Genomic DNA, 52063 nt, shown 5'->3' with positions numbered 1-52063 from the left:
ATCATGTTCGGAAAGGCAGCTTTGCCTATCAGCGAGGACCAGGTGAATACGCTGGCTGATGCTTTGTATTTGGCCGGATCCACGGCGTTTACAATCATCACATCTGTGATCGCCTGGTATAAAAACAACTATGTCACTGACAAAGGAAAGCAGCAAAAAGAAGTTCTGAAACAAAAGGGATTAACAAAATGAGGGTGCCGGCTGGCAGCCTTTTTTATTTAAAACAAAAGAGGAGGAGTTCACATGGTTAAAGTCGTGAAAAACTTTGTGAAAGTCAATCAATATACTCGGCCAGGGTTGAAGTTGGCAGGAGTGAAAGGGATTGTCATGCACTATACGGCCACGCCTGGCGCGTCCGCACTGAATGAGCGGAATTATTTCAATGGCACATGTATCGCTGATAAACGTTACGCGTCAGCCCATTATTTTGTGGACCGTAAAGAAGCCCAACACATCATCCCTGAAAATGAAGTTGCGTACCATGCACATGATAAAAACCGCTGTTATGTGAGTTTCCTTAAACCGAACGCAAATACAACAGCGATTGGCGTTGAAATGTGTGTCGAAAAAGACGGCAAGATTCACAGTGATACAGTTCGGAATGCTGCTGAATTGGTTGCCGATCTGTGCAAGCGTTACGGCCTTTCTACAAACAAAATTGTCCGCCATTACGATGTGACAAACAAAAACTGTCCGGCGCCGTGGGTGAGCGATTCAAGCCAGCTTACAGCTTTCCGGAAAAAAGTCGATAGCTTGCTTGGAAAGAAGACGGTTTCCAAAACAACACCAGATAAAAAGTCATCATCCTCAAGCAAAAAGCAAACGAGCAAAAAATACACGCTGCCGTCCGGCATCTATAAAGTGAAAAGCCCGCTGATGAAAGGAACGGCTGTCCGTCAGATTCAAGAGGCTTTAGCGGCTGTATATTATTATCCAGACAAAGGTGCCAAAAATAACGGCATAGATGGCTATTACGGGCCGAAAACGGCAAACGCGGTCAAACGGTTCCAACTGATGTACGGGCTGTCTGCCGACGGTATTTACGGACCGAAGACAAAGGCGAAACTTGAATCTCTGTTAAAGTAAAGAAAATTTTTTGGCGATATTCAAAATTCTTTTATGCACAATAAAAACCCCCAAATGGGGGTTTTTTTAAATGAAACTGAATATGACGTATATCGCAACTTCAGCTACAAGTAAATAAATCATATACCTTGCATATCTATACACATCATCGTCATCAGCACTTTTTTTACTTTTAAATGTCCATGCAAATAAACCTAAAACGGTTAACGCTAAGATGACTTCAACTATTGTTAATGGAGACATTTTTACCACTTCCCTCGACATTTCCATCCATAGTATCCCAACTCTATTGCAAGAGACGCTGCATTAACTTTCATCCCAGATTTAATCAAAGTTTTGAACATTAATCTTGCGGCTAAATCATACTGCTTAGTTTTGATATATGTAAAGATAGCACCATTTAAAAATTGACGCGCTATATTTCCATAACTACCAATCATTTTGTTTACAACACATTTACCAAAAGCAGTTGCACTAGCAACCTGAAAACTAGACTTCTGAAAAGAAGAGTCTGACGCCATTAACTCTTTTAGTTTCAAGGCAGCGGGATCACCCTCCAACACTTTTTGATCAAACAATTCCTTGTTTTTAATAACATAACCATCATTAGTTAGTTCCCCAACTTCTTCGAAGTAAAACTTTAATATTTCCTCTAATTCCTTTTCTGAATAATCACCAGAATCGGAATAGATTTTAACCTGGGAATTCGGCAATTCGCTTGCCTGTGAAATTTGAGGTACAGCAAAGGTTACTAATAAGAAAGCTGTTAGCAATAGGATAAATGGTTTACAGACTCTTTTAGCTATCGTCTCCACTTTTCTCTCTCCCTTATAATGTATTTGGTATTGTATAGATTACCATAAAATGAGTGGTGATGCCTCTGAATATTGAAAAATAGTAAAAAAGATACATTTCAAAAGCGGGAACTTGAATCTGGTCAATAATGATTTTAATACGAAAATACGTTCCCTTTCTATAGAAAAAGAAACACATGTTTGGTATAATTATCATAGGTAAAACAAACCAATGAAGGGGGATACTATGAAAAGAACCGAACAAATATTAGAAGCTATAGACGAATTAACTAAAGAAAAAGGTTTTCCGCCCTCTGTTAGGGAAATAGGCGAAAGGGTTGGTTTAAAATCTTCAAGCACAACAAAAGGTCACCTTGACCGATTGCGTAAAAAGGGGCTTGTTGATTGGGAAGAAGGTAAGCCAAGAACGTTACATCTATTATATAAAGAAAAAGCCACCATCTAACGATTGGTGGCATTGTTATTTTTGATACCTTAAATAGACAATTGTATAGACTACTTAAACAAATTTCTAAATAATTTGCCAGTTGCTTTACCGGAAGCGCGGCGAGCTATACGCTTTCCGATAGTTCCGTTTTTCACTGCGTTGACATCCCCCAAAATCTTGGCCGACTTGTATAAAAATGATCTGATTTTGTTGATACTCATTTTTCCTCGTCCCTTTTGTGTTGGTGATTTTATTATAACAAAATTCGATATACGTCTGTCTGTAATACAGAAAAATTTCTCGGAATTTTTTTGCACAAATTTTGCACAAGAATTATTAAAAACCTTGGTATAATAGTGTTTATAGAGGATTGTTATACGTCCTCCGAGCGCGTTTTCAAGACAAGGGTTTGGCATTAGCCGCCCTTGTTTTTTTGTGAACACTTTAGTCGTATTTGACTCACCGGAAGCATATATCAATTGGAGTTACTCGTGATAACTAGACGAAGGGGCGGGGTTAAATGGACAAAAAACATAATTATTTTATACCATCAGGGCTGTTGATTGGGTTAGGCATTGGGATATTATTCGACCATCCGGCGCCGGGGCTTTTGATCGGCCTCGGGGCGGGGATCTTGTTGTCTGCTGTTATGCCGAAACGAAACGGAGAGTGAGCTTGTAATGGCTCGCTTTTTTTGCGCTTTCAGAAAAAAGGCGGCTGTTTGGCCGCCCGTTGTTGTTTAATGTTTAATCGTGGATTGAACGCATATGTTTGATCTTTAGATTTTCAAAGACGGCCGTTCCATTTTCGGTAAAGAGCGTGATACCTGTATCATTCAGGTCGGGAAATGCAAGGTTTGAGTGCGTCGTTTCGCCGTCATCAATAAACGCTTCGACAGTGTTTTGATCTACGATGATTGTGAAATGCACCCGCTTTTTTTCCGGATCAAACGGTGCTTTGCTTTCCAAATAGGTACGGGTGCTGTCAGGCTGTCCCGTAAATCCTCTGTTCACAAAAGAATATCCGCCTTCTGCGGAAATTCCTACATCGATATGGCGTTTTCGATCAGCGGATTCTCTAAGCCTGAATCCCGCGTTTTTAAGATCGGCCCACGAGATATCCGCCTCAAGCTGATAGGTATTTGCCTTAATCTGAAGCGTTTTTGATCCGTTAACTTCGATGCGCTCAAACTCATCTGTCGATTCGGTTAATTTATCCAATTGATCGATTGGATGAGAGGCAAGGCTGTATTGATTTCCGCCTTTTTGTTTAAGCTGAATTTGCCGGACGATCGAATCGGTTCCATTAAAGCCGTCTTTCCATGTCGGCGTCCGGTTTGCATAATCCCAGTTATTCATCCACGCCAAAGCATAGCGTTTCCCGTACGGATCGTTTGTTTCGCCGTCCTCAAATGTCACGCCCGCATACCAGTCAAAGCCGTAATCAAGCCACTGGGGTTCCGCTTCGTCCGCCGTAAATTCGTTGCCGTTGAAGCTACCTGTCCAGTATGCATAAGTATTCGGCTTGCCGGCACCTTTCCCGTTTGCGCTTGCTCCGAGAACCCATTTATATGTTCCGTCATCCGCCCGCATCTTGAATAGATCCGGACATTCGATGATGCCGATATTTTCTGTTTGGAAACTACTTGTATAACGCCATTCCTTCAAATTTTGTGATTCGTAAAAGCCGATTTTCGTTCCTTCAGCCAGCGCCATCACCCATTTATCATCCTCTTCATCCCAGATCACTTTCGGATCTCTGAAATCGACGGTGTCCGGATTAGGCAAGACCGGCTCTTCACCGTAAGGCTTAAATGTTTTTCCGCCATTTTGGCTGTACCATAAAAATTGTTCTTCCTTCCCGTCATTGGCCGAAGGCTGCGTCATAATCGCCACGATCGCCCCTTTGCCGAAGCCGGCTGTGTTTTGTGAGTCGACAACGACAGAACCGGACCAAGGATCGCCGTTTTTATTCGTATATTTCGGAATGGCAACTCCTTGATCCTGCCAGTGGACGAGATCGTCTGACACCGCGTGGCGCCACTCTGTCCCATTGCCGTCCGGATAGTCCCGGTTATAGAGGTAGTAGTAATGATATTCTCCATTGAAATAGACGGGCTTTTGAGGGTCGTTTTTCCATTTGTCAGGGGTTGTCAAATGGAAAGCCGCGCGATATTCCGGTGTTTCCGGGGATTCTCCCTTTTTTTCTGTTTCCCGGTCTGAAGCCAATATCATGATGAAGATTCCAAGACAAACAGTTAAAATGCTAACCCGCTTATATACTGTCTTCTTCAAGAAAATTCCCCGCTTTATTCTAAGATGACACACGAAAGAAAATGCCGATGTTCACCGGCATTTTCTTTCGTTCGTTTTATTAGTTTACCGTTAATTGTCCCTGTTCAAGAATGCTGTTTTTGACAACGGATGTTTTTGATCCTTTGACTTTCAGCAAAAAGCTTGGTGCAAATGTGGCGTGATGCTCGTTTGAAATTCCTCTGTTTGTGATGTAGCTCGTGATGACGACTTTGTCGCCTTTTTTCTGCGGTACGGCAAAGTGTGAATAAGTAAATGTGATGTCATTGTAATCAAGGTCCATGTGCAAAACAAGTCCGGATTTGTTTAAAGGCTTGAATGGCCCGGTTAGTGAATCTGATACATAGCCGAGCATATAAATGTCTTTTGCACCAATGCCGTCAATTGTCATTTTTGATCCTCTTGAATCTGTGAACAGATACCATTTTCCGTTCATTTTGAAGAGGTTGGCCCGTTCGATTTCATCAGTCACCGTATTGGAGGCGATCAAAGGCTTCATGACTTTTTTCAGCGTATAATCGTTATTTAATTCGATGATGCCGAGTGCGCCGTTAGCCAATGAAGCGTTCTTTTTGTTCGCTCCTTGAAGCAGCTTGCTGCTTTCTTCTCTAAAGAATTTCTTGCTGCCTCCATAGTAAGTTCTGTTGAATAGAGAGTCTTCTCCTTGATAGCCGGTTTTTGTTCCCGTATTGGCTTCAAACACGAGATATTTGCGGCCGTGATCTTCCACATAATGCGGATCTCTCAGCGTATGGTTGTCGCCGGAGCTGTAGTTTCCTTCGTCAATGAATTGCTGAACGTTTTGGTACACTGAGCCGTCAGCGCCGTCAAAGACTGATTTATGATCTTCTACACCGTCAATTTTCAGTGTGTCCGAATCCGGCTGAGTGAAATTGACCTGCGCCGTTGTCAGCGTTTGTTTGCCGTATTGCGTGCCGGAGAAAGCTGTGTAGAACAGTCGGACTTTTCCGTCTTTTGTCAGCGTGGCGGACCCTGACCACTCTTGTGTTTGATACTTAATGTACGGATCGTCAGGAGTGAATTTGTCGCTGTCTTTAAACACTCTGCCGGCGTTTTTCCAGCTGTCGATGGAAGTTTCGCCTTTCTTTTGATAGAACAAGTAGATGGATGTGTCATCGACGTCTTTCGGGTCGCCCGCCAACGCGAAGACAAGATTGTAGCCGTGGTATGTAGCGACTGTTCCGTCGGCATTTTGCAGCGGCCAGCTGTCCCATACGTCTAAATCGATCAGTTCTCCATTTTTGTTATAACCTTTTGCTGAAGGGATGTTTTTGATGGTTTTCGGATCGAATTGAGGAACTTTAAATTGTTCACTCTTTTGCTGTTCGGGAATTTTCAGCATGTCATGTCTTGTAATATGAGAAAATCCGTAGCTCTTCTTGTAATCTTGCTTTTCTTTTGCAAAGGTTTGCGGCGCGCCTCCCGCAAGCAGAGCTGCTGCGACGGTTAAGGCTGACGCTTTTTTAACGATGTTTTTGATGTTCATCAATATTTCCTCCCTTTTTCAATATGTAACAGATTGTTCCTGACAACATGAACGTTTCCAATCATCCCTCCTAACTGCGGCATTGACCTGAAGAACAGAAAAAAGACCTAAAATGTGCAAGGTCATATAGGCAAAAGATAGACTTCGCCCTTCACACATTTTAGGTCTTGCCTGCTTAACAGTAACAATCCCGACAATATTGAATTACCATCATTCTAATATACTCATCTCTGGGACTCAACTGGTCTAAGTGCCTCTTTTCTCATACATTTTTTTGAAAATGACATCAATTTTAAGCGAAAAGACACCTTTTTTATATGAATCTATAGTCTGTATAAGCAGGAAATCGTCAATCGTTGAAATCAATATACAGCGGTATACTTTCCCAAAACGCATCCGGAATTCCAAGCTTCTGCTGATCATGTCTTGACAGGGTTGTTTGAATATCGTCCTCTTTTCCGGCTTGAACTTTTTGAAGCCATTCCGGATCCATCAGAAGTCCCCGACCGATTCCGACGAGATCGGCTCCTGTTTTTAGCGCTTGAACGGCATCTTCCGGTGTGCGTACTTTCCCGGCTCCGATCAGAGGGAGACGGTCCCCGACCGCTTCTTTGATCAGTTCCATCCGCGTGCGGGATTTGTCTGCACCACGGCGCGGCAAGGACCGGAAATCAATGAGAGAAACGTGCAGGTAGTCCAATGCTTGTTCCCGCAGTACATTGACGAAAGGCAACGTTTCAGCCATTGTGATTCCGGGCGTTTCCGGCTCTTCGGGCGAAAATTTGTAGCCGATGATAAAAGATGGTTTATGGCAGCTATCCGCTACGCGTCTGATTTCTTCTATAATCTGAAGCGGAAACCTCATCCGTTTCTCTAAAGTGCCGCCCCAGCTGTCATTGCGCCGGTTGTAATAAGGAGAGAAGAACTGATGGATGAGAAACCCGTTTGCGCCGTGAATTTCGACTCCGTCAAACCCGGCTTCTATCGCTCTTCGCGCCGCCTGGCCGAAAGAATGGATAAGGTCTTGAATTTCTTGCTCAGCCAGTGCCCTCGGCACCGGTGCATTCGGTTGATTCGGAGCGACGGCGCTGGCGCTTACTGTTCGTTCTTTACCTTTGGCTCCGGAATGGAAGAGCTGCAGGATTGCTTTTGCTCCGTGTTTCTTTAAAGTGGCTGCAAGCCGGGTTAGTCCCGGGATTTGATCATCGTTCTCAGCTCCGGGAATGCCGGGAAATCCGGTTCCGGGCTGTACGGTTGTCGCAGATGTGATGACCATCCCGACATCTGTCGCCCGCGCGGCATAATAGACGAGTTCGTCGTCAGAAATGAATCCTCCCGGCATAGAGGATGAATGCCCCATTGGCGGCATGATGATTCTATTTTTCAATTGGATGCCGTTTTTAAAAGTAAAGGGTGTGAATAAAGAATCGTATTGTTTTTTCATGTTTTTCCTCCTTTTGATATAACCATAGCAACCACCGTGAGGCTCCACAAGAACGCAATTTTTTTATATATGCTTTATAAAAATAAACCGTAAGATCATTCTCTTGAATGCTTTGGTGTCCATATGGTAGGATCAAGTCAAAATTGGCGAATGAGGCAATGGAGGAATTGCTATGAATTCAGCTGTCGATCATAAAGAATGCTCTTCTTTAATACAGGATGTATTGAAAATTTTCTCTGGTAAATGGTCATTTTTAGTTCTCGCCGAACTCATTCAGGGGAAGCGGCGATTCAACGAGCTCAGAAGGAACTTGGGAAACGTCAACACGAAAGGATTAACTGACACATTAAGACATCTTGAAGAAAGCGGTATGATTTCCCGGAAGGTGTTCCCGACGGTTCCTGTTACTGTTGAATATGAATTAACAGAAAAAGGTGAAGCGTTCCACAGCATTTTTAAAGAGATGGCCGCGTGGGGGGAAAAGTGGCTGGATGAACGTGCATGATAGCCGAACAAATAACGAAACCCGACTTTTCAGAGTCGGGTTTTTTTCGATTTAAAATGATTTCAAAACATGATTTCTATATGTTTTCGCGCTTTCGGCAAGCTCGTTTTCGCCGGTTGAACCCGCCCCGTAAAACACGTACGGAGGAAGGTATGTAGTACCGATGAAGTTGCTTGTCGCCTGAAAAGGGCGTAACAGTTCGCTGATCGTATAGTGATTTGACCCGCCTGCCTGATAGGCTTCTTCGGGAGCGCCCGCCGATACAGCGACCATGAATTCTTTGCCGTGAAGCGCTGTGCCGTTTGTTCCGTATGCCCAGCCGTAGAGAAAAACGTGGTCCAACCATTTTTTTAAGAGCGGCGGCGAGCTGTACCAATAAAGCGGAAACTGGAAGACGATCCGATCGTGTTCTTCACAAAGTTTTTGTTCTTTTTCCACATCAATGGCCTCGTCAGGATATTCCTGATAAAGGTCGCGGAATGTAATACCGGGTGCGACTTTCAATGTGTCTGCAAAGGCTCTGTTCACAACTGACTGCTCCATATTCGGATGAAATGCGAGCACCAATACTTTCATGATTCCATCTCCTTCTTCCATTTTATTCATCTTAACGAACAGCCGGCCTGGATTCAACAAAAACGCTTCGTCCCCATTCAAGGAAGAATCGGGCCGTGACAAAGGTCTTGATATAAGCCGCAAGACACAGAATTGCATGCCTTGGAGGAAGATGCGAAAGGTCAAAATCCGAGTTTCTTCATTTATATTTAAACATAAGCAAAAAGTCTCTTAAAGACTGCCATGAAAAAATAAGGCAAACAGGTGAAAACGGAGCTATAGACATGGATCATCATGAACGGGCAATATCTATTAATGCGATTATTCCGAATTTTCGGCAAGTTGAAATGGAAATGTGGATCTATATCCTGATGAATGGTTCAAGTCAAAAGCTCCCGTTATCTTCTAAAAATCAAATATGAATGCAGGATGAATTAATGGTTTTTTGTTCTCATCAAAAACGCTTCTACTTCTTTGACGGTTAATCCCATTTCTTTGGCCTCCAGCATAAGGGCTCTCCATTCTTCGATATTAGCTTGGGTCAGCTCCCTGTTTCGATAAAGCGTCCGTTCTTTCTTTTTCTGCTTGAGGCGGTGTGTGAATTGAAACAGTTCTTCCTGGTTCATCCCCGCCTGCACGGCCTGTACAAGGTGGGTTCTCCACTCGTCTTCATGCTCGGTCCGCCGATAAAGGATCACTTCGGTATCAAACAATTCCTTTAATTCCACTTTCAGCGCACGGGAGATTTTTTTCAGGAATTCGACTGACGGATTTCTGTGAACGCCGCGTTCAATTTTGCTTAAATATGATTTTGATACGCCTGCTACATCAGCAAGCTGGTTAATGGAGTAGCCTTTTCTTTTTCTGTACATTCGGATGACTCTTCCGATCATACTGATTCCTCCTCTTCCCCTTGCCATTCATATAAAAACGCTTTCCTGTTCATTATAAGAAATAATTTGTTCTTTATAAAATTCAAAAATTTAAGATATCGACAGAAAATAAAAGAAAACGAACGGAATTGTTCTCTAAAAAGAACTATATAGCTAAATTCAGCATTTTTCAATTCAAATTTTTTCTTTTATAATCCAATCATTAACAAACGGCATTCCTGAGGAGGCAGTCAAGCATGAAAGAAAATATTGATTTTAGAGAACTGATTGCAATCTTGCGAAAAAGAACGGTTCTTATTCTCGTTTTGACAATAGGTGTAACATTGACGACCGGAATCATTCAGTTCTATGTGCTGACACCTGTCTATCAGGCATCGACGCAGATTTTGGTGCATCAAGTAGGAGAGAAAAAAGGGAGTGCCACGTACAGCGATATTCAAATCAACCTGCAATACACGCGGACATTCCAAGCACTTCTAAAGAACCCGGTGATTTTGGAGCAAGTCAAGAGAGAGCTTGATTTACCTTACTCTGCCGGCCGGTTGGGTGAAAAAATCGCAACGAGCAGTGAAAGCGAATCAGAGATTATTAACATTTCAGTTCAAGATGAAAATCAGAAACGGGCAGCCGATATAGCGAACACGCTAACAGCGGTGCTCAAAAAAGAGATTAAGCAAATTATGAACACCGATCGGATAACCGTCCTTTCAAAAGCCGACATCGTCGATTCGCCGACTCCTGTCAGACCGAATTACAAAATGAATATTTTGCTGGCATTCGGCGCCGCATTAATGACCGGAATCGCTTTGGCGTTCTTTTTGGATTTTATCGATGATACGGTTGCAAGGCCGTCGCAAGTCGAAAAGGAAGCGGGATTTATTTATTTGGGAAGTATTGAGCAAATGAAGCATACAAAAAGTCTGTTCCGCGGAGACCCCGATATGAATATCCGTGTGAAAGCAGGAAGGAGTGAGCCGCTTGGCTATTAGAAAAAAACGCTCTCGCAAATATCAATCGGCGCTTGTCGCATTGCATCAGCCGAACGCGCCAATCGTCGAACAATATCGGACGATCAGGACGAACATTGAGTTCTCATCCTTTGAGAAGCCGTTTAAGTCATTGCTCATCACATCGGGTCTGCCGGGAGAGGGCAAATCATTCTCGGCTTCAAACTTGGCGGTCGTATTTTCGCAACAGGAAAAAAAGGTCCTTCTGATCGACGCGGATTTAAGAAAGCCGACGATTCACAAAATTTTTGAGCTCGATAACCATTCTGGCGTCACAAATGTATTGATGAAAAAAACGACGCTGGAAAATGTCGTGCAGCAAAGCCAGGCGGAAAATCTCCATGTGCTGACAAGCGGTCCGATACCTCCGAATCCGTCCGAGCTGTTGTCGTCGCAGGCGATGGAGGATCTGCTTGCAGAAGCGTACAACCAGTATGATTTAGTCATCTTTGATTCGCCGCCGCTTTTGCCGGTCGCAGACGCGCAAATATTGGCGAACCAAGTGGATGGAAGCATCCTTGTCATCCTCAGCGGAAAAACAAAGCTTGATAACGCGATCAAGTCGCGGGACGCGCTGAATTCTTCAAAAAGCGAACTGCTCGGCGCCGTGTTGAACGGGCGGAAAGTGAAGAAAGCGCGTCAGTATAATTACGCAACTATGTAATCTTATGAAGCGGCTGCAACCGCTTTAGGTGATGTCTCCTTGCCTTTACCGATGGAGGCACTCGGCTCTACCGTGGGCAGACTACCCGTCTGCCTTAGACGCAAGTCGTCGATGGCGGGGCGTGAGGACGGGTTAAATGCCCATTTTTATTTGATGTACGTGCTCGGTTTAAATTTGAAAATCGCCCGTATCTTTTTAGCTCATGGGATTTTGGCCTGAAAGATCCTATCAGCTAGAAAGATACATTAGGAGGTAGGAAATTGACATATCGGAGAAGGCTTTCCATTATTACCGCACTCGATTCGTACTTGGTTTTGCTGTCCATCTTTATCGGATATCAGCTGATTTCGCCATCATATGATTTATACCCTTCGGAAATGCTGCTGATGACTTCACTGATACTGCTTGGCGCTCAGCATTTATTCGCCCATTGTTTCCACCTTTACAAAAAAGTGTGGGAGTACGCAAGCATCGGTGAATTATATGTGCTGCTTAAATCGATTACCTTGTCCCATCTAGTGACGGCGGTCCTCGAACTGTTTTTCTTTCAAAACGTTCCGGTTCGCCTTTTATGTTTAAGCTGGCTGTTCCAGCTGATCTTGATCGGCGGGTCGCGGATGATGTGGCGCATCATCAGGGAACAGGTGAACAAAGAAAGCAAAGGATCTTTAAGAGCGCTTATTATCGGAGCGGGCTCTGCCGGCAGTTTGATCGCAAAACAGCTTGTGCAAAAGCCGGAATTGAACATTAAGCCCGTCGCATTTATCGATGATGACAAAACGAAATACCGGCTTGAAATCATGGGTTTGCCCGTTTTAGGCGGAAAAGAGCAGATCATGCAGGCGGTCCGGCAGTGGAATATCGACCGGATCATCATCGCCATTCCATCTTTAAGCGTCACTCAGATGCAGGACATGTACAAGGCGTGTGCGCAAACGGGGGTCAAAACGCAAATCATGCCGAAAATAGACGAAATTTTGCTCGGCAGACATCCTGTCGGCCAGCTTCGCGATGTCAAAGCGGAAGATTTGCTCGGAAGGGAGCCTGTCCAGCTTGATACAAGCGAAATCTCCAATACGGTCAAGGATCGCGTCGTTCTTGTGACGGGGGCCGGAGGTTCAATCGGCTCGGAAATCTGCCGGCAAATCAGCAAATTTAAACCGAAATCGATTGTTTTAGTCGGGCACGGAGAAAACAGCATTCATTCGATTCTGCTGGAACTGCAGGAGAAGTTCGGAAAGCATGTCGCCTATTATCCGGAAATCGCCGACATACAGGACAGAGAGAAAATGTTTTTGCTGATGGAACGCTACAAACCGAATGTCATTTATCATGCAGCTGCACACAAGCATGTGCCGCTCATGGAAAAATGCCCGAAAGAAGCTGTCAAAAACAATATCCTCGGTACGAAAAACGTCGCTGAAGCCGCCGACGAAACCGGAGTGGAAACTTTTGTCCTGATCTCGTCAGACAAAGCGGTCAACCCCGCCAATATCATGGGGGCCACGAAGCGGTTCGCGGAAATGCTGATCATGAATCTCGGCAAAACGAGCAAAACCAAATTTGTCGCTGTCCGCTTCGGAAATGTTCTCGGCAGCAGGGGAAGCGTCATTCCGATTTTCAAAAAACAAATCGCTAAAGGCGGTCCGGTCACTGTCACACACCAGGACATGACGAGGTACTTCATGACGATTCCGGAAGCTTCAAGGCTGGTTATTCAAGCGGGGGCGCTTGCCAAAGGAAGACAGATTTTCGTGCTCGATATGGGCGAACCGGTCAAAATCGTTGATCTCGCCAAAAATCTCATCCAGCTCTCAGGCTATACGACAGACCAGATCAAAATCGAATTTACAGGCATCCGCCCGGGAGAAAAAATGTACGAAGAGCTGCTGAATCAAAATGAAGTGCTGGCAGAGCAGGTTTTTCCGAAGATTCATATCGGCAAGGCGGTCGACGTCGAGTTGACGGTGCTGAAGACATTCATGGAGGAATTTATGTATTTGTCAGACCGCGAGCTGAGAGAACGCTTATTCCAAGCGATCGGCCAGCACGAGAAAAAGCTGGTGACAGCGCACTAGGGGGAAGAACATGACAAGAACGGTTTTGTTTTGCGCTACTGTGGATTACCATTTCAAGGCCTTCCACCTCCCATATTTAAAATGGTTTAAAGAGCAGGGATGGAACGTTCATATCGCCGCAAAAGGAGATATGACACTGCCTTATACAGACAAAAAATTTGATATCGACATCAGGCGTTCTCCTCTGAATGCGAGCAATATCGCTGCCTATCGGGAGCTGGCGCGCATCATTGACGAAAACCGGTACAACATCATTCATTGCCACACGCCGATGGGAGGCGTGCTGGCAAGGCTTGCGGCCTGGAAACAGAGAAAAGAGGGAACGAAAGTGATCTATACCGCTCACGGTTTTCACTTTTGCCAAGGTGCACCATTAAAGAATTGGCTGCTGTACTATCCGATTGAAAAAGGGCTGTCCGCTTTGACCGATTGCCTAATTACGATCAATGAAGAAGATTTCGTCCTTGCAAAAGGCTTGCACAAGGCGCTGCGAGCAGAAAAAATCCACGGCATCGGCGTCGATACGGAGCGCTTTCACCCTGTCAGCGAAACAGAGAAAATGCTGCTCAGGAAAACATACGGTTTCAAAGAAGACGACTTTATTCTCATATATCCCGCGGAACTGAACGCGAATAAAAACCAGGCGCTTCTCATCGAAACGGCGGCTGCTTTAAAAGACAGAGCCCCGAACTTAAAGCTCGTGTTTGCAGGAAAAGGGCAGATGGAAGAAAAATACCGAAGTCTCGCTGAACAAAAAGGCGTTTCTTCGACCGTCACATTTGCCGGTTTTCAAAAAAACATCCACGAATGGATTCAGCTTGCCGATGTGTCTGTCGCTTCAAGCATCAGGGAAGGGCTCGGCATGAACCTCCTGGAAGGAATGGCGGCAGGTAAACCCGCCGTTGCAGCGGACAACCGCGGACACCGGGAAGTCATTCAAGAGGGCGTGAACGGATTTTTGATTCCGCAGGGGGACGCCGGAACGTTCAGCGACCGGATTTTGCAGCTGTATCGCCTGCCTTCTTTGCGAAAAAAGATGGGGGACGCGGGGAGACGAACGGCCGCCGCTTTTTCCCAGCAGCGCACCGTCAAAGAAATGGCGGACATTTACTCTTCCTTTATGGATCATGAAACAGTTGAAAGGAGGCTGAAAGGATGACAGGGGGTCAAAAGCCGAAAGTTTCTGTCATTATGGGAGTCTACAATTGTGAAGACACGATCGCAGAGAGCATCGAGTCGATTTTAAATCAAACCTATAAAAATTGGGAACTGATTATATGCGACGATGCATCGACAGATGGGACATATGCTGTTGCCAGGCGGTATGCTGATCATTACGCAGATCGGATCAAGCTGATCAAAAACGAGAAGAATCAGCGGCTGGCAGCTTCGCTAAACCACTGTCTCCGGTACGCCGGCGGGAAATATATCGCGCGCCAGGACGGAGATGACATCTCTTTGCCAAGGCGTTTTGAAAAACAAGTCGCGTTTCTTGAATCACAATTTCATTATCATGTCGTCGGCAGCGGAATGATGGCCTTTGACGAAAACGGGATCAGAGGCGTCAGAATGCTTCCTCCCTCTCCCGGGCCGAGAATCATGGCGAAAGGAACGCCGTTTTGCCATGCGACGATCATGATGAGAGCGGAAGTGTACGAGGCGCTGGACGGCTATCGGGTCGGCCGGAGAACAAGAAGGATGGAAGACATCGATTTGTGGCTCCGTTTTTTTGAAGCGGGCTACACAGGCTATAACCTTCAGGAAGCTTTATACAAAGTAAGGGAAGACGAATCGGCGTTTAAAAGGAGAAAGTTCAGCTACTCGATTGACAATGCGTTTATCGTCTTTGCCGCCTGCAGACGGCTGAAGCTGCCGCTCTCAGACTACATTTATATGATGAAACCTATCATCAGGGGGCTCATGCCTCCTTTTATCATGAACAAATATCATAAAAGAAGATTGATGAATGAAGGCGGAGGGGTCGTAAAACATGAATGACGGAAGCGTGAGACCAGAACGGGTGCTTCACATCGTAAGCGGAATGAACCGCGGCGGAGCGGAGACGATGATTATGAATATATACCGCCATACAGACAGGCGGCATATTCAATTTGATTTTATTTCCCATCGGGAAGAAACGTGCGATTATGATCCGGAGATCATCACGCGCGGCGGCCGGGTGTTTTATGTACCGAGCATCGGTCGCTCGGGGCCTCTCGCCTACATCAAAAACATCAGAAGGATTTTGGTTGAGAAAGGGCCGTATGCCGCCGTACACGCCCATACGGATTTTCAGACGGGGTTTGCCGCATTGGCGGCCAGGCTCGCCGGCGTTCCGGTCAGGGTCTGTCATTCTCACAACACGGCCTGGAAGTCTAACCCCCGGTTTTGGGATACATGGCAGCTCCTTGCATTCCGCCGTTTGATTTTCTCCAGTGCTACGGCTCTGTGCGCTTGCGGCAAAGATGCCGGGCGTTTTTTATTCGGCGGAAAAAAGATGGGCAAAAACGCGGTCCATCTTTTGCAAAACGGGATTGAACTTGACAGGTTCAAAGAAGCGTACGGCATTTCAAAGACGGATGAAAAAAAGAGCTTCGGCATCAAGGAAGACGCATTGGTGATCGGACATGTCGGCCGTTTTTTTGAACAGAAAAACCACGCATTTCTGCTCGGGCTTGCCGCTCATTTCAAGAAATCGGGCACGCCTTTTCAAGCGGTGTTCGCAGGTGACGGTCCGCTGCGCAGACAGATCGAAGAAAAAGCCGCCGCTCTCGGTGTAAAAGACAACATTCTGTTTCTCGGCGTCGTCGAAGATATCCCGGCTCTCATGCAGACGTTTGATGTATTTGCCATGCCGTCTTTGTTTGAAGGGCTCCCCCTCGTTCTCGTCGAAGCGCAGGCATCAGGGCTTCCTTGTATTGTGTCAGATCACATTACGGAGGAAACCGATTTGGGACTCGGCCTGCTGAAACGTCTCAGCTTAAATGCCGGTTTTGAACGGTGGGCTGAGGATATCAGCCGTGCTGCTCAGGCGAAAAAGCCCGCATGGCCGGAGATTGAGAGAAGCCTGGCAGAGAGAGGCTATGATGCAAAAGCAAATTTGGCGAGACTGATGGACATCTATTCAATCTCCGCGACAGAAGGACAGTGAGTGTATGGCTGTTTATATGTTGAATATGGGGATTGTTTTCATCTGGTCATGGTTTGCGAAAATGTACGGCAGGGAAGATCACAGGCTGCCGACGGGCTACCGTCCGAATGCGCTCCTCACCGTCGTTCCGCTCGCGTCTTTAATTATCGTTGCCGGCTTAAGATACAAGGTCGGAACGGATTATCACACTTATATGCTGCTTTACGAATTAGCCGGAAAATACAACAGCATTTGGGAGATCTTCGGTTTCGGAACAGACAAGTCGTCGACAGATCCCGGATTTACCGCACTCTTATGGATATTAAACCAGATTTCAGCTGATCCGGCGCTCATGTTTGCCGTCGTTGCCGCGATTACCTATATCTATATCGTCAAGACGCTTTATGTGTATGGAAGGCCGTTTGAGTTGAGCATGTTTCTCTTTATTGGCATGTTTCACTACTATGCTTCGTTTAACGGTATTCGCCAATACATGGCGGCGGCCATTCTGTTTTGGGCGGTGCGGTATCTGATCGATGGGAAGCTGGTGCGCTATATGATCGTCGTGCTGATCTGTTCGCTTTTTCATTCTTCGGCTTTGATCATGATTCCGGTCTATTTCATCGTCAGAAGAAAAGCATGGTCGCCTGTCCTCTGGTGCCTCATGCTTTTATTTTTGGCGGGGACTTTTCTGTATCAAAAATTTCTGTCCGTATTCCTTGTCGTGCTTGAAAACAGTCAATACGGACATTACGAAGAATGGCTGATGAAAAATACGAACGGCATGAACGCCATTAAAATCGTCGTTCTTCTTCTCCCGCTCGTACTTGCATTCTGCTTCAGGGAGCAGCTCAGAAAGCGCTGGCCCGAAGTCGATTATATCGTCAACCTTTGTCTGATCGGCTTCCTGTTCGGAATTTTGGCGACAAAGGATGTCATTTTTGCGAGGTTCAACATTTATTTCGGGCTCTATCAGCTGATTCTCGTTCCTTATTTTGTACGGATTTTCGAACCGAAATCGAACGCGCTTCTGTATGTTTTGATTTTGATCTGTTACTTCTTATACAGTTTTATGCTCATGCCGTTCGACTCGTCGGTATTGCCGTACAGAACGATTTTTGAACGTTGAAGCGGAATAGGCCGTTTAGGTCTTGTGAAAATTTCGACAAAGGAGTCATCACATTGGAAAATCCAGCAGTTAGTCTACTGGTCGCTGTTTATAACACAGAAGCTTTTTTGCCGAATTGTTTGCAGTCGCTGATCAGCCAGACCTTAAAAAATATCGAAATCATTATCGTTAATGACGGTTCAACAGACGGAAGCCAGAAGATCATTGATCATTACGCCCAAAAGGACGGACGCATCAAAACGATTCAGCAGAAGAATCAGGGTCTCGGCGCTGTCCGCAATAAAGGGATCGAAGCGGCGTCAGGCGAGTACTTGGCATTTATCGACTCCGACGACTGGATTGAGCCGGACTATTGCCAATCTATGTATGAAAAAGCGAAGGATGGGGATGCCGACCTTGTCATCTGTGATTATGCCGTCGAAATTCAGGATACCGGAAAAACGGTCTGCCCGGACATCGGGAAAAACTATGAAGGAAAGCCGAAAGAGGCATTCATAAAAGCTTTATTAAAGGGTCAAGTAAGCGGCTTTTCCTGGAACAAGCTCTACAGGCGGAGCCTGATTGAGCGGCATAAGCTCGTTTTCCCGCTGCGCGACGAGCTGGAAAACATCGAAGATCAATACTTCAGCTTCAGATGCCTTTTATATGCGAATACGGCGGCGTTCGTGACTAAGCCCCTTTATCATTACAGGGTCCACCTGTCGTCCATCGTCCAAAAGTATCAGGCGGGGCTGTTTGAAGACGGGCTCGCTCTTTATGAAGCCAACCTCGACTGCCTGACAAAGCACGGAAAGCTTCCGGCTTTAAAGGAGGCGCTGCACGTCTTTATCGTCAACCACGGCTGCATCAGTATTTTAAATGAATGCAAGAGTCGAAACCAAAATCCTTCAATAGAAAAATATAAAAATATCCGCAGCATATGCGCCTGTCCGGAATTCAGGGGGAAAATCCCCGCGGTGGACATGTCGGCATTCGATTCGAAGAAGAAGCTGCTCCTTATGCTGATTCGCTTGCGGTTGATGCCGGCAGTGTATGGATTTGCAGCAATTTACCAGAAAATGATCGAGCACAGAATGAAGAAATAGGCGGTGAGGAAATGACCTTTCAGGAACTGAAGATCAATCTTGCAGAATGGCTTTTGCTCAAGGTGAAATATCCTTCTGAATATGTGATGGGGACACCGGGTTTAAAGCGTTTTGATCAATACAAAGGCAAGAAAAAAATCATTCTGACTTTAATTCCGTCCCATGATAATTTGGGAGATCACGCGATTGCCCTGGCAAGCCGGACATTCATAGAAAACGAGTTTCCCGATTTTGAATTAATTGAAATCGGCATCAACGATATTTACAAACATGCAAAAGCCCTCATGCGCATCCGCCACCCCGAGGATATGGTGTTCATCATCGGCGGAGGAAACATGGGGGATTTGTACCGCAATGAGGAATGGACGAGGCGCTTTATTATCAAAACATTCAAGCATTATAAAATTGTCCAGCTCCCAGCCACCGCGCACTTTTCCGAGACGCCCCGCGGCAAAAAGGAGCTGAAAAGAGCGAAAAAAGTCTACAACTCCCATCGCCGGCTGTTTATGATGGCGCGCGATGATACAACCTATCAATTTATGAAACAGCATTTTTCAAAGCAAACGATTGTGAAGCAGCCTGATATGGTGCTTTATTTAAAGAAAGAACAGCAGTCTGAAAGAGACGGTGTGCTCGTTTGTTTAAGGGAGGATAAAGAAAGCTTTCTCAGACCGGAAGAGCGTGAAAAGCTGCTGAAGGCTGTCGGCGACGAATATGGCACCGTGCAAACTTTTACAACGACGATCGGCAGGAGGGTCAGCCGCGTGTCTCGCGAGAAGGAGCTGAATCGGCTTTGGGATCAGCTGAGAGGTGCGGAGGTTGTCGTGACAGACAGGCTGCACGGCATGATTTTTTGCGCGATTACAGGAACGCCGTGCGTTGTGATCCGCTCTTTTGATCATAAAGTGCTTGAAGGCTTTCGCTGGCTGAAAAGCGTTCCTTCGATGAAGCTTGTGGAAAATCCCGATGCGGGGGAGGTTCTCGGCGCAATCGAAGAGCTGATCAAGACCGGTGAATCGTATCGTGAGACCCCGTCAAGGGAGCATTATTTCACAGATTTAAGACAGAAAATTATGGGTGATGTCCAATGAAGCCATTCGTCAGTATCATTGTTCCGATGTACAATGTCGAAGATTATATAGAAGAATGCGTCGATTCGCTGCGCAGGCAGACGCTGAAAAATATTGAAATCATCCTTGTCGATGACGGCTCTCCCGACAGATCAGGAGAGATAGCCAGAAAGTACTGCAGCCTGGATGCCAGAGTGAAAGTGATTCATAAAAAAAACGGCGGGCTGAGCTCAGCGAGAAATGCCGGTCTTCAAGCCGCGACAGGAGATTATGTCGGATTTGTCGACGGCGATGATTTTGTATTGCCTGCAATGTTTGAAAACATGTACGCCGCTGCCAAAAAAGACGACCTTGATATCGTCATGTGCGGGTATCATAAACATTCCGATGAGGAAGACACCTATTTCCCGCCGCCGCTGCCGACCGATCGCCTCTTGTTGAGCTGGGATATTAAACGCGAGCTCAAAAAGGCGCACGAAACCCGCTTCATCTGGTATGTGTGGCGGAATTTGTACAGGCGCGACCTGCTGAAGAAAAACCAGCTGTACTTTTTTGAGGACATTCGTTTTGCAGAGGATTCGCCGTTCAATTTGTACGCCTTTTATGCAGCGAAACGGGTGAGAGCGATCGATGACGGCTACTACATGTACAGGTGCAATCCGGATAGCCTGACGGAGGTGCCGTTTAAACCGTACATGGACGAAAGCCTGAAAAGGCAGTACCGGGCGAAAAGGAGATTCTATGAGACGTTTCAGCTTTTGGATGAATGTGCGGACGATCTGGAAACGTACACATGCAAACATCAAATTCCGATGCTTTTAGCCAATGCCTGTGCGGAACCGAAGCCTTCAAAGCAGGTGAGGCGGCACATTAAAGACATTTTGTCTTACCGGATGGTGCAGTCGTGCGTCAAATCAACGTCTCTCCGCAACCGCAATCTTTTAATCGGCCAACGGCTCGTTTTATTGCTATGCAAGCTGAATATTCCGATCCTGCTCGAATTGTTTTTTAAACGAAATCTGCCCAGTAAGGGATGAGCCTTTTGAATAAGACATTTGTTTTGAATCTCGGCGCCAATGTGGCGTCTTTTTTATTATCGGTGCTGTTTTCGATGTGGCTGACGCCTTATGTCATCAAGAACCTCGGTGTTGAGGCGTTTGGGTTTGTCCATCTTACGCAGAATATGATCAATTACTTTTCGATTATTACGGTCGCCTTGAGCGCGGTCGTTGTCAGGTTTTTTTCTGTTTCCGCCCACAGGGGGGCGCTTGATGAAGCGAGAGGCTATATGAATACCTACATCGTTTCATCACTGGTGCTTTCAGTCATCTTGTTTTTTCCGCTTGGCGGCACGGTGTTTTTTATCGATCAGATCATTCGCGTTCCCGCCGGTCTTTTGGGAGATGTGCAGATTGCGCTTTTGATCGGGAGTCTGCTGTTTTTATTGACCTTTGTGATGTCGGGATTTGCCGCCGGTCCGTTTTTTGCCAATAAAATCTATATTACAAGTACGATCCAGGCCGTCCAAATGCTGATTCGCGTCTTGAGCGTATTGTTGATTTTCGCGTGGTTTGCGCCGAAGATCTGGCACATTCAGCTCGCCGCTCTTATCGCAACCGCTTCGGCGTGCATCCTGTCGATCTTTTTCTTTAAGAAATTGATCCCATGGTTTACCTTTCGGGTGAGGGATATGTCGTTTGCAAAGTGCGAAAAACTGCTTCAGGCGGGAGGCTGGAGCTCCGTCAGCCAAGTCGGCGTCCTGCTGTTTCTGCAAATCGATTTAATGGTGGCGAATGTGATGCTGGGGGTTTCCGAATCCGGCATGTACGCGGCGATCATTCAGTTTCCGCTGTTATTGCGGACGCTTTCGGGAACGCTTGCGGCCGTATTTTCACCTACGATTACACTCTATTATTCAAAAGGCGACAAAGAAGGGCTCGTCCGCTATGCCAACCAGGCCGTCAGGTTTAACGGCATTCTGCTCGCTTTGCCGGCGGCGCTTCTGGGCGGGCTTGCCGGCCCGTTTCTGACGCTGTGGCTCGGCCCTTCATTCGAACATTTGAAATGGCTTTTACTGATACATGCGGGTTACTTGGTTGTTTCATTAAGCCCGGCGCCGCTGTTTTATATCTTTACCTCCTATAACAAGCTGAGAACACCGGCACTGACCACGGTTGCCTTCGGCGTTGTCAATTTGCTGCTTGCCATCGTGCTGAGCGGACCGGCGGGACTCGGCCTTTACGGAATTGCGCTGGCCGGTGCGGCAGCTTTAATGCTGAAAAATGTCGTCTTCACTCCGATTTATGCGTCAAAGATTACGGGTGAAAGAAAAAGGGTCTTTTATAAAGGCATATACGGGCCGGTTGCCGGCGCTTCATTTACCTTGGCTGTCTGTTACGCTCTTCAATACTTATTTGCGGTCGACAGCCTGCTGTCTCTGTTTGTCACGGCGCTGGCTGCGACGGGGGCATACGGCTTGTTTGCCTATTTCGTCACGTTGACGAAAGCGGAACGGCATATTGTCATAACGAGGCTGCAAGCATTTCGATGCTCTTTATCTTTCCCGTTTCAAAAGGGATTTTTTAAATAAAAGAAAGGGGTGCGTTTTTCGTGCTAGCGAAACGGTTTTTCGATCTTGCATTGTCGGTTATTTTGCTGGTCGCGCTCAGTCCGGCCATGATCCTGACAGCTTGCCTCATCAGATGGAAAATCGGCTCGCCTGTTTTATTTCGCCAAACCCGTCCGGGGCTGAATGGCGAGCCTTTTACATTATATAAATTCAGAACAATGACTGATGAAAGAGATGAAGCAGGCCATCTGCTAAGCGATGAAAAACGGCTGACAAAGACGGGGCGGCTGATCAGAAAAACGAGTCTTGACGAATTGCCGCAGCTGATCAACGTCATCAAAGGAGACCTCAGCCTCGTCGGGCCGCGGCCGCTTTTGATGGAGTATATTCCCCTCTATTCGAAGCGGCAGTGGAGACGGCATGAAGTCAAGCCGGGCATCACGGGCTGGGCGCAGATCAACGGGAGAAATAAAGTGACATGGGAGGAAAAGTTTGAACTTGATGTCTGGTATGTGGATCATCGTTCCTTTTTGCTTGATCTCAAAATCCTTTTGTTGACTGTCGTAAAAGTCTTGAAGTCGGAAGGCGTCAGCCAGGACCGGCATGTGACAGCAGAAAAATTTACGGGGAGAAGGAATGCCTGATGGAAAACGTGGTGATCATCGGAGCCGGCGGCCATGGGAAAGTCGTTCGGGATCTTGTAAAAGCGCGGCCCGATACGGCGCTTGCCGGTATTCTCGATGACCGGTATGCGGAGCTTCATGTCGAGAACGGTCTGTATCGCGGGCCTTCAGGCGCCGCAGAAGAAATTGCGCGATTGCATCCGGACGCGAAGTTCGTCCTGGCTGTCGGTCAAAACGGCCTCAGACAGCAGCTGTATGAACGCCTCGGCCTTCCGCTTGACCGGTATGCGGTCTTGATTCATCCATCCGCCGTGATCAGCGGTTCGGCCCGGATTCAAAACGGCGCCGTTGTCATGGCGTCGAGCGTTATCCAAGCGGATGCCCACATCGGCATCCACACGATTGTCAACACAGGTGCGATCGTCGAACATGACAACCGGATCGGCGATTACGTTCATCTTTCGCCGGGAACGGTGTTAACCGGCGGCGTGACAGTTATGGAAGGCGCTCATCTCGGAGCGGGAACGGCGGTCATTCCCGGAAAGACAATCGGCCGCTGGAGCGTGACTGGAGCGGGATCAGCCGTGATTCACGACATTCCTGATGATTGTACCGCTGTCGGAGTCCCTGCAAGAAAGATCAAATAACAGCAGTAAAAAGGGTGAAAAACATGAGTCAGAATAAGCGAATTTATTTATCCCCGCCGCACATGAGCGGAGACGAAGAGCGCTATGTAGCCGAAGCGTTTCGGACAAACTGGATCGCGCCGCTCGGTCCCCTTGTCGATACGTTCGAAGAAAAGATTGCCGCCTATGCGGGGACATCCGGGGCCGCGGCAGTCAGCTCAGGAACAGCCGCAATCCACCTGGCGTTGAAATTACTCGGCGTCGGCAAAGGCGATACGGTCTTCTGTTCTTCCTTTACGTTTGTAGCGAGCGCCAATCCGATTATATATGAACAGGCTGAACCGGTTTTCATCGATTCTGAACGGGATACATGGAACATGTCGCCCGAGGCGCTTGAACGGGCGCTCGACGAAGCGGAGCGGACCAGGAATCTTCCGAAAGCCGTCATCGTCGTCAACTTGTACGGCCAAAGCGCGAAAATGGACGAGATTATGGCGATTTGCGATCGATTTGCCGTGCCTGTTATTGAAGATGCGGCCGAATCGCTCGGTTCTGTTTATAAGGGCAGAAAAAGCGGAACTTTCGGACGCTTCGGCATTTATTCGTTCAACGGTAACAAAATCATCACCACATCAGGCGGAGGAATGCTTGTCAGCGATGATGAAGACGCTTTGAAGAAGGCGCGCTTTTTAGCCACTCAGGCGCGTGAGCCCGCCATTCATTATCAGCACGAAAAAGCGGGCTACAATTACCGGATGAGCAATGTCCTGGCCGGAATCGGCATCGCTCAGCTCGCCGTCCTGGATGACAGGGTACACGCCAGACGGGCGATCTTCGAGCGCTATCAGGAGGCGCTCGCCGGTATCGAAGGTATAGAATTCATGCCTGAGGCCGGCATGTCAAACCGCTGGCTCACGACATTAACGTTTGACACAGCAAAGATACAAACAACACCGGCGGACATCATTGAACAGCTCGCAAATGAAAACATTGAAGCCCGGCCGTTATGGAAGCCTTTGCACAGACAGCCTCTTTTTAAAGGCGCGGCCTTTTATCCGCACGATGACCAAGGCTCAGTCTGCTGCGACTTATTTCAGCGCGGACTCTGCCTGCCGTCAGGATCAAGCATGACGCAAAAAGAGCAGGATCGGGTAATTCAAATCGTGGCCGACCGGATTAAATATAAATGAGGTGCTAACACATGGCGATTACATACTCCATGGACAGCTTAAAGCATAAGCTGGCAGAAATTTTGGATGTCATCCCAAGGCATTCATCAGTCGTTTACTTGGACTACCCGCTCTACGGAAACGTCGGGGACCTATTGATCATGAAAGGAACGGAAGCTTTTTTTGAAACATACGGCATCAAGGTGCGCGAAAGATGGAATGCAGAGAATTTTATTCCGGGCCGCCGCATTCCAAAGGACGCCATCATCGTTTGTCAGGGGGGCGGCAATTTCGGCGATTTGTACCCTCACTTTCAGCAGTTCAGGGAACGGGTGGTCGAACATTACCCGGACAACCGGATCGTCATTCTGCCGCAGTCAATTTATTATGAACATGAAGAAAATGCAAAAAAAACGCGCGGCATTTTGGCGGCTCACCCGGATCTGCACTTATTCACGCGGGAAAAGGCATCATTCGAATTTGCCCTCAAGCATTTCGAAGGGGTGAAAAATATCAGAATGATGCCCGACATGGCGCACCAGCTCTGGCCGATCGCGGCACCTGCCGAAAAGCCTTCTGAGTCCGTTCTGCGGTTGATCAGAACCGACAAAGAAGCAAACAGCAGCCTGCAGAAAACAGGGGAGCCGGATACGTACGATTGGAACGTCATCTTGTCAGAAGGCGACAAACGCGGAATCAAACGCTTGCAGACGATCAATGTCCTCAACAAAAAAGCGGGCAATCCGCTGCCGATCGCTTCTTATTGGAAACGCTATTCGGACAGCCTCGTCGACAAATCCATCCGTTTTTTCAGCCGCTATGAATCTGTCGTAACTTCAAGGCTGCACGGCCACATCTTATCGTGCCTGCTCGGAAAAGAAAACGTCGTGATTGACAACTCTTACGGAAAAAACGCAAATTACTACAACACATGGATGAAGGATATCCCGAGTACAGAACTGATTCAAAACAAGCCGGAAGAAGCAAAAAAACCGCCTGTTCACGTATGACAGGCGGTTTTTTTGCTATGCTTCTTCGCGCTTTACTTTATTGTAGGCTTCATCCAAATGCTGAATCCGTTTTAAAACGACCGCGTTTTTTGTCAGCTGGTCTTGAACAAGCGTTGACACGACTGAACGGTAGTAGCTGTTCATCGCGTGAATTTTATCCTCATTTGGATGCATTTCAATATGGGTTTTAAAATTTTCTATGAAATAGGGCACAGAAAAAAGTTCTGTCAATGGTAACACTCCTTTTTTAAGTCTATACGGTATGGAACCGATCGTGTAAACTAATAGTGGGAGGGGAGATATGATGAACTTGCATGTACAGCAGCAGCAAACGGCAAAACTTCACTTGACGCAAGGGCTTGCCCAAGCCATTCATATGCTTCAGTATTCGTCGGCCGAGCTGAACAGCCGGATTGACGAACTCTCATTGGAAAACCCCCTTATCGAACGAAAAGACCCCGATATTCCCCGATCATTTTACCATAAAACGAATCGTCATTTGCAAAATGAAGGAATGAGCCGCTCTGAGACGGCGCATTCCCGTGAAGATGTCAAAAGCGTCTTGAAACAGCAGGCGCTCGATCTCCGGCTGTCAAACCGGGAAAAGCGGATTTTCAGCTACTTGGTCGAATCCCTTGATCCAAACGGATATGTGACAGAAGACATCGCCTTTATCGCTTCCGAGCTGGCTGTCACCAGAGAAGAAGCGGAAGAAGTCTTGGGCAAGCTGCAAACTCTTGATCCGGCAGGCATCGGAGCGCGGTCGCTTCAGGAATGCATCCTGATCCAATTAAAGCGTCTGCCAAAGGAGACGGCAAAAGCGGAAAAAGTCATTTCCTCATACTTTGATCTGTTTGCCAAAAAAGGATGGAAAGAGCTGTCTGAGAGAGCGGGGCTTTCGCTTTCAGAGCTTCAGGACATACAAGACCTTGTCGCAGAACTGTCGCCGCGTCCCGGATTGATGTATGGCACGGAAGAAGGCGGAGTCTATCTCGAGCCTGATGTCATCATTTCAGCCGAGGATGGAAAATTGGTGCTTGAGCTCAGCAGCCGTTCTTTTCCCGACATCCAGCTTAACGCGTTTTACGAGCCGTTTTTGCAGCGTCAGTCAAAAGACGAGGCGACCGTTTATATCTCTGATAAGTTCAAGCAGTGGAAATGGCTAGACAATGCCCTCAGGCAAAGACGGGAAACGATGCGGAGGGTGATGGCGGAAATTATGGTGCGGCAAAAAGATTATTTTTTAAAAGGGAAAGACGAACTGAAGCCGCTCACATTAAAAGAGGTCGCCGATGCCCTCGGCGTTCACGAATCAACTGTAAGCCGCGCAGTCAAAGGGAAAATCGTGCAGACGCCTTTTGAGCTGTGCGAGCTTAAACGTTTTTTTTCGGCGAAGGTAAAGGACGCCGCTGACGGACATACGTCAAGTCACACAGTCAAAGCGCATCTGCGCCGGCTGATCGATGAAGAAAATAAAATGAAACCGCTTTCAGATCAGGAGCTGGCCGACCTTTTAAACGAAAAGCACGGCGTCGTCATATCGAGGCGGACCGTTGCCAAATACCGTGATCAGCTCAATATACTGCCTTCGTCTGTCAGAAAGAGATATCAATAAAGAAGCCGTCCGGCACGAACGCCGGCGGCTCTTTTTTACGGGATCATCCACGCAAACAGGTGATGCTGCAGGAACGTGATCGTGCAAACCAGGAACAGAAGAAACAGACTGTGTTTCAGTGTAAAGCGCAGCAAATCGGATTCCTTTCCTGCCAGTCCGACAGCTGCGCAGGCGACCGCAATCGACTGCGGAGAGATCATCTTTCCTGTGACGCCGCCCGAAGAGTTGGCCGCCACAGACAGCACCGGCTCCATTCCGACCGACTGTGCCGTCACTTTTTGCAGACTGCCGAACAGCAAATTGGCCGACGTATCTGAACCGGTTATAAAGACGCCGAGCCAGCCGAGAACGGGAGAAAAGAATGCGAACATTGAACCCGTCATAGCAAGGGACATGCCAAGTGTTGTGCTCATGCCCGAAGAGTTGGTGACATAGGCAAAACCGACGACGGAAGCGATCGTTAATATCGGCTTGCCGAGCTCTTTCAGCGAATCTGTAAACACGGCGCCCCATTCTTTCCAAGGCATGCCTGTGACAAACTTTGTCAGTACGGCGGCAATCAGGATCGCCGTTCCCGCCGATCCGGCGAGATCAAGTTTATAAAGAGCTTCAAGCGGTTTTCCCGAGCCATCGAGAATTTGATTGTGCAAAAATGGCACACCGGGCGCGAACGTCAGCCTGCCGCCGATGTCATTGATGAACAGCAGCAGTGGATTTGCCCCTTCGTAATGGCCTGTCAGCGCCTGTTTGACAGCTGGAATTCCCCAGATGGAGACCATTGCCGTGAGCAGCAAAAACGGTGTCCACGCCTTGAAAATCTGCCCCGCCGAGTATGAAGCCTTTTGATGTTCAAGCTGCTGCGCCTCCGCGGCAGCGGCCATTTCCTTTTCATGTGAAAATCTGAATGTCGTTTTCGGTTTCCAAAATTTTAAGAATACAGTGAGCGCGATAAGCGATACGATGGCTGACAAAATATCCGGGAGCTCAGGCCCCAGAAAGTTTGAGCTTACATACTGCGTAACGGCAAAAGAGACACCCGACACGAGAATCGCCGGCAGCACTTCCCAAGCCCTTTTCAAGCCGCTCATGATGATAATCAAATAAAACGGAATAAATACAGATAAAAACGGGAGCTGGCGTCCGACCATTTTTGAAATGTCCATCGCAGGAATCCCCGTCGGTCCCTCAACCGCGATAATCGGGATGCCGATCGCCCCGAAAGCGACAGGCGCCGTGTTGGCGATCAGGCATATGCCCGCCGCATACAACGGATTGAAGCCGAGGCCGACAAGCAATGCGGCCGAGATTGCGACAGGGGCGCCGAAGCCTGCCGCTCCTTCCAAAAATGCCCCGAATGAAAACGCTATCAAAAGTGCTTGCAAACGGCGGTCATCTGTGATCGACAATACCGAGCTCCTGATGATTTCAAATTGACCGGTTTTGACTGTAAGCTTGTACAAAAAAACGGAAGTCACAATGATCCAGCCGATCGGAAGCAGCCCGTAAACCGCCCCTTGCGAAGCCGACATCACAGCCTGATGAGCAGGCATGCCGTATACGAAAACGGCCAGCGCGAGCGCAATCAGCAAAGTCGTCACACCCGCTGTATGCCCTTTCATTCTTTTGATTGCCAGAGCCCAGAAAAAATACAAAATCGGTATCAGCGCTGCAAGCGAAGAAAGCAGCAAACTGTTCCCCAATGGAGTATAATCTTGCGTCCATCCCATCTCCAATTCCCCCTTTGTTCAAAGTCTCACTCAGTCATCTGATGACATGATGATAAGACTGATCATTTAGCATTATATTTCTCAATGTCATAAATTACAATCTTTTTTTGCATGGAGCCGAAGTCTATATGTTCCGGACGGAAAGAACGATATAATAAAAAATAGCGCATCATGCCCAGTCTGGTTACGAGGTGAAAAAAGTTGAAATACAAACAAATCAAGACGAAAAAAATATACGAAGAAGTCGCGGAAGCGCTTCTTGAATCGATTAAAAGCGGAGAGCTTGAGCCAGGTGACAAGCTTGACTCCGTCCAGGCGCTCGCCGACAGCTTTCAGGTCAGCCGTTCGGCCGTCAGGGAAGCGCTGTCCGCGTTAAAAGCGATGGGGATGGTCGAAATGAAGCAGGGGGAAGGGACGTATGTGAAAAGGTTTGATCCTGAGCAAATTTCCATCCCCCTTTCAGCTGCGCTTTTGATGAAAAAGAAAGACGTCGCTGAACTGCTCGAAGTCCGTAAGATTCTTGAAATCGGAGCTGTTTCAAGTGCGGCTCAAAAACGCACGGAAGATGATCTCGGGCGCATGCAGGCAGCACTTGAGGATATGAAGCAGGCGGACGGGAACGGCGAACTTGGCGAGAAAGCCGACCTCGCGTTTCATCTTGCGCTTGCCGGCGCCTCGCAAAACGATCTGCTGAAAGGCTTGATGAATCATGTGTCATCGCTCTTAATTGAGACGATGAGGGAGACGCGCAAAATTTGGCTGTTCTCGAAGAACACAACCGTTAAGCGCCTTTATGAGGAACACGAAGCCATCTATCAGGCTGTGATGGAAAAAGACGGTCAAAAAGCAGAGCAGGCGATGCACAATCATCTGACAAATGTGGAAAATGTGCTGGCCTCATATTTTGAAGAAACGAAACAGACTGACGAGCCGGCCATATAAGCAGCGGCCTGAGTGAAAACGAAAAAGAAACCCCTTTCAAAAAATTTTACCAAGGTGTAAGATGGAGAAAGAGGGGTTTCTAACCAAGTCATCAGATGACCTGATTTATCGGGTTGGAGAGGGGATCAAGATGAAAGTATCACTGTTTATCACGTGTTTGGTTGACATGTTTCAGTCAAATGTCGGAAAAGCGACGGTTGAACTGCTGGAGCGGCTCGGATGTGAAGTGGATTTTCCCGAAGGGCAGATCTGCTGCGGCCAGCCTGCGTACAACAGCGGCTATGTCAAAGATTCCAAAAAAGCGATGAGACGGATGATTGAGACGTTTGAATCAGCCGAATACGTCGTCAGCCCTTCAGGATCGTGCGCTTTTATGTTCAAAGAGTATCCGCACCTTTTCCGGGATGAGCCGGCCTGGGCGGAAAAAGCGCAGCGGCTGGCTGACAAAACGTATGAGCTGACCGATTTTATCGTCAACGTTTTGAAGGTTGAAGACGTTGGGGCGACACTTGAGAAAAAGGCGACTTATCATACGTCATGCCATATGACAAGGCTTTTGGGCGTCACGGACGCGCCGATGAAGCTGCTTCGGCATGTGAAGGGACTGGAGTTTACGCCGCTGCCGCGCAAACACGACTGCTGCGGGTTCGGGGGGACTTTTTCGGTGAAGATGTCGCAAATATCCGAACAGATGGTCGATGAGAAAGTGGCGTGTGTCGAAGAAACAGCCGCAGATGTGTTAATCGGGGCGGACTGCGGCTGCTTGATGAATATCGGCGGACGGATCGGGAGAAAGAACAAGCAGATTGAAGTCATGCACATCGCAGAAGTACTGAACAGCAGATAAACAGACATCCGGTCATTTCACAGATAGAGGGGGACATTCGTTATGGCAATGAAGATCGGAACGCAGAAATTTAAAGAGCGCGTATCTGACGGGCTCGAAAACGAGTTTATGAGGGGGGCTGTTTCAAGTGCGCAGGAACGCTTGAGAACGCGCCGTCTTGAGGCGGCGGAAGAGCTCGGGAACTGGGAAGAATGGCGGTCTCAGGCCGAGGAAATCAGGCAGCACGTGCTCGAAAACCTGGACTACTACCTAGAACAGCTAGCCGAAAATGTCGCCAAAAAAGGCGGGCACGTATTCTTTGCACAGACGGCTGAAGAAGCGACAGGCTATATCCGCGATGTCGTAAAAAAGAAAAACGGCAAAAAAATCGTGAAATCAAAATCAATGGTGACCGAAGAAATCAACATGAACGAGGCGCTTGAACGCGACGGCTGCGAAGTGGTCGAAACCGATTTGGGCGAATACATCCTCCAAATCGATGATCATGATCCGCCGTCACATATCGTCGCACCTGCTTTGCATAAAAACAAAGAGCAAATTCGCGACGTCTTTAAAGAGCGGATCGGCTACCGCAACACCGAAAAGCCGGAAGAGCTTGTCATGCACGCCCGCGCCGTGCTCAGAAAGAAATTTCTCGAGGCTGACATCGGCATAACAGGCTGCAATTTTGCGATTGCCGATACGGGGTCTGTCAGCCTTGTCACAAACGAGGGAAACGGACGCCTTGTCACGACCATTCCGAAGACGCAGATTACCGTGATGGGGATGGAGCGGCTCGTCCCTTCATTCGACGAGTTTGAAGTTCTCGTCGGCATGCTCACAAGAAGTGCGGTCGGACAGCGGCTGACGAGCTATATCACGGCGCTGACAGGGCCGCGGCAGCCCGGTGAAGCGGACGGACCCGAAGAGTTTCACCTCGTCATCGTTGACAACGGGCGTTCGAACATTCTCGGAACGGAGTTTCAATCCGTCCTCCAATGCATCCGCTGTGCGGCCTGCATCAATGTCTGTCCCGTATACCGCCATGTCGGCGGACATTCTTACGGTTCGATCTATTCAGGCCCGATCGGAGCCGTATTGTCGCCGCTGCTCGGCGGATATGACGATTATAAAGAACTGCCGTACGCCTCTTCGTTATGTGCGGCCTGCTCTGAAGCATGTCCTGTGAAAATCCCGCTTCATGAACTGCTTCTGAAGCACCGGCAGCGCATCGTTGAAAAAGAAGGGCGCGCACCGATATCCGAGAAGCTCGCGATGAAAGCGTTCGGCTTGGGAACTTCTGCGCCATCCCTATATAAAATGGGCTCCAAATGGGCGCCGGCAGCCATGAAGCCGTTTAACGAAGACGGCAAAATAACGAAGGGACCGGGACCGTTAAAACAGTGGACTCAGATTCGCGACTTCCCCGCGCCGAACAAGTCAAGGTTCCGCGACTGGTTTGAGGACAGACGGAAAGAGAAGGGGGAAGACAGATGACAAACGGAACAATCCAAAACAAAGACGGCTTTTTAAACCGGATTGCGGAAAGGCTCGGCCGCAACAGGCGCTCGGCAGGCGTCACCGTTCCTGATTATACCTATCAGCCGCAGCACCGGGTATATCAAGGCTATACACAGGATGAGCTTGTCGGCGTCTTAAAGGAGCACTGCCGGAAAATTCATACGGAGCTGATTGAAACAGATGTCATCGGCTTGCATGATGCCTTGTATGAACAAGCATCGCGATTTGGAGGCGGGCCGGTCATCATTCCGAAAGATGACCGTTTTAAAGAGTACGGACTATCAGGCCTGTTAACAGACAAGTGGCCGAATGAGGGGACAGAAGTGTGGGAATGGGATGCAGCGGCAAGAGATGAAAATATCCAGCGGGCCGAACAGGCTAACATCGGCGTGACATTCAGCGAGATCACGCTTGCTGAATCCGGAACGGTCGTCCTCTTCAGTTCAAAAGACAAAGGACGTTCTGTCAGCTTGCTGCCGACGACATATATCGCGATCGTCCCGAAAAGCACCATCGTCCCGCGGATGACACAGGCAAGCGCAATGATCAAACAAAAGGTTGCAGACGGCGACGCCGTCCCGTCCTGCATCAACTATGTCACTGGACCGAGCAATTCAGCCGACATCGAAATGGACCTTGTAGTCGGCGTCCACGGCCCGGTAAAAGCGGCCTATATTGTCGTGACGGACCGGTAATAAGACGATAACAAAAAGATTAGCCTCATGCTGAGCTAATCTTTTTTATTTAGCGATATGAAAATTCCGGCATATCCCGATTTACCGCATCATTCCACTTTTTTTTGCTGGTCATAAACTTGTTATATTAAAATGGCATTTATATCGGATTTCCGGCTCTGCATCCCCATTTCTGCCGCTGGTTCAAGCGGCTTGCATCTCATTTATTATTCTCGGAAACACCCCTGAAAGAAAGAGTCTATTAAAATTTAAGGTAATGTTAAGGATAAGATTATTTCCCGATAATGTTCACTCACTATAATGGAGAATAGTGAAGGAGTGACTCGTATGCGGGCGGTATGTCTGAATGAATTTATCAGTCTTTTTAAAAGCATCAAGTCGATGATTGTCATTATTATTATGTTTTGGGTGAGCTATAAGACTGCGGGATTGATCGAACAGGCGCCTGCGGACTTCGTGCGCGAATTGGATTTAGGAAGCGATGCAAACGCAATCGGAACGGCGGTTATCGTTTTTGCTCTCGGTTTCCTGTTTATCGCTGGACTTTCCCATGACATGATCAACCGCGAAGTCCATGCCCGGACGGTCAGATTTCTTGTGACGAAAACGTCGCGGATCAAGATCATTCTGGGAAAATTTTTTGGCGTCTGGCTGTTTTGGTTTTTCTGCATGCTCGTTTCATATACATTGGTGATGATCGCCTCAAAAGAGTTTTTATGGATGAGTTATGCAGACAGCATGGCTTTTCTTACAGCTGCAATCTCTTTGAACCTTTTATTTTCGATCGTGATTTCAAGGCCCGCCATGTCCATGTTTTTCGGAATCGTGTTTGCACTCGTCTTTCCCGCGGTCAGTTTATGGACTGTTTATTCAGAGAACGGCATGATCACCTGGTTTAAATATGTAACGCCGTACTATTACTCCGTATTGGGCGGTTCTTTTATTTTCATCAACTTTGTCTACGCCGCCATCGTACTGTGCGGCGCGATCGTTTTGTTTAAAAGGAGAGATTTATAATGAATGTGGTGATCGAGGCAAAAGGGCTGATGAAAAGCTACGGAGCCAAAACCGTCGTCAACCATGTCGACCTCCAAGTCGAAAAAGGAGAGATTTACGGATTCCTCGGCCGCAACGGGGCGGGGAAATCTACGTTCATGAATATGATTACAGGCATTACCCAGCCGACAGCCGGCAGTTTTCTGCTGTTAAATGACGCTTCGATTGAAAACGTCAAGCATCGCATCGGCGTTTTACCCGATTATTTGACCCTCTATGATTCAATGACAGCGGTCGGGCATTTGAAGTATTTTGCAAAGCTGAACGGACAAGCCGTATCGACTGAGCGGTGCGAAGAAGTCTTAGAGAGAGTGGGGTTTACCGAGCATACTGAAAAAAAAGCGGGCGCCTATTCATTCGGTATGAAAAAAAAGCTCGGCATCGCCCAGGCGATCATCCACGATCCCGAGCTCATCTTTTTGGATGAACCGACATCAGGTGTCGATGCCGAATCGGCTCTGTACATTCAAAAGCTGATCATAGATTTGCAAAAAGAAGGTAAGACGATATTTATGACGTCACACAACCTGCATGAAATCGAGAAAATCTGCACCCGAATCGCGATTATGAAAAACGGCCGCATTTTAATGGAAGGCACGCTCGATGAATTAAGAAGGCATTTCATGTCGAACATAAGCGTTCACATTCGTCACTCGAATATTCCCGAGCAGCATTTCGGCCTGATCGACCGTTTTCTTGAGTCAGCTGGAGAAAACGTTCAATTCAAGCACCATGAGATTTCGATCACCGTCAATTCAGAAGAAAAAATTCCCGCCATCGTCAAAGTATTAACGAACTGCAAAGTGGGAATCTACAGAATTCACGTCGATGAACCGTCGCTTGAAGACATCTTTATGGACAGCTCAGAGGAACGTGTTGTTTCTTGACAGAAAGACTTTGATAGGCATGAGCCCGGGTTTGTTCGGGTATCATGCCTTTAATCTTGCGGATGCGAATGGTGTCAATGGATAGATCTATTAAATACCCGAACAAAAAACGCCTTTGAATAAAGGCGTTTTCCATAAGGGGCGCTCGGTTTCTAGTATCTCCACAAAATCGACATGTCGCCGGTCGTTTCTTCATTAATGACATTTCCGTCTTGGTCCATTTTGACGAAATACCTGCCTCCGTTTGTTACGTTTTTGTACTCGGTTTCCGAAGTGCCGTCATCGTTTTGTGTGAATTTAAATTGAACATCAGCGATAAGAGTGTTGCTGTTGAGGTCGACATAGTAGGAATGGAAGCTGACATGGCTCCAGTCATCTTTTTCGGCGGGGATGTCTGATATGACGCCGACTTTTTCAGCGGGATCATTGACAATCACACCGTAATCCTTCTGCAAATTGCCGGTTTCGATATCAGCGTCGTTTAAAATCTCTTTCATCTGGCTAAATTCAGCATCTGTAGGTGTTGTATACCTGTCTTCAGGAATGTCTTTCGCAAAGCTTACGGACGATGAACCAAAGACGAGCGTCAATACGGACAAGATCACCATAAACGAAAGTTTTTTCACGTTCTCTTCCTCCTTTAGCTGATGTGATGATTCGGTTCACACTCTATCATCGTTAAAATATTTTGTAAAGTTTGAATAGTATTTCAATTTAACTATTTTTTTCGGGGGATATTCGCCGATTTTACGCTTTTCCTCTTTTGGAGAATGTTCCATCATCATGAAAGCTGTGCATATCTTCCCTTGTATTTTCCAATGGAAAAGGCGATTTTCCTTGAAAAAAGAGAAAAATTTTAATTTTTATTTTTTGGCAGTGGATTTGATGTTGACAAAGTCAAGATCGGCACGTATATTATATGAATATATTTCAGGCAGAAGAAAACACAATGAACGGGAGCAGTAAAAGATCGGCATTGGCAAAGAGAGCTGCGGGTAGGTGCGACGCAGACCAATGAACCTTTGAACTCGCCCGGGAGTGGACTGGCTAAAGGACGGACATCAATTCCTGAGGACATTACGATTAACCTTCGTTAACAGGTTTGCACAGCATGGCTGTGCTTCTCAAAAGCTGGATTCTTGGCATAGAATCAAAAAGAGTGGTACCGCGGTAAGCTTCAAAGCTCATCGTCTCTTTATCTTCAAATCGAAGAGAGAGACGGTGAGCTTTTTTCATTTTAATAGAGGAAGTGAACATAGATGGAGAAAGACATGCAGAAGCTCGAGCGCACGATGACATCGCGGCATATAATGATGATGGCATTGGGCGGAGCCATTGGAGCAGGATTATTTAAAGGAAGCAGCAAAGCGATCGATTTGGCGGGGCCTTCGGTCATGATCGCCTACTTGATCGGCGGCATAATTTTGCTGTTTATCATGCAGGGGCTCGCCGAGATGGCTGTCCGAAACAGTGAAGCCAGAACATTCAGGGATCTCGTTCAATCAATATTAGGGCCGTATGCCGCTTATTTTTTAGACTGGATATACTGGAAAATGTGGGTTCTCAATATTGCGGCAGAGGCTGTTGTCGCCGCGATATTTTTGCAGTACTGGCTGCCGGGGCTGCCGATCTGGGTGCTGGCGCTGTTCGTTTCACTCGTCATTACGAGCGTGAATTTGCTTTCTGTCAAAAGCTTTGCCGAGACGGAATACTGGCTTGCCCTTATTAAAATCACAGTGATTGTCGTCTTTATTATATCCGGATTTATCTTGTTATTTTTCTCTTTTGGACAACACTCAGCTGTCGGTTTTACTCATTTGACAGACCATGGCGGCTTCTTCCCGAATGGAGCAGGAGGGCTGATTACAGCCATGCTTGTTGTGATCTATTCCTACGGCGGAACCGAAATCATCGGGGTGACCCTGGCGGAAACCAAAAACCCTGAGAAGGTCGTGCCTAAAGCCGTGCGTGGAACGTTGACACGCATTATTGCGTTTTATCTTCTGCCGTTTTTCGTGATCGTCAGCTTGATTCCATGGAATCAAGTCAACGGAGTGTCGGAGAGTCCTTTTGTCATGGTCTTTAAGATGATCGGCATTCCCGGAGCTGATCATTTGATGAATGCGGTCATTTTACTGGCGGTCATTTCTTCGATGAACTCAGGGCTTTACGGCGCCTCCCGAATTTTGTATACACAGGCGTCAGACGGAAGAATGCCGAAAATCTTTTCGAGACTTTCCGTGAGAAAGGTGCCGGTTTATTCGATTCTATTATGTACTTCTTTCTTATACTTGGGTGTATTATTTTCACTGTTTGCCGGCAGCCAAACGTTTGAATATTTGATGGGGTCTCTCGGCTATACTGTCCTTGTGATCTGGATGCTGATTGCCGCCGCCCATTTAAAATCGAGGAAACGGAATCAAACAGCGGGGAACGGCTACTATGTCAAATGGTTTCCTTATACGACTTGGGTGGCAATCATTTCGCTGACAGCAATACTGATCGGTGTCATCCTGACCACGTCGATTGTCATTACATTGGTGACGGCGGGAATCTATTTGCTTATTAGCGCTGCTTATTTCTTTAAAGGAAGGAACCAGATAGCCGGCTAAACGGCCGCTTCTTAAAAAAAGGCTTGCCTCCGCAGGGAGGCAAGCTTTTAACACATTAGTTCGATTTTTTTCGAACTAATTTCTTTTATTCACCGGAACGATTATGTTATCGTCTAATTACATGACCACTACACTTCAGGAAGAAGGAAAGACGATGTCAGAACAGCATTTCAAAAATACGAAGTATTCCGTATTAAATCTGTCTCCTATCGTACAAGGCGGAAATGCGGGACAATCTTTTAAACAATCTATGGATTTGGCGCAGCATGCCGAAAAATGGGGATACCACAGGTTCTGGCTGGCTGAGCACCATAATATCGAAGGCGTTGCGAGCTCGGCTACCTCTGTTTTGATCGGCTATATCGCCGGGGGCACTAAGAAGATGCGCATTGGTTCGGGAGGGATTATGCTGCCGAACCATTCCCCGCTCGTCATCGCCGAACAGTTCGGAACGCTTGAATCCCTTTATCCAGGCAGAATCGATTTAGGGCTGGGGCGCGCTCCGGGTACGGATCAATTAACCGCCCGCGCATTAAGAAGGAATGTAAGCAGCGGGGAGGATTTTCCCGAGCAGCTTGAAGAACTCCGCCAGTATTTTAAGCCGTCCGGCAATGTAAGAAATCACGTGCGCGCCATACCGGGCGAAGGGCTTGATGTGCCGATCTGGCTTCTCGGTTCAAGCGGATTCAGCGCCCGGCTTGCAGGGGAGCTCGGTTTGCCGTTTGCATTTGCGGCTCATTTTTCACCGGCCAATACGCTGCCTGCCTTGGAACTGTACCGCAGTTCGTTTAAGCCGGGCGTCTTGGAGGAGCCTTATGCGATGGTCGGGGTGACCGTGATCGCAGCCGATACAGACGCGCAAGCGGAGCGCCTTGCAACGTCGCATTATCAGAAGTTTTTAGACCTTGTCCGCGGGGCCCCGACACAGCTTAAGCCGCCTGTAGATGATATGGATCAGATTTGGACGTCACGTGAAAAAGCGATGGTAAATGAGCAGCTCAGCTCAACGATCATCGGCGGCCCGGACAGTGTGAAAGAAAAGCTTGAAGAATTCATCCGTACGACTCAGGCGGACGAGATCATGATCAATTCAGAAACGTTTGACCATGCTGACAGACTTCGCTCGTTCGAAATCATTGCAGATGTCTGGGAAAATGGCTAAACGGCACAAAAGCAACGGAACGGAAAAACCGCCCGTTGCTTTTTTTATGAGTACTTTAGCAATATATTTATTTTTGAAAATAGACGAAGATGAGGGACGGCATCATCCTGTATGCCAGCATCCACCTACACCCCATTCATACGTCCCAGAACGTTCGACAGCCAGATTCATTCTGATAACCCTTTTTAAGAGAAGGGTTTTTTTCATTGAGGCACGTTTTCATGAAATATGTATAGTATAGAAATCAATAGGGACAATAATTAAAACAGATGTGTGAACATTCGCGCGAATCTTGTCGATGAATTGATTCTTAACAGTTGAATAAACATTTTAACCCTGTTACAATAAGGAATGTAAGCAGGAGCAATTTTTTTTGGCTGAGGTGGGACGTTTTCAGTCACTATGGGACATTATTTGTCCAGGACGAGATGAAAGGAACATTTTGGCATGAATCAACTAATACAGGCTCAAAAAAAATTATTGCCGGATCTTCTCGATGTCATGCAGAAAAGGTACAAAATTTTGCAGTACATAAGGCTCACTGAACCGATCGGCAGAAGAAGCCTTGCCGCCAGTCTCGGCATCAGCGAGCGGATTTTAAGGGCGGAGGTTCAGTTTTTAAAAGAACAAAATCTACTAGAGATTAAAACAACCGGCATGATATTGACACTTGAAGGATCCAACCTGCTGAAAGTTCTCGAAGATACGATGAAGGACGTTTTAGGTTTAACCCATTTGGAAAATACATTAAAAGAGAGGTTGAATCTCGACGAAGTCATCATTGTATCGGGAGACAGCGACCAGTCCCCATGGGTCAAAAAAGAGATGGGGAGAGCGGCCGTCGCATGCATGAAAAGCAGGTTTACGGGGGAAAATATCGTCGCCGTAACCGGAGGTACGACACTTGAGGCCGTGGCAGAAATGATGACGCCTGACTCGAAAAACCGCAAGCTGCTTTTTGTTCCGGCAAGAGGCGGGCTCGGTGAAAACGTCAGGAATCAGGCCAATACGATTTGCGCCCATATGGCCGAGAAAGCTTCCGGTACATACAGACTGTTATTTGTGCCGGGTCAGCTGAGCAAAGAAGCATATTCTTCTATCATTGAGGAACCTTCTATTAAAGAAGTGCTTCAGACAATTCAATCGTCCAGTATGGTGATCCATGGAATCGGGGATGCTAAAACAATGGCAGAACGAAGAAATACACCGAAGGAAGATTTGAAGAAAATAGAAGAAAATGAGGCAGTTGCAGAAGCGTTCGGCTACTATTTCGACCGCCACGGAGAAGTCATTCACAAAGTGCACAGCGTAGGCATCCAGCTCGAAGATCTTGATTCGATCCCGAACATCATTGCGGTGGCGGGAGGCTCGTCAAAAGCTGACGCGATAGAGGCGTACTTCAAAAAGCCGCGCAACACGGTTTTGATCACTGATGAAGGAGCCGCGAAACAGTTATTAAGGGAAGCTTCTTCCCTCAATATAAATTAAATATCTCTTATTTACTTAAAGGAGGAAATCATCATGGCAGTAAAAGTCGGTATTAATGGTTTTGGTCGTATTGGACGCAATGTATTCCGCGCAGCATTAAATAATCCTGAAGTTGAGGTTGTAGCAGTTAACGATTTGACAGACGCTAACATGCTTGCTCACCTATTACAATATGATTCAGTTCACGGAAAATTGGACGCAGAGGTTTCTGTTGACGGAAACAACCTAGTTGTTAACGGTCAAACAATCCAAGTTACAGCAGAGCGCGATCCTTCTAAACTTAGCTGGGGAGAGCAAGGCGTTGAAATCGTAGTTGAATCTACTGGTTTCTTCACAAAACGCGCAGACGCTGCGAAACACTTGGAAGCCGGTGCGAAAAAAGTTATCATCTCAGCTCCAGCGAGTGAAGAAGATATTACAATCGTTATGGGTGTTAACGAAGATAAATACGATGCGGCTAACCACGATGTTATCTCTAACGCATCTTGCACAACAAACTGCCTTGCGCCGTTTGCAAAAGTTCTGAACGACAAATTCGGCATCAAACGCGGTATGATGACAACAGTTCACTCTTACACAAACGATCAGCAAATCCTGGATCTTCCGCACAAAGACTACCGTCGTGCGCGTGCGGCAGCTGAAAGCATCATTCCTACAACAACTGGTGCAGCGAAAGCCGTTTCTCTTGTACTTCCTGAATTGAAAGGAAAACTGAACGGCGGAGCAATGCGTGTTCCAACACCAAACGTATCACTTGTTGACCTGGTTGCTGAACTTGACAAAGAAGTAACAGCAGAAGAAGTAAACGCAGCGTTTAAAGAAGCAGCAGAAGGCGAACTTCAAGGCGTTCTTGGCTACAGCGAAGAGCCGCTTGTTTCTAAAGACTACAACGGCAATGCAAACTCTTCTACAATCGATGCTCTTTCTACAATGGTTATGGAAGGCAGCATGGTTAAAGTTATTTCTTGGTATGACAACGAAAGCGGATATTCTCACCGTGTAGTTGACCTTGCCGCTTACATCGCAAAACAAGGTCTTTAATCCGGAAACCAGAATCAGACTTGGTTCTTGATGAGAGAAGCGCTATAATGAAAGCGGACAAGGGAAGGGGACACACACTCCCTTTCCCTTTTTCCATATCGGCGCCAATTAAGCCGCCCGGGGATTTCCGTTTTCAGGCTTGTAAAACATTAAAAGGAGGATCTCCTAAAAGCCATGAATAAAAAATCAGTAAAAGACATTGATGTAAAAGGCCGTGTTGTTTTCTGCCGTGTTGACTTTAACGTTCCGATGAAGGACGGAAAAGTGACGGATGATACGAGAATCCGCGCCGCACTTCCGACGATTCAATACTTAACAGAGCAGGGAGCGAAAGTTCTTCTTGCAAGCCACTTGGGCCGTCCGAAAGGCCAGGTTTCAGAAGAGCTTCGCTTAACGCCGGTAGCCGCACGCCTCGGCGAACTGATCGGCAAAGAAGTGAAAAAAGCGGATGAAGCTTACGGCGACGCCGTAAAAGCGCAAATTTCCGAAATGAAAGACGGAGATATTCTCGTATTGGAAAATGTCCGCTTCTATCCGGGAGAAGAAAAGAATGATCCCGAGCTGTCTAAAGCGTTTGCCGACCTGGCTGACGTTTATGTCAATGACGCATTCGGAGCGGCTCACCGCGCCCATGCTTCAACAGCAGGTATCGCTGAACACCTTCCGGCTGTTGCAGGCTTCCTCATGGAAAAAGAGCTTGAAGTACTGGGCAAAGCATTGTCAAACCCTGAACGTCCGTTTACAGCGATCATCGGCGGCGCAAAAGTAAAAGACAAAATCGGCGTGATCGAAAGTCTTCTTGAGAAAGTAGACAACCTGATCATCGGCGGCGGTCTTGCTTACACGTTCGTCAAAGCGCTCGGCCATGAAGTAGGAAAATCCCTGCTTGAAGAAGATAAAATTGAATTGGCTAAATCTTTCATGGACCGCGCCAAAGAAAAAGGCGTGAACTTCTACATGCCTACAGACGTACTTGTTGCTGACGATTTCTCAAACGACGCCAACACGAAAATCGTGCCGGTCAGCGAAATCCCTAGCGACTGGGAAGCGCTTGACATCGGGGAGGAAACAAGAAAAACATATGCTGACGTCATTAAAAACAGCAAGCTTGTTGTTTGGAACGGACCGATGGGCGTATTCGAACTCGATGCGTTCGCTAAAGGAACAAAAGCTGTCGCTGAAGCTTTAGCAGAGGCAAAAGATACATACTCTGTCATCGGCGGCGGAGACTCTGCGGCTGCTGTAGAAAAGTTCGGTCTTGCTGACAAAATGAGCCACATTTCAACAGGCGGCGGAGCTTCCCTTGAGTTTATGGAAGGAAAAGAACTTCCTGGCGTCAAAGCATTGAACGACAAGTAAGCAAAATATACAGCATAAGGAGTGGAGCACATGAGAAAACCAATTATAGCCGGTAACTGGAAGATGAATAAAGTGCTTTCAGAAGCTGTCAGCTTCGTTGAAGAAGTGAAATCTTCCATTCCCGCAGCAGATAAAGCAGAAGCTGTTGTCTGTGCGCCTGCACTGTTCCTTGAAAAGCTTGCATCAGCTGTTAAAGGTACAGATCTGAAAGTCGGCGCGCAAAACATGCACTTTGAAGAAAGCGGTGCTTTCACGGGTGAAATCAGCCCTGCGGCTTTGAAAGACCTCGGAGTTGAATACTGCGTCATCGGCCACTCCGAGCGCCGCGAAATGTTTGCTGAAACGGATGAAACGGTCAACAAAAAAGCGCATGCTGCATTCAAATACGGCATCGTGCCGATCATCTGCGTAGGTGAAACGCTTGAAGAGCGCGAAGCAAACAAAACAAACGAGCTTGTTGCAGACCAAGTGAAAAAAGCACTTGCAGGTTTAACAACTGAACAGGTAGCTGCTTCCGTGATCGCTTATGAGCCGATCTGGGCGATTGGAACCGGCAAATCTTCAACTGCACAAGATGCAAACGAAGTATGCGCGCACATCCGCAAAACCGTTGCATCAGAATTCGGACAAGCTGCAGCAGACAGCGTCCGCATTCAGTACGGCGGAAGCGTAAAACCTGCGAACATCAAAGAATATATGGCCGAATCCGATATCGACGGCGCTCTTGTTGGCGGAGCAAGCCTTGAGCCGCAGTCTTTCGTGCAATTACTGGAGGCAGGTCAATATGAGTAATAAATTGGCCGCACTCATCATTTTGGATGGGTTTGGACTAAGGGACGAAACAGTCGGAAACGCCGTAGCCCAAGCGAAAAAACCGAACTTTGACCGCTATTGGAACAAGTATCCGCATCAGACGCTGACAGCTTCAGGCGAAGCGGTCGGACTTCCCGAAGGACAAATGGGAAACTCTGAAGTCGGCCACTTGAACATCGGCGCTGGACGAATCGTCTATCAAAGCCTGACGCGCGTCAACGTCGCAATCCGCGAAGGCGAATTTGAGCGGAACGAAACGTTTTTGGACGCGATGAAGCACGCCAAAGAAAAAGGCACAAACCTCCACTTGTTCGGACTGCTGTCTGACGGCGGAGTTCACAGCCATATTCACCATTTATACGCACTCTTGAAGCTTGCGAAAAAAGAAGGCGTTGAAAACGTCTATATTCACGGCTTCCTTGACGGCCGCGATGTAGGCCCGCAAACAGCTGAGAAGTACATCAAAGAGCTTCAGGAGCAAATCGAAGAAATCGGCGTCGGCGAGATCGCAACATTGTCAGGCCGCTATTATTCAATGGACCGAGACAAGCGCTGGGACCGCGTCGAAAAAGCATACCGCGCCATGGCATACGGAGAAGGACCGAAATATGAAAATCCGCTCGATGTCGTGAAAGATTCTTATGAAAACGGAATTTATGATGAATTCGTCATTCCTTCCGTCATCACGAAAGAAAACGGCGAGCCTGTTGCGACAATCAAGGACAACGATGCGGTCATTTTCTACAATTTCAGACCTGACCGGGCGATCCAGATTTCCAACACGTTCACCAATGATGACTTCCGCGACTTCGACCGCGGAGACAAGCATCCGAAAAACCTTCATTTCGTTTGCTTGACACATTTCAGTGAAACGGTTGACGGATACGTGGCATTCAAACCGGTCAATCTCGACAACACAGTCGGCGAAGTTTTATCCCAAAACGGGCTGAAGCAGCTTCGCATCGCTGAAACTGAAAAATATCCGCACGTCACATTCTTTATGAGCGGCGGACGCGAAGAGAAATTCCCGGGCGAAGAGCGAATCTTAATCGACTCGCCTAAAGTTGCAACATATGACTTGAAACCTGAAATGAGCGCATATGAAGTAAAAGATGCGCTTGTCAAAGAAATTGAGGCTGAAAACCATAACGCGATCATCCTCAACTTTGCCAACCCTGACATGGTCGGACATTCAGGAAAAGTCGAGCCGACCGTCAAAGCAATCGAAGCGGTTGACGAGTGCCTCGGTGAAGTCGTTGATGCGATTCTTGCAAAAGGCGGCCACGCGATTATTACGGCCGACCACGGTAACGCAGACGTGCTGATTACCGAAGAAGGCAAGCCGCACACCGCACATACGACAAATCCGGTTCCTGTCATCGTCACAAAAGAAGGTGTGACATTAAGAGAAGGCGGAATCCTCGGGGATCTGGCGCCAACTCTTTTAGACTTGCTGGGTGTTGAAAAACCGAAAGAAATGACAGGATCGTCATTAATTCAAAAATAAGCTTTAAAGGAGAGAAACAAACATGCCATACATTGTTGATGTTTATGCACGTGAAGTATTAGACTCCCGCGGTAACCCGACGGTTGAAGTTGAAGTATACACTGAATCAGGAGCTTTTGGACGCGCGCTTGTACCAAGCGGAGCTTCCACTGGTGAATACGAAGCTGTTGAGCTTCGCGACGGCGACAAAGACCGCTACCTTGGAAAAGGCGTTTTAACAGCCGTTAACAACGTGAACGAAATCATCGCACCTGAGCTTATCGGCTTTGATGTGACAGAGCAAGTATCAATCGACAAATTGCTGATCGAACTTGACGGAACTGAAAATAAAGGCAAGCTCGGCGCCAACGCCATCCTTGGCGTATCAATGGCCGTTGCCCGCGCAGCTGCGGATTTCTTACAGATTCCTCTATACCAATACCTTGGAGGATTCAACTCTAAAACGCTCCCAGTACCGATGATGAACATCGTAAACGGCGGAGAGCATGCGGACAACAACGTTGACATTCAAGAATTCATGATCATGCCTGTCGGTGCGGAAAACTTCCGCGAAGCACTTCGCATGGGAGCACAAATTTTCCACAGCCTGAAATCAGTTCTTTCTGCTAAAGGAATGAACACTGCTGTAGGTGATGAAGGCGGATTCGCTCCAAACCTTGGTTCTAACGAAGAAGCGCTACAAACAATCGTTGAAGCGATCGAAAAAGCCGGCTTCAAACCTGGCGAAGAAGTGAAATTGGCTATGGATGCTGCATCTTCTGAGTTCTACAACAAAGAAGACGGCAAATACCATCTGTCTGGCGAAGGCGTTGTGAAAACATCTGCTGAAATGGTTGACTGGTACGAAGAAATGGTTTCTAAATACCCAATCATCTCAATCGAAGACGGACTTGACGAAAACGACTGGGAAGGCCACAAACTTCTGACTGAGCGCCTTGGCTCAAAAGTTCAGCTTGTCGGTGATGACCTTTTCGTTACAAACACGAAAAAACTTGCTGAAGGTATCAAAAACGGCGTCGGCAACTCTATCCTGATCAAAGTAAACCAAATCGGTACATTGACTGAAACATTCGATGCGATCGAAATGGCGAAACGCGCAGGCTACACTGCTGTTATCTCTCACCGTTCCGGTGAAACTGAAGACAGCACAATCGCTGACATCGCTGTGGCAACAAACGCAGGACAAATCAAAACAGGTGCTCCGTCTCGTACGGACCGTGTTGCGAAATACAACCAGCTTCTTCGCATCGAAGATCAGTTGGCTGAAACTGCTCAATACCACGGTATTCAATCTTTCTACAACTTGAATAAGTAAGCATAAAAAAGAGCTTGGCTGCTGATGCGGCCAAGCTCTTTTATGTGTGAAAGCTGAATTTTCATTACCCTGACAAGAGCTGTCAGGGTTTTTGATTATAATAGGCTGTATCAATTGCGATTGGAGTGTTATTGAATGCAGTCGAAAACAGTTTATCTTTATGCATTTCCTACAATGTCAGATTGGGAATATGGATATTTAATGGCCGAACTGAACTCGGGAAGATATTTCAAAAAAGATGCAGCATCTTTAAAAGTCATGACAATAGGAGTGACTAAAGAAATGGTGAAGACGATGGGAGGGCTGCGCATCAAACCGGATATCTCACTTGATGAGTGGACGCTTGAGTGTACGGATCTTTTAATCTTACCCGGAGGGAATACTTGGGGAGAAGAGATTCATCAGCCGATCTTAAAAAAGGCCGGCGAAGCTTTAGAGCTTGGCGCGATGGTTGCCGCAATTTGCGGCGCAACTGCGGGACTAGCGAATAACGGATACTTGAATTCAAGAAAGCATACAAGCAATGACCTGGCATATATGAAAATGGTCTGTCCTCATTATAAAGGAGAACCATTTTATGAGATGGAACCAGCGGTATCTGATGGGAATCTGGTTACTGCATCAGGAACGGCTCCTCTTGAATTCGCAAGGGAAGTGCTGAAAAAATTAGACGTGTTTGCACCGGATACATTGGATTCATGGTATCGGCTCAATAAGACCGGCCAACCTGAATATTTCTTCACGTTAATGAACTCGATCAATAAATAGCTGAAAGACTATGAGCAGAGTCATGCTTTAGACGCTGGCGGAGCATTTTTTTCGGTGGAAAATCTGAATTTCCTGAGGGAAAAAGGTTTTTTATTCTTTGTTTAACACTCTGGTTGATATGGTATAATTCACCTCGTATAAAAAGTTTTGCTCACTCAAGGGAAGTCTTGCTCATCCCCTTCTGAAAGGGGGTGATAAAAATGACAGCATATGAAACAATCTCTTTAATGATTGCTTTTGGCATGCTGATTGCCATGTTGTCAAAGAACAAAGAAAAATAGACCGCCCCTTGAGCCTGGAAAGTGATAGGGAGTGGTCTATTTTAGATCAATCTGAGCAAGCCCCTTCGAAGGGCCGGCTTTTTGTACAAGCCGAAGTGTTGGAGCACTTCGGTCTTTTTATTAGTATATGCATCATGCTTCCTGAGATTACATCTATATCATAAGGAATTTTCATTCATTTGTAAATGGTGATAGCAAATTGTTGTTTTCATGAATCGGAAAGGGATTTTCTGCACCATTTTATCTAGCACTGTTTACAACCTTGGACTCCAACAGCCCTTCAGCCTAAGAAAAAGTCCACCCGTTATCCCAGATTTTTCACAGGTTTCAGCAACCAGGCGGGAAGAAAACCGCTAATGCCAATGATCAAAAAACCAATGATCGACAGCAGCGCAATCGCGATGGAAGAGAGCGCTTGCTGAAGGCTGTAAGCCGCGCAGGAAAGCAGCACGCCTAATCCTAAGGTGACGAGGAAGACCTTTTGATTTGTAAAAAACAACGTTTCAGATCTTTTGAATTTGAGATAAATTAAAGGAAGACCTGCATAGCATCCTATAATAAGGGTGAATAACATCGCTAAAATAAACTGAAGTATGGCTGAAACATTGACTCCGAACATTTCTCCAAATGAAACGGACCAACTGCTTAACATCACAAATCCTAAAAGATAGAGAATGGATAAGGTCAAATTTTTCATTTAAATCCCTCCACTTGAAAATATACACTATAAGTATTCAGAAGTAAAAGCGGAATAATTATCTTAGTGTTTGAACTAAAAAACTATTGTTTTATTAAGAAAAAATAGTTGAATGGAGTTTCATGGTATTAAAAGAATTTTTGGGAGAATATGCTATAATTAACTTATACATTTAAGGAGCTGTTTAATTTGAAACAATATAAAGGGGATGGCGCGGTATTTCTTGTAATAGGTTTTTGTTTAGGGCTTTTCCTTGGAGTCGTTTTTAATATTTTATCGTATGGTCTTTCTATAGGAATAATGCTTGGATCGTTAATAGATCTTTCTTTTTATATTCGATACAAAAAGATAAACAATAAATAGAGGTGATCTTTTAATTAAACATCTATGCCACGTACAGGATTCTAACTATTTGGCTGTCAAGATGAGAGTACTGTTAAATATTCTATTTGGTTATTTTTTTGACAAAGCATAAAAAATAAATCATACATACTACATTCAATGGACTTAAATGTGTTGGACATTATGTATCACTTTATGATTTTTTTACTTATCTTCAAAATAAAAGTAACACCCTTGCGTCTTTTAAGCGAGGGTGTTATTTAATTGCTCTACATTTTAAACTGAGAAATCTTTTCTTGAAGGTCCTGCGCTATAACCGCCAGGTCTTCTGATGCTTTGGCGATTTCTGCCGTAATCGATGACTGCTCCTCTGTTAAAGCGGATGAATTGTTTACGTTTTCGCTTGTGTTCACTGAATAATCGTGCACTTGTTTGACGATATCGTGCATTTGTTTTGTATGTTCTTCAACAGCTTGGATATCATCTTTGATAAGCTGAATATTTGCTGTCACATCATGGATAGATTGATGGATGCTTGTAAAAGACTGCCCCGTTTGTTTGACTTTTTCGATGCCTGTATGTGCAGCTTGCTGGCTGTCTTTCATCGATTCGACTGAATGGGTTATCCCGTCTTGTATTGAGTGGATGGTAGCTGAAATATCAGTCGAAGCATTTTTTGTTTCCTCGGCAAGCTTGCGGTCTTCCTCAGCCACGACGGCGAACCCTTTTCCTGATTCACCAGCTCTCGCCGATTCCACTGGATAATCCCACCTGTGAAACAGCTCAAAAATGGTCTTCAGCATAATCCAAAGCAGATTTATAGGAATTTCATATTGACTTTAGGTTAATTCATTATATAATCTAATTGATAATGAAAATCATTTGAGAAAAGGGGATACAACAAATCATGAAACGTTTTAAATGGTTTGCGCTGTTCGCTGCGCTTTTCCTTGTATTAGCCGCCTGTGGAAATCAAGATAAAGAACAAGCTGCGGAGAAGAACGACAGTAAAGATTCCTATACTGTAAAGCACGCAATGGGAACAGCGACAATTGACGGTACTCCGAAAAAAGTCGTCGTGCTGACGAATGAAGCGACAGAAGCAGTGCTCGCCCTTGGCGTTAAACCTGTCGGCGCCGTTCAATCCTGGCTGGGAGATCCATGGTATGATCATATTAAAGATAAAATGAAAGGCGTAGAGAACGTTGGAACGGAAGCTGCGCCGAATATTGAAAAAATCGCGAGCCTGAAGCCTGACCTCATCATCGGCAACAAAATCCGCCAAGAAGAAGTGTACGACAAGCTGAAAGCCATCGCGCCGACCGTATTTGCCGAGACATTGTCAGGGGAATGGAAAAACAACTTTAAGCTGACAGCCGAGGCGCTCAATAAAAAAGCGGAAGGCGAAACAGTCATCGCTGACTTTGACAAGCGTGTTGAAGACATTCATGATAAGCTCGGCGATAAAGTGAAGCAAAAAGTCTCTCTCGTCCGCTTTACAGATGCCGATGCCCGCATCTATCACAAAGGATCATTTGCCGGAACGATTTTGGATCAGCTCGGTTTTGCAAGGCCTAAAGGCCAGGAAGCCAACGATCTCGGACAAATGAAAGTGACAAAAGAGCAAATTCCTGATATGGATGGAGACGTGCTTTTTTATTTCACGTATGAGACAGGCGATGACAAAGCAAGCGCCATTGAGAAAGACTATATCAACGACCCGCTCTTTAAAAACTTAAGCGTCTCTAAAAAAGGAAACGTCCATAAAGTGAGCGATGCCGTCTGGAATACAGCAGGAGGCGTCCTTGCAGCGAATCTGATGCTTGATGATATCGAAAAGTACTTTTTAAAATAATTAAAAAAAGTCAAACGGATCTGCATTCGTTTGGCTTTTTTTGATGCTGCCTTAAGATTAACTCCCTTCTTACGATAAATATAGTATAAAATGACTAACAGGGTTTATGTTCGATAGGAGGAAAGTCATGAATTTTTGCAAGGAATGTGGAAGGGAACGAACAAAAAATGCGCTGTATTGCAAGCATTGCGGCGCGCGGGCGGACGAGGAACGAGCTTCCGACCCGGCGGCGGGATATCAGCGTGCGATGACGCGAAAAAGAATCATCATCATGGCGGCAATCACGGCCTGCTTGATTTTATTGTTTGCCGGCTATAAAACCGGTGAAGCACTCACTTCAAAGGAAAAACTGATTTCCGATTTTGAAGCTGCCCTCGATCAGAAAGATGCCAAGAAAGCAGCAAAACTGCTTCAATCATCAGACGTGGATCTGGCTGTCACGGAGAAAAACGTCAAGCCGCTCCTCGATTATTTGAAAGAACATCCGGATGAAGAAATAGAATTGATCTCATCCTTAAAGAGCGGTGCCGGCCATCCATTAATGACGATCGAAAAAAAGGGCAGACGTTTTTGGATCTATGACCGCTATGTCTTGAACACGGCGCCTGTCTATTTAACGGTTAAGACAAACTATAAAGATACCGGCCTGTTTGTTAACGGCGAGAAGGTCATCACAACAGAAAAAGAAAACTTCGAGAAAAAAATCGGCCCGTTTGTCCCCGGTATTTACGAGGTGAAAGCAAAGCTGAAAAGCGGAATCGCCGACCTTGAAAAAGCGGAAAAGGTCACTGCCCTCCAAGGTGATGTGAAGGTTAATGCGGACCTTGACGGGCACATGGCAAAGCTCGTCTTTGGAGAAGGCTATGAAAACTTGAAAGGAACGCTCTGGATCAATGATCAGGAGATGAAGATCAACCCGTTCAAAGGAACTGAATTCGGACCCGTGCTGACTGACGGTTCAATGACTGCTGCGGTTGAGGCGCAATTTCCGTGGGGGAAGCTGAAAAGCGAAAAAACGCCGATTGAAAGCGGGGAAATCGAAGTCAATCTTGCTTCAGACAAGGAATTTATGGATGAGATGATGACCATGGTCGTCAGTCATACAAAAGAAGCAGCAAAGGCCTTTGCAAGCGGCGATGTCAGCGGCATGACACTGGCCGCGCCGTCTTATCAAACGAGCCTGAAAGAGGTCACGGACGGGCTGAAAAGCAGCAGCACCTACTATAAAGGCACCTACTTATCTACCGTATTCGATCTTGATTCGTTTCGGCTGTACAAAGAAGACGGGCAATGGAAAACAGAGGTCAAAGGGATTGAAAAGCACAAATCGGCTTATTATGACGACTACAGTGCCCCTGAACTGGAAGAAAACGACAACGGCTATACGTACACACTGGTCTATTCAGAAGGCAAGAAAAAATGGTTCGTCGAAAAAAGCGATCCTGAAGCCGTTATCAATATCGAACATCAAAAAGAAATCAAAAATGACAATCCGAAGGAATACACATCGGCATGGGCTTCGGCAAAAGGAGCTGTGAACAATGCATCAGCAGGTGAAGAGCTCACTGATCAAAAGGTAGCTTCCGCCATTGAAACGTATTTATACGGTCTTCAAGACGCCATCAACACAAACAATTTCGACCTGGTCCGCGCCAGCTTGAAACAAGGAAGTCCGCTGTACAACGATCAAAAGAAACTTGTCGCTAAACTGCACAACAGCGGGACAGAGGAGGAAGTCGTCCAATTCAGCGTTAACAGCTGGAAGCAAAACGGGCGGGAGGCAACGATTCAGACAACGGAAAAAATCAATATTATCAAAGGCGGAAAAGAACAACTCAAAACCTACAAGT

At 46.7% G+C, this 52063-nt stretch carries 49 protein-coding genes, 2 pseudogenes and 1 other annotated feature (1 of these 52 running past the window's edge); of the genes and pseudogenes, 39 read left to right on the top strand and 12 right to left on the bottom strand.

Annotation, left to right across the window (positions count from 1 at the left end):
- Together QMZ64_RS14600 and QMZ64_RS14595 are read left to right on the top strand one after the other, a co-directional pair.
- The coding region (locus QMZ64_RS14600; RefSeq protein WP_301441398.1) for a phage holin at positions 1-192 on the top strand (192 nt) is incomplete at its 5' end.
- A gap of 51 nt (positions 193-243) precedes the next feature.
- A complete protein-coding gene (locus QMZ64_RS14595) occupies positions 244-1086 on the top strand; it encodes a peptidoglycan recognition protein family protein (RefSeq protein WP_043054125.1) in 843 nt (280 codons plus the stop codon).
- Between the two features lie 245 nt (positions 1087-1331).
- Here QMZ64_RS14595 and QMZ64_RS14590 read toward each other — a convergent pair whose 3' ends face one another.
- Positions 1332-1901, bottom strand: a complete 570-nt coding sequence (locus QMZ64_RS14590) for a hypothetical protein (RefSeq protein ID WP_046129176.1) — start codon at positions 1899-1901, stop codon at positions 1332-1334.
- A 226-nt stretch (positions 1902-2127) separates the two neighbouring features.
- Between QMZ64_RS14590 and QMZ64_RS14585 the strand changes: the two genes are divergently transcribed.
- Complete coding sequence (locus tag QMZ64_RS14585) at positions 2128-2346, top strand: LexA family protein (protein WP_268365256.1); 219 nt, start codon at positions 2128-2130, stop codon at positions 2344-2346.
- 502 nt (positions 2347-2848) lie between these two features.
- On the top strand, positions 2849-3001 hold the full coding sequence (locus QMZ64_RS14580) for a hypothetical protein (RefSeq protein ID WP_243942026.1): 153 nt from the start codon (positions 2849-2851) through the stop codon (positions 2999-3001).
- Between the two features lie 73 nt (positions 3002-3074).
- Here QMZ64_RS14580 and QMZ64_RS14575 read toward each other — a convergent pair whose 3' ends face one another.
- The 3 genes from QMZ64_RS14575 to QMZ64_RS14565 form a co-directional block, all read right to left on the bottom strand.
- Positions 3075-4622 carry a glycoside hydrolase family 32 protein gene (locus QMZ64_RS14575; protein WP_301441397.1) on the bottom strand — a complete coding sequence of 516 codons (1548 nt, stop codon included), beginning with the start codon at positions 4620-4622 and terminating at the stop codon, positions 3075-3077.
- Between the two features lie 79 nt (positions 4623-4701).
- Positions 4702-6147, bottom strand: a complete 1446-nt coding sequence (locus QMZ64_RS14570; RefSeq protein ID WP_265625608.1) for a glycoside hydrolase family 68 protein — start codon at positions 6145-6147, stop codon at positions 4702-4704.
- Positions 6148-6496: 349 nt separating this feature from the next.
- On the bottom strand, positions 6497-7591 hold the full coding sequence (locus QMZ64_RS14565; RefSeq protein ID WP_265625609.1) for an NADH-dependent flavin oxidoreductase: 1095 nt from the start codon (positions 7589-7591) through the stop codon (positions 6497-6499).
- A gap of 172 nt (positions 7592-7763) precedes the next feature.
- On the opposite strand from QMZ64_RS14565, the gene QMZ64_RS14560 reads away from it, so the two are divergent.
- Complete coding sequence (locus QMZ64_RS14560; RefSeq protein WP_243942032.1) at positions 7764-8096, top strand: winged helix-turn-helix transcriptional regulator; 333 nt, start codon at positions 7764-7766, stop codon at positions 8094-8096.
- Positions 8097-8147: 51 nt separating this feature from the next.
- Here the strand turns inward: QMZ64_RS14560 and QMZ64_RS14555 are convergent, their stop codons facing one another.
- Together QMZ64_RS14555 and slrR are read right to left on the bottom strand one after the other, a co-directional pair.
- Complete coding sequence (locus QMZ64_RS14555; RefSeq protein WP_265625610.1) at positions 8148-8672, bottom strand: NAD(P)H-dependent oxidoreductase; 525 nt, start codon at positions 8670-8672, stop codon at positions 8148-8150.
- A 413-nt stretch (positions 8673-9085) separates the two neighbouring features.
- Positions 9086-9544 carry an HTH-type transcriptional regulator SlrR gene (gene slrR, locus QMZ64_RS14550; RefSeq protein WP_265625611.1) on the bottom strand — a complete coding sequence of 153 codons (459 nt, stop codon included), beginning with the start codon at positions 9542-9544 and terminating at the stop codon, positions 9086-9088.
- A gap of 236 nt (positions 9545-9780) precedes the next feature.
- Between slrR and QMZ64_RS14545 the strand changes: the two genes are divergently transcribed.
- The 15 genes from QMZ64_RS14545 (at position 9781) to QMZ64_RS14475 (ending at position 25704) form a co-directional block, all read left to right on the top strand.
- Positions 9781-10533, top strand: a complete 753-nt coding sequence (locus QMZ64_RS14545; RefSeq protein WP_165428165.1) for a YveK family protein — start codon at positions 9781-9783, stop codon at positions 10531-10533.
- A complete protein-coding gene (locus QMZ64_RS14540) occupies positions 10523-11215 on the top strand; it encodes a CpsD/CapB family tyrosine-protein kinase (RefSeq protein WP_301441396.1) in 693 nt (230 codons plus the stop codon). The genes QMZ64_RS14545 and QMZ64_RS14540 overlap by 11 nt, the downstream gene beginning before the upstream one ends.
- Before the next feature lie 260 nt (positions 11216-11475).
- Complete coding sequence (locus QMZ64_RS14535; protein WP_165428163.1) at positions 11476-13293, top strand: polysaccharide biosynthesis protein; 1818 nt, start codon at positions 11476-11478, stop codon at positions 13291-13293.
- Positions 13294-13303: 10 nt separating this feature from the next.
- Positions 13304-14452, top strand: coding sequence for a glycosyltransferase family 4 protein (locus QMZ64_RS14530; protein WP_301441395.1), 1149 nt, complete (start codon positions 13304-13306; stop codon positions 14450-14452).
- Entirely contained in the window at positions 14449-15291 is an 843-nt protein-coding gene (epsE, locus tag QMZ64_RS14525; RefSeq protein WP_265625614.1) for a glycosyltransferase EpsE, read from the top strand. The genes QMZ64_RS14530 and epsE overlap by 4 nt, the downstream gene beginning before the upstream one ends.
- Complete coding sequence (locus QMZ64_RS14520; protein WP_265625615.1) at positions 15284-16444, top strand: glycosyltransferase family 1 protein; 1161 nt, start codon at positions 15284-15286, stop codon at positions 16442-16444. Before epsE ends, QMZ64_RS14520 begins: the two co-directional genes overlap by 8 nt.
- Positions 16445-16448: 4 nt before the next feature.
- Positions 16449-17552 carry a biofilm exopolysaccharide biosynthesis protein EpsG gene (locus tag QMZ64_RS14515; protein ID WP_243942045.1) on the top strand — a complete coding sequence of 368 codons (1104 nt, stop codon included), beginning with the start codon at positions 16449-16451 and terminating at the stop codon, positions 17550-17552.
- Between the two features lie 53 nt (positions 17553-17605).
- Entirely contained in the window at positions 17606-18637 is a 1032-nt protein-coding gene (locus QMZ64_RS14510) for a glycosyltransferase family 2 protein (protein ID WP_265625616.1), read from the top strand.
- Positions 18638-18648: 11 nt separating this feature from the next.
- On the top strand, positions 18649-19728 hold the full coding sequence (locus QMZ64_RS14505) for a polysaccharide pyruvyl transferase family protein (protein ID WP_265625617.1): 1080 nt from the start codon (positions 18649-18651) through the stop codon (positions 19726-19728).
- Entirely contained in the window at positions 19725-20744 is a 1020-nt protein-coding gene (locus tag QMZ64_RS14500) for a glycosyltransferase (RefSeq protein WP_265625618.1), read from the top strand. Before QMZ64_RS14505 ends, QMZ64_RS14500 begins: the two co-directional genes overlap by 4 nt.
- Positions 20741-22297: an MATE family efflux transporter gene (locus tag QMZ64_RS14495; protein WP_301441394.1), complete on the top strand. Its 1557-nt coding sequence runs from the start codon at positions 20741-20743 to the stop codon at positions 22295-22297. The genes QMZ64_RS14500 and QMZ64_RS14495 overlap by 4 nt, the downstream gene beginning before the upstream one ends.
- A gap of 20 nt (positions 22298-22317) precedes the next feature.
- Positions 22318-22920 (top strand): sugar transferase, encoded by a 603-nt coding sequence (locus tag QMZ64_RS14490; RefSeq protein WP_065644296.1) that lies wholly within the window; start codon positions 22318-22320, stop codon positions 22918-22920.
- On the top strand, positions 22920-23546 hold the full coding sequence (locus QMZ64_RS14485) for an acetyltransferase (protein ID WP_265625620.1): 627 nt from the start codon (positions 22920-22922) through the stop codon (positions 23544-23546). Before QMZ64_RS14490 ends, QMZ64_RS14485 begins: the two co-directional genes overlap by 1 nt.
- Before the next feature lie 23 nt (positions 23547-23569).
- Positions 23570-24715, top strand: a complete 1146-nt coding sequence (locus QMZ64_RS14480; protein ID WP_265625621.1) for a DegT/DnrJ/EryC1/StrS family aminotransferase — start codon at positions 23570-23572, stop codon at positions 24713-24715.
- Positions 24716-24726: 11 nt separating this feature from the next.
- Positions 24727-25704 carry a polysaccharide pyruvyl transferase family protein gene (locus QMZ64_RS14475; protein WP_265625622.1) on the top strand — a complete coding sequence of 326 codons (978 nt, stop codon included), beginning with the start codon at positions 24727-24729 and terminating at the stop codon, positions 25702-25704.
- 15 nt (positions 25705-25719) lie between these two features.
- On the opposite strand, the gene yvfG is transcribed toward QMZ64_RS14475, so the two are convergent.
- The gene (gene yvfG, locus QMZ64_RS14470) at positions 25720-25935 is read right to left on the bottom strand and encodes a protein YvfG (protein ID WP_003185491.1); all 216 of its coding nucleotides are present in this window, start codon (positions 25933-25935) and stop codon (positions 25720-25722) included.
- Positions 25936-26005: 70 nt separating this feature from the next.
- Between yvfG and rpoN the strand changes: the two genes are divergently transcribed.
- Positions 26006-27319 (top strand): RNA polymerase factor sigma-54, encoded by a 1314-nt coding sequence (rpoN, locus tag QMZ64_RS14465; protein WP_301441393.1) that lies wholly within the window; start codon positions 26006-26008, stop codon positions 27317-27319.
- 35 nt (positions 27320-27354) lie between these two features.
- On the opposite strand, the gene QMZ64_RS14460 is transcribed toward rpoN, so the two are convergent.
- Positions 27355-29046: an L-lactate permease gene (locus tag QMZ64_RS14460; protein WP_265625624.1), complete on the bottom strand. Its 1692-nt coding sequence runs from the start codon at positions 29044-29046 to the stop codon at positions 27355-27357.
- Between the two features lie 201 nt (positions 29047-29247).
- Here QMZ64_RS14460 and lutR point away from each other — a divergent pair, with 201 nt between their 5' ends.
- The 6 genes from lutR to QMZ64_RS14430 all read left to right on the top strand — a co-directional run bounded on the left by lutR (position 29248) and on the right by QMZ64_RS14430 (position 34973).
- The gene (lutR, locus tag QMZ64_RS14455; RefSeq protein WP_322784711.1) at positions 29248-29988 is read left to right on the top strand and encodes an L-lactate utilization/bacilysin biosynthesis transcriptional regulator LutR; all 741 of its coding nucleotides are present in this window, start codon (positions 29248-29250) and stop codon (positions 29986-29988) included.
- A gap of 130 nt (positions 29989-30118) precedes the next feature.
- Positions 30119-30835 (top strand): (Fe-S)-binding protein, encoded by a 717-nt coding sequence (locus QMZ64_RS14450; protein ID WP_165428150.1) that lies wholly within the window; start codon positions 30119-30121, stop codon positions 30833-30835.
- A gap of 42 nt (positions 30836-30877) precedes the next feature.
- The gene (locus QMZ64_RS14445; protein ID WP_265625625.1) at positions 30878-32311 is read left to right on the top strand and encodes a LutB/LldF family L-lactate oxidation iron-sulfur protein; all 1434 of its coding nucleotides are present in this window, start codon (positions 30878-30880) and stop codon (positions 32309-32311) included.
- A complete protein-coding gene (locus QMZ64_RS14440) occupies positions 32308-33030 on the top strand; it encodes a LutC/YkgG family protein (protein WP_243942065.1) in 723 nt (240 codons plus the stop codon). Before QMZ64_RS14445 ends, QMZ64_RS14440 begins: the two co-directional genes overlap by 4 nt.
- Before the next feature lie 327 nt (positions 33031-33357).
- Positions 33358-34047: an ABC transporter permease gene (locus QMZ64_RS14435; protein WP_301441392.1), complete on the top strand. Its 690-nt coding sequence runs from the start codon at positions 33358-33360 to the stop codon at positions 34045-34047.
- On the top strand, positions 34047-34973 hold the full coding sequence (locus QMZ64_RS14430) for an ABC transporter ATP-binding protein (protein ID WP_265625627.1): 927 nt from the start codon (positions 34047-34049) through the stop codon (positions 34971-34973). The genes QMZ64_RS14435 and QMZ64_RS14430 overlap by 1 nt, the downstream gene beginning before the upstream one ends.
- Before the next feature lie 152 nt (positions 34974-35125).
- On the opposite strand, the gene QMZ64_RS14425 is transcribed toward QMZ64_RS14430, so the two are convergent.
- Complete coding sequence (locus QMZ64_RS14425; protein ID WP_265625628.1) at positions 35126-35599, bottom strand: hypothetical protein; 474 nt, start codon at positions 35597-35599, stop codon at positions 35126-35128.
- Positions 35600-35913: 314 nt separating this feature from the next.
- Positions 35914-36171: a binding site (T-box leader), on the top strand.
- A gap of 61 nt (positions 36172-36232) precedes the next feature.
- Here QMZ64_RS14425 and QMZ64_RS14420 point away from each other — a divergent pair.
- Together QMZ64_RS14420 and QMZ64_RS14415 are read left to right on the top strand one after the other, a co-directional pair.
- A complete protein-coding gene (locus tag QMZ64_RS14420) occupies positions 36233-37585 on the top strand; it encodes an amino acid permease (protein ID WP_165428144.1) in 1353 nt (450 codons plus the stop codon).
- A gap of 154 nt (positions 37586-37739) precedes the next feature.
- A complete protein-coding gene (locus QMZ64_RS14415) occupies positions 37740-38747 on the top strand; it encodes an LLM class flavin-dependent oxidoreductase (RefSeq protein WP_265625629.1) in 1008 nt (335 codons plus the stop codon).
- An 85-nt stretch (positions 38748-38832) separates the two neighbouring features.
- Here QMZ64_RS14415 and QMZ64_RS23345 read toward each other — a convergent pair.
- Positions 38833-38918 (bottom strand): annotated as a pseudogene (locus QMZ64_RS23345) (hypothetical protein); the annotation flags it as partial.
- A 276-nt stretch (positions 38919-39194) separates the two neighbouring features.
- Here QMZ64_RS23345 and QMZ64_RS14410 point away from each other — a divergent pair.
- From QMZ64_RS14410 to QMZ64_RS14375, 8 genes are all read left to right on the top strand, one after another.
- The gene (locus QMZ64_RS14410) at positions 39195-40235 is read left to right on the top strand and encodes a sugar-binding transcriptional regulator (protein WP_065644303.1); all 1041 of its coding nucleotides are present in this window, start codon (positions 39195-39197) and stop codon (positions 40233-40235) included.
- Positions 40236-40268: 33 nt separating this feature from the next.
- Positions 40269-41276 carry a type I glyceraldehyde-3-phosphate dehydrogenase gene (gene gap, locus QMZ64_RS14405; protein WP_043925535.1) on the top strand — a complete coding sequence of 336 codons (1008 nt, stop codon included), beginning with the start codon at positions 40269-40271 and terminating at the stop codon, positions 41274-41276.
- Positions 41277-41450: 174 nt separating this feature from the next.
- Positions 41451-42635 (top strand): phosphoglycerate kinase, encoded by a 1185-nt coding sequence (locus QMZ64_RS14400; RefSeq protein ID WP_243942069.1) that lies wholly within the window; start codon positions 41451-41453, stop codon positions 42633-42635.
- Positions 42636-42665: 30 nt separating this feature from the next.
- Entirely contained in the window at positions 42666-43427 is a 762-nt protein-coding gene (gene tpiA / locus QMZ64_RS14395; protein WP_020453003.1) for a triose-phosphate isomerase, read from the top strand.
- A complete protein-coding gene (gene gpmI / locus QMZ64_RS14390) occupies positions 43420-44955 on the top strand; it encodes a 2,3-bisphosphoglycerate-independent phosphoglycerate mutase (RefSeq protein WP_152846490.1) in 1536 nt (511 codons plus the stop codon). Before tpiA ends, gpmI begins: the two co-directional genes overlap by 8 nt.
- Positions 44956-44977: 22 nt before the next feature.
- The gene (gene eno / locus QMZ64_RS14385) at positions 44978-46270 is read left to right on the top strand and encodes a phosphopyruvate hydratase (protein ID WP_020453001.1); all 1293 of its coding nucleotides are present in this window, start codon (positions 44978-44980) and stop codon (positions 46268-46270) included.
- Positions 46271-46405: 135 nt separating this feature from the next.
- Positions 46406-47038: a type 1 glutamine amidotransferase family protein gene (locus QMZ64_RS14380; RefSeq protein ID WP_265625630.1), complete on the top strand. Its 633-nt coding sequence runs from the start codon at positions 46406-46408 to the stop codon at positions 47036-47038.
- 200 nt (positions 47039-47238) lie between these two features.
- Positions 47239-47319 (top strand): putative holin-like toxin, encoded by an 81-nt coding sequence (locus QMZ64_RS14375; protein ID WP_095292191.1) that lies wholly within the window; start codon positions 47239-47241, stop codon positions 47317-47319.
- Positions 47320-47623: 304 nt separating this feature from the next.
- Here QMZ64_RS14375 and QMZ64_RS14370 read toward each other — a convergent pair whose 3' ends face one another.
- Complete coding sequence (locus QMZ64_RS14370; RefSeq protein WP_243942073.1) at positions 47624-48016, bottom strand: hypothetical protein; 393 nt, start codon at positions 48014-48016, stop codon at positions 47624-47626.
- Between the two features lie 611 nt (positions 48017-48627).
- Positions 48628-49116: pseudogene (locus QMZ64_RS14365) on the bottom strand (methyl-accepting chemotaxis protein); the annotation flags it as partial.
- A gap of 149 nt (positions 49117-49265) precedes the next feature.
- On the opposite strand from QMZ64_RS14365, the gene QMZ64_RS14360 reads away from it, so the two are divergent.
- Both QMZ64_RS14360 and QMZ64_RS14355 read left to right on the top strand, forming a co-directional pair.
- The gene (locus QMZ64_RS14360; RefSeq protein ID WP_243942078.1) at positions 49266-50213 is read left to right on the top strand and encodes an ABC transporter substrate-binding protein; all 948 of its coding nucleotides are present in this window, start codon (positions 49266-49268) and stop codon (positions 50211-50213) included.
- 127 nt (positions 50214-50340) lie between these two features.
- Positions 50341-52063, top strand: partial view of a zinc ribbon domain-containing protein gene (locus QMZ64_RS14355; RefSeq protein ID WP_265625632.1) — the 5' portion only. 56 nt of this gene lie beyond the right edge of the window; the window shows 1723 of its 1779 coding nt (coding positions 1-1723); its start codon is at positions 50341-50343; the stop codon falls past the right edge of the window.

The organism is Bacillus sp. LB7 (assembly GCF_030449715.1).
Classification (GTDB): domain Bacteria; phylum Bacillota; class Bacilli; order Bacillales; family Bacillaceae; genus Bacillus; species Bacillus paralicheniformis.
Note: the sequence above shows the minus strand (reverse complement) of the source record. Positions and strands in the feature narration are given on the sequence as shown.

What these genes read in the sequence shown, in the direction of transcription:
- QMZ64_RS14595 (WP_043054125.1), top strand. Translation starts at nt 244, where the DNA reads ATGGTTAAAGTCGTGAAAAACTTTGTGAAAGTCAATCAATATACTCGG.
- QMZ64_RS14585 (WP_268365256.1), top strand. Translation starts at nt 2,128, where the DNA reads ATGAAAAGAACCGAACAAATATTAGAAGCTATAGACGAATTAACTAAA.
- QMZ64_RS14580 (WP_243942026.1), top strand. Translation starts at nt 2,849, where the DNA reads ATGGACAAAAAACATAATTATTTTATACCATCAGGGCTGTTGATTGGG.
- QMZ64_RS14570 (WP_265625608.1), bottom strand. Translation starts at nt 6,147, where the DNA reads ATGAACATCAAAAACATCGTTAAAAAAGCGTCAGCCTTAACCGTCGCA.
- QMZ64_RS14565 (WP_265625609.1), bottom strand. Translation starts at nt 7,591, where the DNA reads ATGAAAAAACAATACGATTCTTTATTCACACCCTTTACTTTTAAAAAC.
- QMZ64_RS14560 (WP_243942032.1), top strand. Translation starts at nt 7,764, where the DNA reads ATGAATTCAGCTGTCGATCATAAAGAATGCTCTTCTTTAATACAGGAT.
- QMZ64_RS14555 (WP_265625610.1), bottom strand. Translation starts at nt 8,672, where the DNA reads ATGAAAGTATTGGTGCTCGCATTTCATCCGAATATGGAGCAGTCAGTT.
- slrR (WP_265625611.1), bottom strand. Translation starts at nt 9,544, where the DNA reads ATGATCGGAAGAGTCATCCGAATGTACAGAAAAAGAAAAGGCTACTCC.
- QMZ64_RS14545 (WP_165428165.1), top strand. Translation starts at nt 9,781, where the DNA reads ATGAAAGAAAATATTGATTTTAGAGAACTGATTGCAATCTTGCGAAAA.
- QMZ64_RS14530 (WP_301441395.1), top strand. Translation starts at nt 13,304, where the DNA reads ATGACAAGAACGGTTTTGTTTTGCGCTACTGTGGATTACCATTTCAAG.
- epsE (WP_265625614.1), top strand. Translation starts at nt 14,449, where the DNA reads ATGACAGGGGGTCAAAAGCCGAAAGTTTCTGTCATTATGGGAGTCTAC.
- QMZ64_RS14520 (WP_265625615.1), top strand. Translation starts at nt 15,284, where the DNA reads ATGAATGACGGAAGCGTGAGACCAGAACGGGTGCTTCACATCGTAAGC.
- QMZ64_RS14515 (WP_243942045.1), top strand. Translation starts at nt 16,449, where the DNA reads ATGGCTGTTTATATGTTGAATATGGGGATTGTTTTCATCTGGTCATGG.
- QMZ64_RS14505 (WP_265625617.1), top strand. Translation starts at nt 18,649, where the DNA reads ATGACCTTTCAGGAACTGAAGATCAATCTTGCAGAATGGCTTTTGCTC.
- QMZ64_RS14500 (WP_265625618.1), top strand. Translation starts at nt 19,725, where the DNA reads ATGAAGCCATTCGTCAGTATCATTGTTCCGATGTACAATGTCGAAGAT.
- QMZ64_RS14495 (WP_301441394.1), top strand. Translation starts at nt 20,741, where the DNA reads ATGAGCCTTTTGAATAAGACATTTGTTTTGAATCTCGGCGCCAATGTG.
- QMZ64_RS14485 (WP_265625620.1), top strand. Translation starts at nt 22,920, where the DNA reads ATGGAAAACGTGGTGATCATCGGAGCCGGCGGCCATGGGAAAGTCGTT.
- QMZ64_RS14480 (WP_265625621.1), top strand. Translation starts at nt 23,570, where the DNA reads ATGAGTCAGAATAAGCGAATTTATTTATCCCCGCCGCACATGAGCGGA.
- QMZ64_RS14475 (WP_265625622.1), top strand. Translation starts at nt 24,727, where the DNA reads ATGGCGATTACATACTCCATGGACAGCTTAAAGCATAAGCTGGCAGAA.
- rpoN (WP_301441393.1), top strand. Translation starts at nt 26,006, where the DNA reads ATGATGAACTTGCATGTACAGCAGCAGCAAACGGCAAAACTTCACTTG.
- QMZ64_RS14460 (WP_265625624.1), bottom strand. Translation starts at nt 29,046, where the DNA reads ATGGGATGGACGCAAGATTATACTCCATTGGGGAACAGTTTGCTGCTT.
- QMZ64_RS14450 (WP_165428150.1), top strand. Translation starts at nt 30,119, where the DNA reads ATGAAAGTATCACTGTTTATCACGTGTTTGGTTGACATGTTTCAGTCA.
- QMZ64_RS14445 (WP_265625625.1), top strand. Translation starts at nt 30,878, where the DNA reads ATGGCAATGAAGATCGGAACGCAGAAATTTAAAGAGCGCGTATCTGAC.
- QMZ64_RS14440 (WP_243942065.1), top strand. Translation starts at nt 32,308, where the DNA reads ATGACAAACGGAACAATCCAAAACAAAGACGGCTTTTTAAACCGGATT.
- QMZ64_RS14435 (WP_301441392.1), top strand. Translation starts at nt 33,358, where the DNA reads ATGCGGGCGGTATGTCTGAATGAATTTATCAGTCTTTTTAAAAGCATC.
- QMZ64_RS14430 (WP_265625627.1), top strand. Translation starts at nt 34,047, where the DNA reads ATGAATGTGGTGATCGAGGCAAAAGGGCTGATGAAAAGCTACGGAGCC.
- QMZ64_RS14420 (WP_165428144.1), top strand. Translation starts at nt 36,233, where the DNA reads ATGGAGAAAGACATGCAGAAGCTCGAGCGCACGATGACATCGCGGCAT.
- QMZ64_RS14415 (WP_265625629.1), top strand. Translation starts at nt 37,740, where the DNA reads ATGTCAGAACAGCATTTCAAAAATACGAAGTATTCCGTATTAAATCTG.
- QMZ64_RS14410 (WP_065644303.1), top strand. Translation starts at nt 39,195, where the DNA reads ATGAATCAACTAATACAGGCTCAAAAAAAATTATTGCCGGATCTTCTC.
- gap (WP_043925535.1), top strand. Translation starts at nt 40,269, where the DNA reads ATGGCAGTAAAAGTCGGTATTAATGGTTTTGGTCGTATTGGACGCAAT.
- QMZ64_RS14400 (WP_243942069.1), top strand. Translation starts at nt 41,451, where the DNA reads ATGAATAAAAAATCAGTAAAAGACATTGATGTAAAAGGCCGTGTTGTT.
- tpiA (WP_020453003.1), top strand. Translation starts at nt 42,666, where the DNA reads ATGAGAAAACCAATTATAGCCGGTAACTGGAAGATGAATAAAGTGCTT.
- gpmI (WP_152846490.1), top strand. Translation starts at nt 43,420, where the DNA reads ATGAGTAATAAATTGGCCGCACTCATCATTTTGGATGGGTTTGGACTA.
- eno (WP_020453001.1), top strand. Translation starts at nt 44,978, where the DNA reads ATGCCATACATTGTTGATGTTTATGCACGTGAAGTATTAGACTCCCGC.
- QMZ64_RS14380 (WP_265625630.1), top strand. Translation starts at nt 46,406, where the DNA reads ATGCAGTCGAAAACAGTTTATCTTTATGCATTTCCTACAATGTCAGAT.
- QMZ64_RS14375 (WP_095292191.1), top strand. Translation starts at nt 47,239, where the DNA reads ATGACAGCATATGAAACAATCTCTTTAATGATTGCTTTTGGCATGCTG.
- QMZ64_RS14370 (WP_243942073.1), bottom strand. Translation starts at nt 48,016, where the DNA reads ATGAAAAATTTGACCTTATCCATTCTCTATCTTTTAGGATTTGTGATG.
- QMZ64_RS14360 (WP_243942078.1), top strand. Translation starts at nt 49,266, where the DNA reads ATGAAACGTTTTAAATGGTTTGCGCTGTTCGCTGCGCTTTTCCTTGTA.